General features: G+C 65.9%; 46 protein-coding genes (1 of these 46 running past the window's edge). 2 read left to right on the plus strand and 44 right to left on the minus strand.

The genetic code is table 11. The features are described 5' to 3' along the window. A partial coding sequence (locus VGR67_14515) for an asparagine synthase-related protein (protein HEV8337623.1) occupies positions 1-598 on the plus strand: 598 nt, incomplete at its 5' end. Between the two features lie 49 nt (positions 599-647). Here the strand turns inward: VGR67_14515 and VGR67_14520 are convergent. From VGR67_14520 to VGR67_14735, 44 genes are all read right to left on the minus strand, one after another. Beyond that, entirely contained in the window at positions 648-2,906 is a 2,259-nt protein-coding gene (locus tag VGR67_14520; GenBank protein ID HEV8337624.1) for a right-handed parallel beta-helix repeat-containing protein, read from the minus strand. A 214-nt stretch (positions 2,907-3,120) separates the two neighbouring features. After that, positions 3,121-4,464, minus strand: a complete 1,344-nt coding sequence (locus tag VGR67_14525; GenBank protein HEV8337625.1) for a glycosyltransferase family 39 protein — start codon at positions 4,462-4,464, stop codon at positions 3,121-3,123. Positions 4,465-4,688: 224 nt separating this feature from the next. After that, the gene (locus tag VGR67_14530) at positions 4,689-5,270 is read right to left on the minus strand and encodes a polysaccharide deacetylase family protein (protein HEV8337626.1); all 582 of its coding nucleotides are present in this window, start codon (positions 5,268-5,270) and stop codon (positions 4,689-4,691) included. Positions 5,271-5,506: 236 nt separating this feature from the next. Then, entirely contained in the window at positions 5,507-6,295 is a 789-nt protein-coding gene (locus tag VGR67_14535; GenBank protein HEV8337627.1) for a WecB/TagA/CpsF family glycosyltransferase, read from the minus strand. Then, complete coding sequence (locus tag VGR67_14540; protein ID HEV8337628.1) at positions 6,292-7,818, minus strand: flippase; 1,527 nt, start codon at positions 7,816-7,818, stop codon at positions 6,292-6,294. Before VGR67_14540 ends, VGR67_14535 begins: the two co-directional genes overlap by 4 nt. Next, entirely contained in the window at positions 7,743-8,669 is a 927-nt protein-coding gene (locus VGR67_14545; protein HEV8337629.1) for a polysaccharide deacetylase family protein, read from the minus strand. The genes VGR67_14540 and VGR67_14545 overlap by 76 nt, the downstream gene beginning before the upstream one ends. A gap of 461 nt (positions 8,670-9,130) precedes the next feature. Beyond that, the gene (locus tag VGR67_14550; protein ID HEV8337630.1) at positions 9,131-10,264 is read right to left on the minus strand and encodes a hypothetical protein; all 1,134 of its coding nucleotides are present in this window, start codon (positions 10,262-10,264) and stop codon (positions 9,131-9,133) included. Then, the gene (locus VGR67_14555) at positions 10,261-11,724 is read right to left on the minus strand and encodes an O-antigen ligase family protein (protein ID HEV8337631.1); all 1,464 of its coding nucleotides are present in this window, start codon (positions 11,722-11,724) and stop codon (positions 10,261-10,263) included. Before VGR67_14555 ends, VGR67_14550 begins: the two co-directional genes overlap by 4 nt. Beyond that, positions 11,721-13,031: a nucleotide sugar dehydrogenase gene (locus VGR67_14560; protein ID HEV8337632.1), complete on the minus strand. Its 1,311-nt coding sequence runs from the start codon at positions 13,029-13,031 to the stop codon at positions 11,721-11,723. The genes VGR67_14555 and VGR67_14560 overlap by 4 nt, the downstream gene beginning before the upstream one ends. Continuing rightward, the gene (locus VGR67_14565) at positions 13,028-14,089 is read right to left on the minus strand and encodes a glycosyltransferase (protein ID HEV8337633.1); all 1,062 of its coding nucleotides are present in this window, start codon (positions 14,087-14,089) and stop codon (positions 13,028-13,030) included. Before VGR67_14565 ends, VGR67_14560 begins: the two co-directional genes overlap by 4 nt. Then, entirely contained in the window at positions 14,086-16,326 is a 2,241-nt protein-coding gene (locus VGR67_14570; protein HEV8337634.1) for a glycosyltransferase, read from the minus strand. Before VGR67_14570 ends, VGR67_14565 begins: the two co-directional genes overlap by 4 nt. A gap of 18 nt (positions 16,327-16,344) precedes the next feature. Next, complete coding sequence (locus tag VGR67_14575; protein HEV8337635.1) at positions 16,345-16,494, minus strand: DUF5989 family protein; 150 nt, start codon at positions 16,492-16,494, stop codon at positions 16,345-16,347. A gap of 63 nt (positions 16,495-16,557) precedes the next feature. Next, positions 16,558-18,294, minus strand: coding sequence for a carbamoyltransferase (locus tag VGR67_14580; protein ID HEV8337636.1), 1,737 nt, complete (start codon positions 18,292-18,294; stop codon positions 16,558-16,560). A gap of 13 nt (positions 18,295-18,307) precedes the next feature. Then, a complete protein-coding gene (locus tag VGR67_14585; GenBank protein ID HEV8337637.1) occupies positions 18,308-19,747 on the minus strand; it encodes a glycosyltransferase family 39 protein in 1,440 nt (479 codons plus the stop codon). Beyond that, positions 19,737-20,891 carry a glycosyltransferase gene (locus VGR67_14590; protein ID HEV8337638.1) on the minus strand — a complete coding sequence of 385 codons (1,155 nt, stop codon included), beginning with the start codon at positions 20,889-20,891 and terminating at the stop codon, positions 19,737-19,739. Before VGR67_14590 ends, VGR67_14585 begins: the two co-directional genes overlap by 11 nt. Positions 20,892-20,893: 2 nt before the next feature. Further along, positions 20,894-22,378 carry a radical SAM protein gene (locus VGR67_14595; protein HEV8337639.1) on the minus strand — a complete coding sequence of 495 codons (1,485 nt, stop codon included), beginning with the start codon at positions 22,376-22,378 and terminating at the stop codon, positions 20,894-20,896. Between the two features lie 35 nt (positions 22,379-22,413). Then, the gene (locus VGR67_14600) at positions 22,414-23,547 is read right to left on the minus strand and encodes an NAD-dependent epimerase/dehydratase family protein (protein ID HEV8337640.1); all 1,134 of its coding nucleotides are present in this window, start codon (positions 23,545-23,547) and stop codon (positions 22,414-22,416) included. Next, positions 23,544-24,554, minus strand: a complete 1,011-nt coding sequence (locus tag VGR67_14605) for a glycosyltransferase family 2 protein (protein ID HEV8337641.1) — start codon at positions 24,552-24,554, stop codon at positions 23,544-23,546. Before VGR67_14605 ends, VGR67_14600 begins: the two co-directional genes overlap by 4 nt. Further along, positions 24,551-26,749, minus strand: a complete 2,199-nt coding sequence (locus VGR67_14610; GenBank protein HEV8337642.1) for a polysaccharide biosynthesis tyrosine autokinase — start codon at positions 26,747-26,749, stop codon at positions 24,551-24,553. Before VGR67_14610 ends, VGR67_14605 begins: the two co-directional genes overlap by 4 nt. Positions 26,750-26,777: 28 nt before the next feature. Further along, complete coding sequence (locus VGR67_14615) at positions 26,778-28,514, minus strand: sugar transferase (protein ID HEV8337643.1); 1,737 nt, start codon at positions 28,512-28,514, stop codon at positions 26,778-26,780. Beyond that, positions 28,511-29,713, minus strand: a complete 1,203-nt coding sequence (locus VGR67_14620) for a glycosyltransferase family 4 protein (protein ID HEV8337644.1) — start codon at positions 29,711-29,713, stop codon at positions 28,511-28,513. Before VGR67_14620 ends, VGR67_14615 begins: the two co-directional genes overlap by 4 nt. After that, positions 29,710-31,194, minus strand: coding sequence for a radical SAM protein (locus VGR67_14625; GenBank protein HEV8337645.1), 1,485 nt, complete (start codon positions 31,192-31,194; stop codon positions 29,710-29,712). Before VGR67_14625 ends, VGR67_14620 begins: the two co-directional genes overlap by 4 nt. A gap of 37 nt (positions 31,195-31,231) precedes the next feature. Beyond that, positions 31,232-32,182, minus strand: a complete 951-nt coding sequence (locus VGR67_14630; GenBank protein HEV8337646.1) for a glycosyltransferase — start codon at positions 32,180-32,182, stop codon at positions 31,232-31,234. After that, positions 32,179-34,176 (minus strand): hypothetical protein, encoded by a 1,998-nt coding sequence (locus tag VGR67_14635; GenBank protein ID HEV8337647.1) that lies wholly within the window; start codon positions 34,174-34,176, stop codon positions 32,179-32,181. Before VGR67_14635 ends, VGR67_14630 begins: the two co-directional genes overlap by 4 nt. After that, positions 34,173-35,861, minus strand: coding sequence for a glycosyltransferase family 39 protein (locus VGR67_14640; GenBank protein ID HEV8337648.1), 1,689 nt, complete (start codon positions 35,859-35,861; stop codon positions 34,173-34,175). The genes VGR67_14635 and VGR67_14640 overlap by 4 nt, the downstream gene beginning before the upstream one ends. Continuing rightward, positions 35,858-37,351 carry a hypothetical protein gene (locus tag VGR67_14645; GenBank protein HEV8337649.1) on the minus strand — a complete coding sequence of 498 codons (1,494 nt, stop codon included), beginning with the start codon at positions 37,349-37,351 and terminating at the stop codon, positions 35,858-35,860. The genes VGR67_14640 and VGR67_14645 overlap by 4 nt, the downstream gene beginning before the upstream one ends. Further along, on the minus strand, positions 37,348-38,271 hold the full coding sequence (locus tag VGR67_14650; protein ID HEV8337650.1) for a glycosyltransferase: 924 nt from the start codon (positions 38,269-38,271) through the stop codon (positions 37,348-37,350). Before VGR67_14650 ends, VGR67_14645 begins: the two co-directional genes overlap by 4 nt. Positions 38,272-38,284: 13 nt before the next feature. Then, positions 38,285-39,388: a radical SAM protein gene (locus tag VGR67_14655; protein ID HEV8337651.1), complete on the minus strand. Its 1,104-nt coding sequence runs from the start codon at positions 39,386-39,388 to the stop codon at positions 38,285-38,287. Positions 39,389-39,397: 9 nt separating this feature from the next. Next, positions 39,398-40,204: a class I SAM-dependent methyltransferase gene (locus VGR67_14660; protein ID HEV8337652.1), complete on the minus strand. Its 807-nt coding sequence runs from the start codon at positions 40,202-40,204 to the stop codon at positions 39,398-39,400. Beyond that, complete coding sequence (locus VGR67_14665) at positions 40,201-41,121, minus strand: glycosyltransferase family A protein (protein HEV8337653.1); 921 nt, start codon at positions 41,119-41,121, stop codon at positions 40,201-40,203. The genes VGR67_14660 and VGR67_14665 overlap by 4 nt, the downstream gene beginning before the upstream one ends. After that, complete coding sequence (locus VGR67_14670; protein ID HEV8337654.1) at positions 41,118-42,113, minus strand: glycosyltransferase; 996 nt, start codon at positions 42,111-42,113, stop codon at positions 41,118-41,120. Before VGR67_14670 ends, VGR67_14665 begins: the two co-directional genes overlap by 4 nt. Further along, the gene (locus VGR67_14675) at positions 42,110-42,904 is read right to left on the minus strand and encodes a polysaccharide deacetylase family protein (GenBank protein HEV8337655.1); all 795 of its coding nucleotides are present in this window, start codon (positions 42,902-42,904) and stop codon (positions 42,110-42,112) included. Before VGR67_14675 ends, VGR67_14670 begins: the two co-directional genes overlap by 4 nt. After that, complete coding sequence (locus tag VGR67_14680) at positions 42,897-43,856, minus strand: glycosyltransferase (protein HEV8337656.1); 960 nt, start codon at positions 43,854-43,856, stop codon at positions 42,897-42,899. Before VGR67_14680 ends, VGR67_14675 begins: the two co-directional genes overlap by 8 nt. Positions 43,857-43,905: 49 nt before the next feature. Further along, positions 43,906-45,666, minus strand: coding sequence for a hypothetical protein (locus VGR67_14685; protein ID HEV8337657.1), 1,761 nt, complete (start codon positions 45,664-45,666; stop codon positions 43,906-43,908). Further along, complete coding sequence (locus tag VGR67_14690) at positions 45,663-47,171, minus strand: oligosaccharide flippase family protein (protein ID HEV8337658.1); 1,509 nt, start codon at positions 47,169-47,171, stop codon at positions 45,663-45,665. Before VGR67_14690 ends, VGR67_14685 begins: the two co-directional genes overlap by 4 nt. Beyond that, positions 47,168-48,184, minus strand: coding sequence for a phosphotransferase (locus VGR67_14695; GenBank protein ID HEV8337659.1), 1,017 nt, complete (start codon positions 48,182-48,184; stop codon positions 47,168-47,170). Before VGR67_14695 ends, VGR67_14690 begins: the two co-directional genes overlap by 4 nt. Beyond that, entirely contained in the window at positions 48,181-48,864 is a 684-nt protein-coding gene (locus VGR67_14700; protein ID HEV8337660.1) for a hypothetical protein, read from the minus strand. The genes VGR67_14695 and VGR67_14700 overlap by 4 nt, the downstream gene beginning before the upstream one ends. Before the next feature lie 44 nt (positions 48,865-48,908). Then, a complete protein-coding gene (locus VGR67_14705; protein ID HEV8337661.1) occupies positions 48,909-49,133 on the minus strand; it encodes a helix-turn-helix domain-containing protein in 225 nt (74 codons plus the stop codon). 34 nt (positions 49,134-49,167) lie between these two features. Further along, a complete protein-coding gene (locus VGR67_14710) occupies positions 49,168-50,379 on the minus strand; it encodes a hypothetical protein (GenBank protein HEV8337662.1) in 1,212 nt (403 codons plus the stop codon). After that, positions 50,376-50,984, minus strand: a complete 609-nt coding sequence (locus VGR67_14715) for a polysaccharide biosynthesis/export family protein (GenBank protein ID HEV8337663.1) — start codon at positions 50,982-50,984, stop codon at positions 50,376-50,378. Before VGR67_14715 ends, VGR67_14710 begins: the two co-directional genes overlap by 4 nt. Positions 50,985-51,722: 738 nt before the next feature. After that, positions 51,723-53,825 (minus strand): ATP-dependent DNA helicase RecG, encoded by a 2,103-nt coding sequence (gene recG, locus VGR67_14720; GenBank protein ID HEV8337664.1) that lies wholly within the window; start codon positions 53,823-53,825, stop codon positions 51,723-51,725. After that, positions 53,822-54,748, minus strand: a complete 927-nt coding sequence (locus tag VGR67_14725; GenBank protein ID HEV8337665.1) for a DMT family transporter — start codon at positions 54,746-54,748, stop codon at positions 53,822-53,824. The genes recG and VGR67_14725 overlap by 4 nt, the downstream gene beginning before the upstream one ends. Positions 54,749-54,778: 30 nt before the next feature. After that, positions 54,779-55,927, minus strand: coding sequence for a DUF362 domain-containing protein (locus VGR67_14730; GenBank protein ID HEV8337666.1), 1,149 nt, complete (start codon positions 55,925-55,927; stop codon positions 54,779-54,781). A 119-nt stretch (positions 55,928-56,046) separates the two neighbouring features. Next, positions 56,047-56,946, minus strand: coding sequence for a decaprenyl-phosphate phosphoribosyltransferase (locus tag VGR67_14735; GenBank protein HEV8337667.1), 900 nt, complete (start codon positions 56,944-56,946; stop codon positions 56,047-56,049). A 110-nt stretch (positions 56,947-57,056) separates the two neighbouring features. Between VGR67_14735 and VGR67_14740 the strand changes: the two genes are divergently transcribed. Next, positions 57,057-57,671 carry the 5' portion of a glycosyltransferase family 2 protein gene (locus VGR67_14740; GenBank protein HEV8337668.1) on the plus strand. The gene runs 117 nt beyond the window's last position, so the window shows 615 of its 732 coding nt (coding positions 1-615); it begins with the start codon at positions 57,057-57,059; the stop codon falls past the right edge of the window.

Raw genomic sequence — 57,671 nt, forward strand, 5'->3', positions numbered from 1 at the left:
CCGCGACGCCTTCGGCCGCCACACCCATCTGGTCGACCAGATCGGCCGGGCCGACATCGAGATATCGCTTCCCAGCCTGATCACCATGAACGACCGGGCCGCGGCGGCGTGGGGGCTGGAGAACCGCACGCCCTTCCTCGATCATCGCATCGTGGAGTTGGCCTTTCAGCTTCCCCCGGAGCTGAAGATCCGGGACATGGAGCAGAAAGTGATCTTACGGAAGGTGGCGCGCGGGCTCGTGCCGGATTCGATCATCGACCGCAAGGACAAGAAAGGGTTGATCGTGCCGATCCAGCAATGGCTGGAAAAGGATCTGCGGGCTTGGGCCGCCGGCGAGGTGGCCGCCCTCAAGAAGAAGGCTTTCTACCGCAAGGTTCCGTGCCAGGGAGCGACGCGCGGAGAGTTCGACCGGCGCACTTATACCCTGTTGTCGCTCGGCCTCTGGCAAAGGAACGTAGTGTCCGTCCCACGTCGTAAGAGGATGGAAGTCGGAGACCGTCTGCGTTTCCGCAAAGGGAAGGGGGGCCTCTCCTCCGCATCTCAGGCTGACCACGCTGCGGCGGATGAGACGATGGGACAGGAAACCGAGAGCCTCTAGGGACTTCTCCCCGCCCGAGATTCACCGCCGCAGCCATCCACCGCCCGGATCAATTCCCGAATCGCAGATTCTGAGGTGAGGAGGGAGGCGCCTTGTCGATGAGGGTCTGGGATCCGGAGGCGATCGTGTTCCCCTTGTTCCCCAAGGAATCGAGCAGGCTGTTCAAGGGAAGACTGAAGGTCCCGAGCCCATCGGCCACGCTCGAATTGACGGCGAAGGATCCCATGAACGTGCTGCCGGGAACAGTCCCGCTGAGGACGATCACGGTCGTGGTTCCGTCGCTCTCCAGGAAGGTCAGCGGCCCCGGCAGCTGGACCACGGAGGTCAATGTGGACAGCGTCACGGAAACCGTGCCCGGGCCCGTAGGCGAGGGGTCGCTCAGGCTCAGATTCGCCGTGACCCCCGCGACGCTCCCATATTCCACCGCGCCGGCATCCCAGGATGAGCCGAGCATGGGCAGGTTGTCGGCGTAGGCCGGCAGCCCATGTTGAGCGGCGATGCGGTTGTTGACGCTGTTGGTCCTGCCCGACGGCAATCCCAGGGACGTCCCCACGTTGATCGCCGCCGACGAGCTCAGCAGGTGGAAATCGTTCGACGAGGGAGCGACGAAGCCCGGATTGGCGCAGCGGTTGTTGTCATTTGCGACTCCGTCCCCGTCGATATCGCTGGAAGTCGTCACGCCGCTACACGAGAAGGACCGGCCGTTGAAGGAAACCAAGTTGTTGCTGGTGGGGGCATAGACGAGGTTGTACTGGAAGATCCCGCTCCCCGCCCAGTCGACGACCTTTTGTGCGCTCGAAGCGTACATGATGTTGTTGCGGAATTCGTTGCCGGTGCAGGTCCCCAGACAGGTGATCCCCATCGCCCCGAGAAGGTTGTTGACGAACGTATTGTTGTAGAACTTGTTGTTGTTGGCCGTGAGGCCCGGTGCCGCGTAAACCTGGAGACCGTGCCCGCTGCCCCCGTCGCTGTTCGTCACAAAGAGGTTGTTGTACACCTGATTGTTGTTCATGCTGACGGTGTTCGCGTCGAGCTTGAGGCCTTCTCCGTGCGTATTGTGGAAGATGTTGTTGCGGACAATCATGTTGTCCACGTGGTTTTCCATGATGAATCCGCGGCCGCTCGAGAGCGTGGCGCGGGTGTTCTCGATCAGGTTGCCCTCGACCACGGTTCCCGTGTAATCGCCGGCCACGGCTCCATTGCCCGAATCCCCGATGATCATCCCGCTCGGCGTGCCGATCACGGCGGGGCCGAGGACGTTGACGTCGCCTGTGTCGTGGATCCAGTTGTCCCGGATGATGTTTGCAGTGGGACCGCTGGGCATGGCCTGGCCGTGGATGCCTTCGCTGCCCGTCCAGGCGATTTCATTGCTGGCGATGGTCACCCCAGTCACGTTGTAGAGGGTGACGCCGTAATCGCTGCCGTTCCCCTTCACATCGGCCGTGTAGTAAATAATGTTGTTCGATCCGGTGACGTTCTTGGGGGTGGTCGCCGGATAGAAATAGAGAGAGCCGCGCCGGTGGCAGCGGAAAGTAAAGCCGCGCACGATGAGGTTCGCGCTGGTCGCCAGGAACGTGAATCCGGTTCCTTCATTGTTGTTGAAGACATACGGGCGGTTGGGAAGGCTGGAGCCCCAGCGGACCAGGATGGCTCCCCCGCTCTGCGGGCTGTAGGAATCGATTTCCGGCGATGTCCCCGCGTATCCTGCATGACTGTTGGTCAAATCCGACAAAGAGGCCACGCGGTACGTCGGCGTCCCGTCGTCTTTCTGCGCACCGATCACGAGACTGGCCGTCCCGCTGTCGGTCGCGTACCAGGTCTGGGAGCAGGCGGTCGCGGGCACGCCCGCGCACGGTCCCGTCGAGCAATCGCTGCAGATCCTCCATCCGCTCGACGGTGCCCGCGTTCCATCCAAGTAGACCTTCTCCCCGGCGGTCCCCGAAAAGCCGTAAGCCTCGATGACGATCGGATTGGTGGCATTTCCGCTGAGCGCCAGATCGTACTTGTCGGCGAAGTAACGTCCATCGAACGCGGCCGTCTCTCCGTCGTGCGCCGGGTGCACTCCGCGCACCCGCAACACGTCCGAGGAGCCCGCCGCCAAGAGGGCGATCCCTTCCGTGATCGTCTTCTTCGGACCGTTGGATCCGCACACGATGCTGGCGCCCGATCCCGAACTAGGACAGTTGCCGTCCACGTAGTAGGTCGCGGCGCGGCTTGCAGCGCTTCCCCAGACCACTGACAGAAGGAGGGGAAGCCAGACGAAGCGGCCCCGCCTTTTCGAGTTTATCGTATGGCCGGTACTGTTCATCGAATCCCTCACCAAGCTTCGCCGGAGGGCCGAAACGAAGCTTCGAGGAGGTAAAAGCAAGCTTCGGGCCATGAGAGCGAAAGCAGGCTTCGGACGGCGTCTGAAGGGACCATTGCTTTAAAATACAATAAGTTACGCCCCCTTCCGGCATGCCGCCCTCACGGGCTGCCTTGCAATTCCGAAACCCGCTCGACAATTACGAAACCCGCTCCGGTCAAGAACTCCGGCGTTTCCGGGGCTCCATCTCCAGGATGTGCACCCCGTGGACGTCCCACTCTTCGCGGGAGACAAAGAACTTCTCCAGCGTCGGACGGGCCATCCCCTGCGGATCCTCCTCCCATGTCCGGCCGGCGACGAACCAAAGGCGGGGGCAGGTTGCCGACCACCGCCGGATTTCCTCGGCGGACTCCGGGACCCGGTCAGGATAACGAAAATCGAGCCAGCGGCTGCGAACGGCGCCTCCCTCGTAGTACTGATAGGCCGGGGTGACACCGATCACTAGGATACAGTCCTCGGCGCTCCGCATCGACTCGACGAGCCGATGCGCCTGCCGGGCGTCCTCTTTTGCATATCTCTGGTCGGTGAAATGGGAAACGAGGCTCGCCGTCATGAAGGCGAGCACCGCGCACGCCGCACCCCAGCGCAGGAACCGACTCCGGCAGCGGCTCACGCCGAGACTCAAGAGGAGGAGAAGGGCGGGGAAGGAGAGGAAGGCGTAGCGCGCGTTGAAATCGATCTCGCCGTTGAGCAGGGTGACGCAGACCGGAACCGCCAGGGGGATCCAGAAAAGCAGCAGCAAGAATTCCCCGCGGCGGCGCAGCGCGGCCCGGCACCTCCACGCCCCGGCGGCGAGCAGACCTCCGAACAGCACGGCGGCGGCGAGCACCACGACCCAATACTGGTGCGGGAGGGCGGGATGGGACACGTAAGCGCGCAGCTCCTGTAGGGAAGGTCCCAAGCTGTAGCCGACGCTGAAAACGAACAATGTGTAGGGTACCGTGAACAGGCTCAGAGGCTTGTAGAATCCGGCATGGTGGTGGATGCTCAGGACGACCATCACCCAGGGCAGCCAGACCACGCAGACCCCGAAGACGGCAAGCGCCGCGGTCCACCAGCGGCGCCTAGGGATTTCCTTGCGCCGGCGCAGCAGGTACAGGCCGAGCACCGGAAACGCTGAGATCGCGTAGAGATGGGAATAGAGGGAGGCGGTGAGCGCCAGCGCGCCCAGGATTGGCTTTCCTGCGCTCCCTCCTTCCTCGATGTACTCGAGGAAAAGGGTCAGGGAAACGACCGCGCAAAGGAGAGCGAGGGGGTACATGCGCGCATCTTGCGAATGCCATACCGCCCACGGAGAGAAGGCCAGAAAGAGGCAGGCGAGAAGCCCCGTTTCCTTCATGCCCAGCTTCTGGCTGAGCCGGTACACAGCCCCAACCAAAAGCGTCCCGAGAACGACCGACAAGAACCTCGCCCAGCCCTCTCCGGGCGGGCCTAGCTTGGTCCACAGGCTGAGCAGCAGGAAATAGAGCGGGGGATGATTCTCGCGCGCCGTCTCTTCCAAAATCCCTCCCGGGCCAAGATGGGCGAGCCGGAGCGAGTATGCCTCGTCGATCCAGACACTTTGAGAGGAAAGGTCATGGATGCGAAGTGCGAATGCGACTAGCATGATTCCGGCGAGCAGAATCGATTCTCGACGTATCGACTTGACGGCCGGCCTTGCCGAAACGGCCAGGGGGGGCGAATCCTTAACGATCATTGAATCCTTTCAAACGACACGCGTTGAAGTTACGCGTAGCGGCTCTGCAATGACGACAAATATCGATCGACGAGTGACCAGCCGTCCAGCCGACCGAGCAAAATCTTGGGGAACAACATGCAGTCTCCTTGCTCAATCTTCGTTCTCTTGAGCTCAAAACGGTCCGCATGGCTTCGGTTCACACCATTCATGGAAGTACAGGCTGCTTGGTAGCCCGCCTCTTGAACGAGCTTCTTGACGCCTTCATTGAAATCACGCCGCGTTCCATAAGGGTAGGCCATGCTGGTCACCCGCACTCCGAGGCGTTCCTCGATTTGCTGCCGTGAGCGATTTACCTGACGTTTGGCCTCTTCCAGATCGAGCTTTCCCAAGGACTTATGGTCGAGGCCATGGGATCCCAGCGTGATCCCGGGAGCTTGCACCACCGTAGCCAGATCGCTCCAGTCCAGATATCCTTCTCTTCCCACGAGTGCCGGGCTGACGTAGAGAGTCGCCGGAAGACCCAACCTCGAGAGAACGGGGAGCGCTTCCCTAACAAAATCGATTGTTCCATCGTCGAACGTCAGGGCGATTCGCGGGATCACGACTTTTTCACGGTCGAGGGATTCCAAGGTCGCCTCCAACGGGAAAACGGCCCCTGTCTCCGACAGAATTCGCATCTGGACGGCGAAGTCGGACGGAGAGACCGAGAAGGGGTCGGCCGGAGTCTCCGCCACTCGATGATAGGTGAGAATCCTCAAGCCTTGGCTGAGGCCGCCACCTCTCCCATGGATCACCGCACTGGCATGGATCGTGGCCCGCCGGGCCCAACGTTTGAGCCATCGCTTCCCGGCCGCAACCCTTACGCTCATGGCCCCCACCCCAACCGGTTGCCGATGGCTCGAATCACGAAAAGCGGATTGCCGAGAAGGTAACGCTTCCATTTATGAGGTTGGTTCACGAGGATGTGAACCCACTCGATTCCCGCCCGGCGCATCCAAATGGGCGCCCGGCGCAGCCGACCGGCAAGGTGATCGAAAAGTCCTCCGACTCCGATGGAGAGGTCGCAATGGATCTTCGGGGCGTTCTCATGGATCCAGATCTCTTGCAGTGGGTTGCCGAACGCCACCAAGAGAATGCTTGCCTTGGAGTTGTTGATTTGCTGTATGAGGTCCCCCGTTTCTGACCTGGAGAAATAGCCGTGACGGTATCCGCAGACCTGGAGGCCAGGGACGTAGTCCTGCAATCGGTTAGCGGCCCTTTCCGGCACTCCCGCCCTGCCCCCGAGAAGGAACACGCCACTCCCACGAGCCACCGCGCGAGCGCAAAGCAGCGGGACAAGATCGGTGCCCACGAGGTTGGCTGGGAAACTCTGTCCCCGTAGACGCGCAGCAAGGCCGACTCCGCTGCCGTCGTTAAGCAGGAAATCCGCCTCGTTGAGAACGCGCCGGTAGTATGGGTCCTTCCAGGCCAGATTGAGAGTATGAGCGTTGACGATGTATACCTTGCGGTGTTCACGTCGACCGAATTCGGCCTCCAGGGCCTCGAGCGCCTGTTCACGGGACAGCCGGTCGAATCGCACTCCCAGAAGGTCGAGCTGCTTCTTACGTTCACCCAACCGACGCTGCGGCGTGAGGGCGGGTACGCCGAGGTTCATGGCTCGCGCTCCTCCGGCAGCAACACCAGAAGCCTTTCTGGAACCACTGCCCGCAGCTCTCGGAGGCGAACGACCTGCATGAACAATATCAAAAGACCGTAAATAAGGGCGCCGCCGAGGATTCGAAGGATTAACGGGATCGCCGGGGTGAGCCAGAGCCAGAGCATGAGGAGCGCCGTCGCAAGGACCGGCTTCGCAATTTCAGCCTGCCGGAAGACCGGACCGATTTCCTTCCTCAGGAAGAAGCATTGGTAGGCAAGAAAGCAAACGATGGAGGCGACGGTCGCCCAGGCACAGCCGATCATGCCCAATCGAGGAATGAGAGCCATGTTCAACAGTAGATTGGTGATCAATCCCATCAGGTTCACTTTCAGATCGACTATCTGCCGGTCCGAAGCGAAAAGGCTGGAGGCTAAAATCCGGACGATCCCATAGGGAACTAGGGTCCAGATGACGATCGCGAGGACGGCGGCTGCCGGTGAGAAGTCCGGGCCGAAAAGGAGTCGCACCAAGGGCGCCGCTAACCCACTGATGCCCGCCGCGATCGGAAGCATCACGACCAGCATGTAACGGATGGAGACGCTGTTCGCGGCCCGAAAGTCGTCCGGTGAATTATGAAAAAGCTTCGAAAAAACTGGGTAGATGGTGGTATTGAAGCTCTTCGGAACGACCTGAGCAATAGAGAAAAGACGATAGCCAACGGTATAGAATCCAACGGCTGCGAGAGTGCCCATCTTTGACAACATGAAAACATCCGCGCGCCAGTAGAGGGTCGCCACTATGAAAATCGTCCCGAACACGGGGATACTGCGCAGAAGCCGCCTGAGCACGCCCGGCTCATAGGCCCAGGACAACGGAGCAATTCGACGGTGAAACAGGAGGAGGTTGATCGCTAGGGTCAGAAAGCGGAACAAGGCGAATGACGCGATCAGAGGCACAACCCCGAAGCCTCGTCGAAGGAGCCACAGTCCCGCGAAGACTCTTCCCGCGTTCTCCACGATCGCCATGATGACGATGTATTGCACTTTCTCGAAGGCAATGAAGATCGCTTCACTATAGAGAATCATGATGGATGGGAGCAGCGCCAGGGCGACGAACCAGCCGCCTTGCTCGAGCACCGGCCCGTAATTTGCCAGACGCAGGGCAACCATCATGCCAGCCGCCACAAAGAGGGAGCCCAGGATCCCCACCACCCCCGCCGTGCAAAGGAAAGCTCGTGCGCTGCGCCGATCCCGGGCGACCTCGCGAGTGAGGAGTGAGTTCAGGCCTAACGACGTCACAGAGTGGGCCACGAAGAAAAAATTGAGGAGAAGGTTATAGCCTCCCGTTCCGTCCGGACCCAGACGACGGGTCATCGTCCCGACGAGCAGCAGAGATAGAAGAGGGTTGGCGACCTCGAAAGCCACCAGCAAAGTCGTGTTGCGGAGTGTGTTTCTTGCGGTGACGCTCATTCGCGGTTCGCCCTGATCTGATTCCTGGGAAAGCTCGTCGCGGAGTTCTGGTCCCACGTCCGACTTCTCCACCAAGCCGCTCCTTCCCCCGCGGTCATGATCTTGACTTCTTGATCGGCAAGCCAGGCGAGGAAGTCCCGGAAAGTCTCCGTTCTTTCAGGATGAACCCCGAGAACCGACGGATGCGAGCCGAGGGCGATCCAGGCTCCGCGCTCCATGGCCGAGCGGACTTCTCGTTGCCAGAGCTTCAACACCGCTCGGGGCGACGCGTTTCTTTTCACGAAGTCCCAGTCGTCGGCGGCCACGGGAAGCCGGATAACTCTTCCCGCGTCGTCGAGCGGTATGGGATAAGGATAGGGAGAATCGTCAGCTTCCGCGTTCCAGAGATAGCCTTTCTCGGAAAGCACCTTCAAGAGAGAACCACTCCAGCGAGATCGGGGAGAACGAAACCCCTGAATCTCGATTCCCGTGATTCCCCGTATCCGATCCTCAGATCCCTTCACTTCGCTGCGGACGTCGGCCTCGGAAAGATCGGCCATGACCCGGTGGCTCAAGCCATGGCTGGCGACTTCATGCCCTTCCGCCACCATGCGTCGCCCGAGATCGCCGATCATCGGGCCGAAGTCTCCCACGAGATTGTAGGTCGCCCTGAAACCCTGCCGTGCCTCTGCTTCCAGGCAGGCTTCTGTGCCCCGCCTCACGCTGAGGAGTCCTCGCGGATCGTCCGGAAGGGCTTCCTCCACGTCGTGAATGAGCATCACAACCGCCTGACGCCCTTCCGGGAGAGGAGGCTTCAGGACCGGCCGCACGTCGGCGGCGATGGCGGCGACGATTTCGATCAGATGGGCCGGAGCGAGACGATCCAGGGAGAAGCCGGCCCTCCAAACCTCCGCTGAACCTATCTTGTCCTTCAGGAGGGCCACGCCCCGCTTCTCCCCCCATTGGGCTATGACCGTGGAGGTCGGTGTGGGCCTCAGCCGATGCCCGAGGGAAAAGGCAAAGCGCCCTCGCATAGAATTCCGGCGGGCATGACGTCCCCTGCGGGACAAGCAGAAAGTCCGATTGTTCATGGTGATGCGTCGGCGCCAGGATCGTGTTCGCAGAGGCGGAAGCGCAACCTCCTCGACGCACAGGATCTTGATGCCGCCGGCAGGGAAGGCTTCCACAAGCTGGTTCATCCTTTCCTCTGGCAAACCAACCCCTACGAGCAGAACACTCCGCGCCGGAGTTACCAGGCCGACAGCCTCTTCGGGAACAACTTCCACCGGAAAACCAGCGCCCACGAGCGCGGAATGCGCTTCCACCTCCAGAGGGGTCAGCAGCGGGATGGTCTCGTTTCCTCGCCAGCCCGCGGGACGTGACGGCACGGCCAGAAGGACCAAATTCATCGAAGCCCCGCTACTTTTTGCTGAAGAAACGGCGCCAAGGCCTGGCCAATCGCCTCCCCGGCGAGACGATTGCCTTCCACCGTAAGGTGACCGTCCAGACTCATGTACAAGTAGGACCCGTTTCGCCGGGACCGGAATTCCTGAAGCAGGTCGATGAACGGCAGTCTCAAACTAGAGAGGATCTCACTCCACCGCTTCTGAGGAAGATCGAAATCCAGCGAGCTGCAATCGACACCCTGTTTGCGTAGCGCATTCTCGAATCGTTCGGGATAGACTTGAAATTCCGCCGGGATGAGTACAAGGAACAAAGGAATCCCTCGGAACTCACTTTCGTCTCGGAATTGGCGAAGAAGCTCTCGGGTCACCTCGTAGCCCTTCACCACGTACGGGGAGGGGCGAGCAGAAATCAGCTCCCTTTCCGGCCGGAGTGTGTCGCTTCCCGTGAGGCCGATTCGGGGCCTCAGCTGGTTCCATGCATTCCAGAAGAAGACGTAGGCCATCGAATTCCTCTGCAGCCAGGAGCGCAGACCATAGGGAAGGATGCCACTTTGCGGCCGCCCTTCCATGAGAAGGCCGTCGCGGACTACCGCTACCCTAGGCGAAAGATTGTTCTCCACGTCGTTCCCGACATAGACGCAGAGCAAGACCGCCTGCGGATTCAACAGCGGAGCCAGTTTTCGGAACAATCGAAGCTCGTGCCAGGTCCCATAATTGGGCGTGCCGCTATTGGTAATGTCAATTCTCGCCGTGCCAAGATCCTTCCGGAGGGTTGATTCCGCCACGGCAAGGAAGGTTTCACTCTCTTCGACATTGAGAGCCGAAACGAAGGAGTCACCGAGCCCCAGGATCCGAGTGGATCCCGCCTGTTCAGTCCGTGGTTCTGGACCCCGAAGTCCGAGAGAATTGATTCGAAAATGCGTCGTGTATTCCGGATTCTTGAGCACGCCTTTGAACCCGGGACTCATCCGGAAGACCAGATCCGGATCGTTGACGAACATGCCCTTTGGAAACCTATAGAGCTTTTGCGGGAGGGCGAAGTGGAGAAGGACCTCGAAACCGGCAATGACGACCATCAGGGTCATGGCCGTGAGCAGAAGGTTCGGCCACCACGCGCGAAATCCTGACTTCACGCCGGCTCACTGGTGACGGGGAATGCCCGTGGAAGGAAAACCGCCATGGCTCCCACGAGCCAGAACAAGTAGTTCTGCGGCCGGCTGTTGAAGATGTCCCAGTTCTGCTCCCAATACATCGCGATCAAACCGGCGACGAGTGAGATCTGAAATGGCCGAAACTCGGGGGAGATGATTCGAATTCCCCTATACGCCGTTCTCAGGATGCTGAGATGGAGAATGATCAAAGCAACGAAACCAACAATGCCCGTCTCCGACAAGACCAAAAGGTAGTGATTATGTACCGTGTAGATCCAGCCTTTCCATTCAGGCGGCAGATACCCTCGCTTCATCGTGTCGTACGTTCCGAATCCGACTCCGATCGCTGGATGGGACTTGACCATGTTCCAGGAGATTCGAGTCAAGTTCATCCTTTCTTCATAGGCCGCCTCGTGATCGGCGGAGGCGCGAAGCAGAAAGACTGGCAGAAAAATCAGCAGTGGTATGGCGAGGCTCGCGAGGACGGTCGCAAGGCGTTTCACTGCCCAATGTGCCCACATCGAATTCAGGAGGACCATCGTCAGGACGCCCAGGACGAACCCAGACATGGGAGCTCTCTTGGCCGCCAGAATCAAACATGAACCACCGAGAACCATTCCGAGGATCGGCTTGATCCTCAGTGCAAGTCTCTTTCGGCTCAAGTAGAGGCCGGTGAGGGAGAGCGTCAACACGGAAAAATAGATAGCTGCCGTAGCGGGCGCAGCGCCGAACGTTCCGCGCTGGCTCCCGATGCGCCCAGCCTCGACATCGGTTGCCCCTACATACTTCGTGTTCCCTAGGATGTCGAAGGAAAAGCCGAGAAGGTTCTGCGCGTAGTAAATAAGGCACTCGATGACGAAGGCAAGGTAGAGCCCGCGAAGGAAAAGCAAAACACGCTCTTCGCCCGTGACAACGTTGATCAGGACGAGAAAGAGAAAAAGCATTTCCAGTTCCTGGGCGATTCCCATGAAGGTCAGCGTGTAATCGGTGGTATTGATACCCGATACCAGGCAGGCAAGGATGAAAACGATGAATGGAAGTGTGATTCTTGGCTCGAAAACAAGTTTCGATTTCTCTATCGCGCCGGTAAGGAGTCCGATGATGGACAGCGTCAACGCGATCAGGACCGTCCCGGTTACGGCAAAGACGCTTCGGTCCCTTTCCGTGATGATGAACTGGACGAAGAAAGGGAGCGTAAAACTCAGCGAATATAAAAAGAAGTTGAACTTCCGCGGGATGACCAGGAAGGCACATCCGACCATCCCCAGCGCGATGAGCGCAACAAGATACTTGATGGAGCGGAGGTTGACTATCGCTCCATAGCCGAGCAGGAGCAGTGCGAGACCAGCGCCCAGGGTCACCAGGACCGGAAACGGTAGCTTGAACCGGTTCAGCCATCGGCCCCAGAGGGTCCGACGTGCTGGAAATGCTCCGACACTCACCAGCAGATTCCTCCCGGGCGGGGGCCGCCGTCCGCGGCGAGCCTTCCGACGAGATCGATGAGGATCTGCCCCTCCTTCAGCAACCCGCGGACCCGATCGATCTCAGCGTCGTCGGTTCCGACGACTACCACTTCGGCGTCGCGCAGGGCTTCCTCGAGCGACTCCACCAGCAGCGATCCGACGTGAGGGATCTCGCGCTCGATGTATTCACGGTTGCCGCCCACGAGGGAAGAGAGCCGGACGTTCCGATCGTAGATCTTCACCGGGACGCCCTTTCCGAGAAGCCCTTCCACGAGGAGGACCATGGCGCTTTCCCGCAGGTCGTCCGTTCCGGCCTTGAAACTGAGCCCGAGGATGGCGGTGCGCGGGCGGCCGTGCGAGAGAATCTCCTTCAGCGCGGTCTCGAGATGCACTTCGTTGCTCTGCAGGATCGCTTCGAGAAGCGGCACGGCCACTTCACGGCGGCGCGCCTCGTGGACGAGGGCGCGCAGATCCTTCGGGAGGCAGGATCCGCCGAACGCCATTCCGGGGCGAAGGTACGCGGGAGAGATGTTCAGCTTTCGGTCTTCGCAGAGCAGACGCATCACTTCCAGGCTGTCCACTCCGGAATGCGACGCAAGCCTGCCGATCTCGTTGGCGAAGGTTACCTTCAGGGCGTGGAACCCGTTGTTGACGTACTTCACGAGCTCCGCAGTCTCCAGCGTCGTGGCGTGGAAAGGCCGTGCCTTTCCTGCGTAAAAGCCCTTCAGGAGCTCGGCGGATCGTGGATCCGAAACTCCGCAGAGGTCGAAAGGAGCCGAGTCGTAGTCCTTGATGGAAGTGCCTTCGCGTAGAAATTCGGGGTTCATCGCCACGCCCAGATCCTGGCCCACCTTCCGGCCGCTGGTCTCCTCGAGGAGCGGAATCAACCTGCCGCGGACCGTTCCCGGAGGCACCGTGCTTCGGACGTTGACGACCTGGAATTTCTCGACCCCCTTGAGAGCGCTTCCGATCTGACCCACGGCCCGCAGGAGGTGCGAAAGATCCGAAGAGCCGTTCTTTGCCGAGGGGGTCCCCACCGACACGAGGAAAAGCTCGGCCTGCCGCGCCGCCTCGTCCAAGGACGTCATGGCGCGTAGCATCCCTTTGCTTCTTGCTTCTGACACCAGCGCATCGAGACCCGGTTCGAGGACCGGGCTCTTTCCCGACTCCACGAGCCGGACCTTGGACTCGCTGATATCGATCCCGATCACCTCGAAACCGTCGCGAGCGAGGCAGCCGGCGCAAACCGACCCGACATAGCCGAGACCGACCACGACCACTCTCACGCTCCGCTCCTCCCCAGGACGCGCGCCTGACAAAGCTCCCTCAGCTTCTGGACCTGGGATTCGCTGACTTTGGCCCGGTGGAGCTTGAGCTCGGACATCTCCCGGCGGAAGCCGGGGGCGTTCTCCCGCACCTTCTTGACGGCGCCGGCGATCGCATCGGCGGAATTGTCCACGTGGACGGTTCCCCGTGAGAAGACTTCCCGGAGCAACGGCCAGTCGGACGTGATCAGAGGCTTCTCCAGCGCGACCGCCTCGTAGCCGCCCCGTTGCATCGTGTGGTTTTCCCGGGTCAGCGACATAATGGCGTCGGCGTGACGCAGAAGGCTGAGATAATCCGCATCAGGAATGAAACCGGTGAGGCGGACGTTGGCCGGCAGGTTCTCGCGGAATCGCGCCGTCGCATAGGAGGGATCGCCGGTGAAGGAGAAAGAGACTTCCGGCAGGCGGCGCGCCGCCTCCGCGGCCTCCACGAACGGCTCATCCACCGAATAAGTGCAGATATAGACGACGTGAAAGGAACCGTCCCCGTTTCTCTCGGGAAATCCAAGGTCCAGAGCCAGGTCCTGGACGATCTCCGCCCGCCCGCCCCAGGAGCGCACGGTCTCGGCCATGTGACCATTGGTGACGATGCTCGTCAAGGCGCGCCGGGCGAGATATCGCTGCAGCGGCAGCGACCATTTCCAGCGAGCGTGCTGGAAGGCGCCCGAATGGCAATCGATGATGAACTGGTAACGGAAGACGAGCGAGCCGAGCCAGATGATTCCTGGCGCGACCACCGGTGGATTCGCGACCATGACTCCGTCCGGCCGCTCCTTGAGGAGGATCCAAAGGGTCTTCAGGGTTTGAAGAACATATTTGATGGGTGCGATCGCCGGGGACTTGAATCGCAGGTAGTGGACCAGATAAGACTTGGCTCCCAACTGACTGCCGAGCGCGTCGCTGCGCCGGCAGTAGGGATACCAGGTGATGAAGATCCACCGACCGCGCGCCCCGGCCGGACGTTGCCCGATGCGCGAGTCCCGATCGAGGGTCGTCGTGGCCTGCGAGGACCGCTTCATGGGCCCGCGACCGGTTGCGATGGGGAAGGAAAGGTCGTGATTTTCGCGGGCCTGACGGAGGGCCCCGAAGCAGATTCCTGAAACACCGCTTCGGGCCATCCCGAGAATTCCCGGTAGATCACCGCAAGCTTCCGCTCGACTTCCGACATCGTGTATTCACGGGTGATGGCGCTGCGGTTTCGCTTTCCTTGCGCCCGCACGAGCGTCGGCGCCGACAGAAGGCGGTCAAGGGCTTGCGCGAGGGCGGCGCGATCCCCGGGCGCGACGACCAGACCGCCCTCGCCGTATCCCAGCATCTCGGGAATGGCTCCGACGTCGGTGGCGACAACCCCCATCCCCGCCGCCATCGCCTCCAGCAGGATATTGGGCATGTTCTCGTAATAGGAAGGAAGAACGAGCAGCGAGCTTCCCAGGAGCAGCTTCTCCCTATCCTCCGGAGCCAGCGCTCCCAGGCAGAGGATTCTCCCTTCATCGCCCTCGCGGTCGAGACCGTTGCGCCGAAGATCTTCGCGCGTCTCCTCGGGTGCCTCCAGACCGGCGAGGACCCAGCGGCTTTGGGGATGCCGCCGCGCCAGCTCGGGCACGACCGCCAGGAGATCGTGCAGGCCTTTGTCGCGGTTCAAGTCCTTTCGTCCCGTTCCGAGGAAGAAGATCTGGCTCGGGCGAATCTCTCCTCCTGCGCTCAGCCGGTCGAGCTCATCTTCCCCGAGACCGTTCGGAACGATCCGAATCGTTGCCTGAGGAGCGATCGCAGACAAGCGCTCCGCCCAGGAGCGCGACAGCGCCGCCATCCCGGTGCAACGGGAGAGAACCCGGCGGATCCAGGCGCGGATCGCCCAGGAGCGCCCGCGGTAGAAGCTCTCGAAACGGCCGGTGTGGATTTGCAGGAGAACGGGGAAACCCAGGAAGTGGCCCATCGAGGCATAAAGCGCGTTCTGGTAGAAGTTGATCCCGGCGCTGGTCTTGATGTGGATCAGATCGGGAGGACTCTCCTGGAGCTTCTTTCGGAAGCTCCGGATCATTCCGGCTTGGTAGCGCAGCCGCGACCAGAGGCGCCGCGTGGGATCCTGTTCTCGATACGTGTTGAAAAGCTGCATGGACGTCCGGCGCGCCAAATCCCCCTTGAGGAGAAGGTCGACTCCTTTCTCCACGCCGCCGCGGAAGGGAGGCGCCGGCAGCGGGGCCACGAGCAGAACTTTCGGAAGATCGGCCGGCCTCTCCGCCCCGGATGCCCTTTCCGTTCCTTCCCAGCGGAACGACTTCACGGGCGGCGACGGGGTGAGAAACCCCAGGAAGAGACAGGCTCCTTGGACGATCCATTCCGTCGCGTAGTACGCCGGCTTCGACAAGCTTCCCGAGCGGACCGCGAAAAGGGCGTAGCCGACCAGGGCCGAGAACAGCCAAAGCGATGCCGGCCAGGAGATGCCCCGCGCCAGCGCCACCGCGCCGGCCATGCCGAGCAGGAGGAAGCCCAGCATCAGGAAAACGCGGTCCAGGTCGCGGAACGCGGCACGATACTCTCCGCGCCCCAGGAAGACACGCATCGCCTGGCCCCTTCCGACATAAAAGCCGTGGGCCAGGGACCGCGCCAGACGCCTCAGACTCTCCCGGGGAACGGTCACGTGACGGATCATCGGGACCGGGAGAACGGCGATCCGATATCCGGCCCGGGTGATTCGCTGGGCCAGATCCTCTTCTTCCTTCGCCCGCAGGAAAGGATCAAACGAGCCCGCCGCTTCGAGCGCGGCCCGGCGATACAGAGCGCACCCGCCATAAGCGGGGCGCCGGGGCGCGGCGCGGCCACCGGCGTAGTACTCCCCGCCCGCCGGAGCCAGGCCTTTTGCCGTGCGATGGAAATCTCTCCGGCCTCCCGCTACGACCCCGAGCGACGCTTCGCTTTCCATGGCGGCCAGCGCCGCCGGCAGGAACTCCGGCTCGAGCTGGCAATCGCCGTCCAGGAAAAGAAGCAAGCGCGAGCGGGTCTGCGCGGCGCCGATCCACCTCATGGCCGCCGGCGTCATGCGCGCTGCGGTCCGCACGGAAAGCACACGGCAGCCCGCGGCCATTCCAATCTCGGCGGTGCGATCCCGCGAAGCGGAGTCGACCATCAGGATTTCCCCGCCCCCCGCCGCCTCGAGAGCCCGCCGCGCCGCCGACAGACAGCTCCCCACCGTGGCGGCCTCGTTGCGCGCCACCACCACGACGGCGATCAGGGGTTCACGGCCAGGATCCTCCAAGGAGCCTCCGGGCGTTTCCTAGAAGATCGTGTAGATGAACGGCGCCAGGGCCGAGCCGTGCGTCAGCACGATCAGGATTCCCAGAAGGCCGCAGAGAATGATGATGGGCGCGAGCCACCACTTCTTGCGGACTCTCAGGAATTCCCAGAATTCGGCGCCGAACTGAATCTTTTCCTTCACGGAGCTCTTCAAACTCATAGGTCCCTCTTTCGTCGGTGAGCTGAACTTCCGCTAATCGAGCTGGAACTCGTCCCGCCAGTCTTTCTCCTCCCTGAACGGAGGCTGGTTTTTCTTGTCCAGAAGATAGGGCCCCAGGACGAGGTAGTCCATATGGGTCCGCATGAAACAGCGATAGGCGTCCTCGGGGGAGCAGACGATCGGCTCGCCCCGGACGTTGAACGACGTGTTGATGATGACCGGGACGCCGGTGCGCCGGTCGAACTCACGGATGAGATCGTAATAAAGCGGGTTCTGGTCCCGGTTCACGCTCTGGATCCGGGCGGAATGGTCGACGTGGGTGACCGACGGGATGACGCGCTTCGCTTCCCGGACCGGGGCCACGAGGAGCATGTAGGGGCTCGGCCGGTCGATCTCGAAATACTCCGCGATCCTTTCCTCGAGGACCGAGGGGGCGAAGGGGCGGAAGCTCTCGCGGAACTTGATCTTCAGGTTGACGACGTCCTTGTTCTCCGGATTGCGGGCGTCGGCCAGGATGCTGCGGCTGCCGAGCGCCCGCGGGCCGAACTCCATCCTCCCCTGGAACCATCCGATCACCGTCTGCCCTTCGATCAGCGCGGCCACCTCGCGCACCAGCTCGTCCCGCTCCAGGCGCCGCGCGGGGGCCTCGAAGCGCTGGAGCGTCTCGAGAATCTCCCCCTCGCCGTATTCGGGCCCCAAATAGGCGTGGTGCATCGGCTCGCCGCGCGGCTGGCCGAGGAGCGAGTGACTGATGTAGGCCGCCACGCCCAGCGCTCCGCCCGCGTCCCCGGCCGCCGGCTGGATGAAAATATCCTTGAACGGCCCTTCCCGCAGGATGCGTCCGTTGGCGACGCAGTTCAGCGCCACGCCTCCGGCCAGGCAGAGATTCTCCATCCTGGTTTCCCGGTGCAGATAGGCGGCCATCTTGAGCATGACCTCCTCGGTCACCTTCTGCACCGACGCGGCGATGTCCTTGTGGCGCTGGTCCAGCTTCGACTCCCCTTCCCGCGGCGGCCCGCCGAAGAGCTTCGAGAAGCGGCCGTTGACCATCCGGAGGCCGTGGTGGTACGAGAAATACCGCATGTCCATCTCGAAGCTGCCGTCGTCCTTGATGTCGATGAGCTGCCGGACCTGGTCGACGTAGCGCGGCTCGCCGTAAGGCGCCAGCCCCATCACCTTGTATTCCGCGCTGTTCACCTTGAAGCCGAGGTAATAGGTGAAGGCGCTGTACAGCAGCCCGAGGGAGTGCGGAAAGCGAATCTCCTTGAACAGATCGATCTCGCTGCCCCGCCCCGTCCCGTAGCTCGCCGTCGCCCACTCGCCGACCCCGTCGACCGTCAGAATCGCCGACTCCTGGAAGGGGCTTACCAGGAAGGCGCTGGCGGCGTGGGAAAGGTGATGCTCGGTGAAGAGGATCTTCCCCTCGTACTCCAGCTCCTTGCGGATGAGCTGCGGGATCCAGAGCTTCTCCCTCAGCCAGACCGGCATGGCTTTCGAGAAAGAGAGAAAACCGCGCGGGAAGGTCGACAGGTAGGTGGAAAGGAGCCTCTCGAACTTGAGGAACGGCTTGTCGTAGAAGCCGACGTAGTCGAGGTCCTTCGCGGAGATCCCGCCCGCCTTCAGGCAGTAGGCGATCGCCTCGCGGGGGAAGTCTTCATCCTGCTTCTTGCGCGTGAAGCGCTCCTCCGAGGCGGCGGCCACGAGCCGTCCGTCCTGGATCAGGCAGGCGGCCGCGTCGTGGTAGAAGCAGGAGATTCCGAGAATGTTCACCGTTTCCTCTCCTTCAGAATTGCTTCACGCACTCTTGCATCCCTTCCCGGGTGCGCTCCCTCAGGGCCCAGAACGATCCGGCCGCCTGCGGAGCGTGCATCGGGTCCTTCCGGAAGATCTTCATCAGCAGCGCGATCGGTCCCAGGACGACGGCGAACAGGAGGAAGAGAATGATGAAGGTCTGGACGACGGCGATTTTCGTGGCGACCCGCTTCCACCCCTCCCACAGCGCTTTCAGCGAGGCGCGCAGCTCGCTCCAGAAGGTTCCCCCCCAGGCCCGATCCAAGGCATAGGCGCCCAGGAGGATGAATGCCGGATCGGCGGGGATCCGGTAGCGCATCTGCGTGAAAAAAGGAGAATAGCAGACGCCGAGCAGCACCGGCCAGGCCACCAGGAAGACCGATCCCGGCACGGCATGCGGCGCCATGAGGGCCCCCGCCAAGGCCGCCAGGAGCAGCAGGCTGAAAACGACGGCGTAGAGGAGCCTTGGCTGGTCGCCGACCAAGGCGTTGTCGAGCGCCATCCGCGGGTCTTTCTCGTGCAGATGCTCGCGGAATCTCCGATCCGCCGCCGCGATCCGATCGGGGTAAGGATTCCAGAAGTGGAGGAACTCGGCCCAGGCGTGACGCAAGGTCCACTTCGGGTTGCGCGCCAGGCCCGAGACCTTGGAGCTCAGCAGATTCTCTCCGCTTCCCGCCCACACGGGCGGATTCACGCCGGGCGCCGATGGAAGGTGAATTCCCGGCCGGAGCACCAGGGCGCGATAGTCCCGGTTCCGTTTCATTTCATAAATCCAGGGCGACAGGATGACCAGGGCCGCGAGCCCGGCCGCCGCCAGGGCCGGCAGGCGCGCGCCGCGGAATCTCTTCCCCAGGAGCAGCCAAAGCAGGAGGAACAGTGCGCCGACGATTCCTCCCTCGAACAGCAGCGCCGAGAGCGCCACCCCGCCTCCGGCCAGGATGAGGGCGGGAAACATACTTCTCCCGCCGGGCTGGGTCCGCACGAGAGCGGCGAAGGCGGCCCACAGGAAGAACATCCCCAGGACGACGGGATACTCGATCCCCGCCAGGACCACGTGCACCGGAAAGACCGCGGCGCCGAAGAGGGCGAGAAGAGCCGCCCGGGGGCCGAAGAGGTGCCTGCCGACGAGCCAGACGAAGAAGCACGTTCCGGTCCCGATGAGGGACTGGAGAATCCGCAGCGGCGTCAATCCGTCCCCGAACACCTTGTACGTCGCCGCCATGACCACGGGATACAACGGGAAGCGATAGTACTTCGCGTCAAAGTGCCCGGCTTGGAGCAGCGTCCGCGCGGCGAGGTCGTAATCGAGAGAATCCTCGAAATAGAAGCCGGGCTGCTCGAACAGGACGAATCCTGCCCGCAGCGCCAGGGCCAGGGCCAGCAGCCCGAGGACCCACTTCCACTCCCAGCGCCGGGAGACTTCAGGCGGCACGTCCGGCCTCCCCCTTCCACGCGGCGAGCCGTCCCGCCAATTCCCTGCCGATCACGGCGGGGGCGGCCTTCTCCTCGAAGCGGCGCCGGCCGGTTCTGGCCAGCCGCTCCGCCAGCGCCGGGTCGCTCTTGAGCCGCAGAATCGCTTCCGCCAGCGACGCTGCATCTCCTCTCGTGCAGAGCAGGCAATCCTCTCCGGGGCGGAGGAATTCCCGGGCGGCGGCGGAGTCGCCGGTGATGACCGGCTTGCCCGTCGCCATTGCCTCGTACACCTTGTTCGGGACGACCCGGGAAGCCTTGCCGGTCTCCCCGAAGATCCCCAGGCAGAGATCGGATTCGCGGATCGTCTCCGCGAGGCGATCGCTGGGCTCCGCGTCGCGGAATTCGAGCGAGCGCAAATCCAGGCGCCGGGCCAGCGACTCGATCCGGGCCCGCTCCTCCCCCTCGCCGACCATCAAGAAGCGGCAGGAGACCCCTTGCTCTTCGAGGATCCGCGCCGCGCCGACGACGGTCTCCAGTCCGTGCAGCGGAATGTAGCGTCCGAAATGGAGAATCGTGTAGAGATGCCCGTTCCGGGCCGCCGGCGTCGTCCCGGGACAAAAAACCCGGTCGTCGGCCCCGATGGGAATCACCCAGGACTTTTCCTCGGGCACTCCGAAAGTCTCGTGGAAGAACTGCACATGGGCGCGCGTGTCCAGCAGGACCCGGTCGGCGAGCCGGCAGGAGGTCCGGTCCACCCACGCCAGGAATCTCGCCTTCATCCCGTCGCGCCGGACGGCGTCCCGATCGAGCACCAGCGAATCGTAGAGCGACAGGAAGGCGTCGAAGACGAGCGGCACGCGCCGCAGCCGGGAGAGGGCCCACGCCGGAAAGACGTCGAAGTGCCCCGAATAGCCGACGAACACGAAGTCGGGCCGCGGGGCGGCTAGAAAGCGCGCCGAAAGCGTTCCGTAGGCGCGCAGCCAGCGGAGCAGCAGGAAGGGCCTGAGCCAGCCCGCGCGCGCCTGCCGGAGCTTGTGCCCGGTGTCCCGCCAGAGCGGGAAATGGCACTCGCGCACCTCGACGCCGCACGCTCTCAGTCCGGCGCGCACGACGCGGTTCCGCGGATAGTCCCGATCGTAGGTTCCCCAATAGCACACGGTCATCGTCAGGCGTGCTCCAGGGCGCTCGAATGCCGCGCCTTCTTCCTCACGTTCTTCGAGAAGTAGGCGAGGCGGCTGGCGATCGACATCGTTCCGCGCAGGACGCGCCGGAGCTCCCGGAGGCTCGTGAGCCTGCCGGCCGTCCGCAGGATGAACCGGGGGCGGAGGTAGAACCGCCGGTAGGCTTCGAGCCGCGCCTTCTCGAGGTCGAGCCGCGACAGCGTCTCGGTCTCCAGGACGATGTCGCGGGCGGCATAGTCTTCCCAGCTGCTGGCCTTGAGATATCCCTTGCGCAGCGACTCCTCGTACATCTCGGTGCCCGGGTAGGGGACGGCCGCGGCGAACTGGGCGTTGTCGGGATCGAGCCGGATGGCGAACTCGATCGTCTGCTTCAGCGTCTCCTTGGTCTCTCCGGGGCCGCCCAGCATGAAGAAGGCCTGGGTCTTGATTCCGGCGCGCCGCGCCAGCTGGAAGGCGCGCACCACCTGGTTCAGGCTGATCCCCTTCTTCAGGCGCTTGAGGATCTCCTCCGATCCCGACTCGACCCCCAGGTACATGTTGTCGCAGCCCGCCTTGCGCATCTCGGTGAGGAGCTCTTCGTCGACGGTGTCGACCCGGCCCATCGAGATCCAGTGCACCTTCAGGTCGCGCTCCTGGATCAGCCGGCAGATCTTGAGGAGCCTTTCGCGGTCGATCGTCATGGTGTCGTCGTCGAAGTAGATGTCGTCGACGCCGTGGTTCCGGACGAGGTGCTCCATCTCGGCGACGACCGACTCGGGATCCCGGACCCGGAAGTCGCGTCCCACCATCGTCCCGGGCCAGAGGCAGAAGGTGCAGCGATGCGGGCACCCGCGGCTGGAGAGCATGAACGTGCCCTTGACTCCCTGGTACTGTGCCGTCTGGTACTTCTCGATCGGCACCACCTGCCGGTCGGGGTAGGGCCAGCGATCGAGATCGAAGTCGAACGGCCGGTCGGAATTGACCCGCACCGAGCCGCTTTCCCGAATCGTCAGGCCGGCCACGTCCGACAGTGGCGTCCCTCGCTTCAAGGCGAGGGCCGCCTCGCGCGTCGTGATCTCGAACTCACCGCGGATGATCGCGTCGACTTCCGGGTTGTCCCGGAGGATCTCCCGGTGGAAATAGGTCGCGTGGGATCCCATCAGCGCGATGAAGGTCCCGGGCAGCAGCGCCTTGATCCGGCGCACCGACTCGAGATCGTGATCGATCGAGGGGGTGGAGGATTCCATGGCGATGAAGTCGGGCCGGATCCGCGCGACTTCGGCAGCGTACGCCTCGATCCCCAGATCGTCGCACACGGCGTCGAGAAACGCGGTCTCGACCTGCGCCTCCTTGAGGAGGGCCACCGTGTAGGCGAGGAAAATCGGGTACTCGAGCTTCTTGTCTTTTCTCTTGTGTGGCCAGCGCACGGAAGATCGCGCGCCATAGCCTTCTCCGGGCCAGGGAGGATTCGTCACCAGCGCTTTGAACATCGGATCGTTCGCTCCTTTCCTCAATGGAATTTGCCTCATTCCTCGCTCAGCAGGCCCCGCGTCACGAGCTCCCGCTGCGCCTCGTCGAACCGGTCGACGGGCTTCTGATTGCGGGCCCAGGCCACCAGGTCGTCGTAGCCGTCTTCCAGGCTCACGCGCGGCTCGTAACCGAGACGGCGGCGGATCTTGCCGATGTCGGCGTAGCAATGCCGGATGTCGCCTTCCCGGAAGATCCCCAGGATCCGGGGCTCCGCCTGGCGGAGAGCGCCGAGGCGCTCCTGCAGCCCCGCCGCCAGCTCCCGCAAGGGGACGAGCCGTCCGGTGCCCACGTTGAAGACCTCGTGATCGGCGTCTTCGCTCTCCATCGCCAGCAGGTTCGCCTGCACTACGTCGGAGACGTGGACGAAATCCCTCCCTTGCCCGCCATCTTCGAAAATCACCGGGCTCAAGCCGTTGAGCAGACGGCTGGAGAAGATGGCGGCGACCCCGGTGTATGGATTCGACAGCGCCTGCCCGGGTCCGTAGACGTTGAAGTAACGCAGCGCGACGGCGGGAATGCCGTAGGCCCGTCCCAGGGCGAGGACCGTCTCCTCCTGGAAGCGCTTCGTGATGGCGTAGACGGAGGTCGGCGCGAGCGGCTTCCTCTCGCCCGTCGGGGCCGGCCGCAGATCCTTGCCGCAGCGCGGGCACTCCGGCTCCCACTTCCCCGCCTTCAGGCGTTCCGGCTTCCTCAGCCCCGGATCGACCGGGCCGCAGGAAGAGCAGGCGTAGCTGCCCTCGCCGTAGATCGACATCGACGAAGCCACCACGACCTTCCGCACGGGCGGGCGGCGGGCGACGATCTTCTCCATCAGCAGCGCGGTGCCGACGCAGTTCACGCGCGTGTAGTCCGCGGAGCGGTACATCGACTGCCCGACGCCCACGGAAGCGGCCTGGTGGAACACCACCTCGACCCCCTCCAAAGCGCGCTCCAGCAGGGCGCCGTCCAGGAGATCGCCGCGCGCCAGCTCGGCCGCCGCGGGAAGCCGCGGGGCGGGATCGCTCCCGTGGACCTGAGGGTCGAAGGCGTCGAGGACGCGGACGCGGTGGCCCCTCGAGAGCAGCGCCGCCACCAGATGGGAGCCGATGAAGCCCGCCCCTCCCGTGACCAGCACGAAGCGGCTCTTCACCGTTTCCTCCCGGGCGCGGCGAACGAGGCGGCGGGCGACGTCCCGGTCCCGGAGGCGATCTCGCCGCGGTCCGCCTCCATCTTCCGGAGCCGGTACTGGACGTCCTCCAGAAGCTGGCGATTCGCGGCCATGACGTCACTGACCACGCCGATCAGTCCGATGAAGACGCCGACGGCCAGCAGGGTGGTTCCGACGAGCAGCGACTGCAGGTGCCCCGCGGGTCCCGTCGAGGTGAAATAGTGATAGACGAAGCGGACCAGAATCACCAGCCCGACGCCCCCGACGATCGCCCCGAGATAGGAGAAGACTTTCAGCGGCTCGTAGAGCGCGTAGATCCGGACCATCGTGCTGGCCGATCGCTTCAGGTAGAACCAGAGGTTCGGGAAGAGCCGCGACTCCCTCAGCTTTTCGTTCACACCCACCCGGACGTGCGCCACCGCGAGGTTCTTCTTCCCCGCCTGGATGAGCGTCTCCAGCGTGTAGGTGAACCGCGAGAAGATGTTCAGGCGCAGCGCCGCCTCCCGGCTGTAGGCCCGGAAGCCACTCGTGGAGTCCATCAGCTCGATTCCCGCCATGCTCTGCATGATGCGATCGCCGAGCCGGTGCAGCAGCTTCTTCATCCGGGAGAAGTGCCCGATCGTCTGGACGTCGCGGTCTCCGACCACCAGATCGGCCCGCCCTTCCAGGATCGGCGCGATCAGCCGCTCGACGTCCCGGGCATCGTACTGATTGTCGGCGTCGGTGTTGACGATGATGTCGGCTCCCTGCTTCAGGGAGGCCTCGAGCCCCACCATGAAAGCGCGGGCCAGACCCTGGTGCGACGAGAGCACGACGACATGGTGCACTCCCAGCCGGCGGGCCGTCTCGACCGTTCCGTCGGTGCTGCCGTCGTCGATCACCAGGACCTCGATCCGATCCACGCCCGGAAGCGCCCGCGGCAAAGAGGCCAGGGTCACCGGCAAGGTCGTCTCCTCGTTCAGGCAGGGGATCTGGATGATGAGCTTCACGATCGCCTCTTCTCCGCCCGGGGCCGGCGGGCCTCCTGATCGGCCTGCGCGTCGTAGCCGTAATATAGGTACTCGGCGTACTGGTGGCCTCCCCTTTTAAGATCGACGTTGTTCATGACGAGCCCAAGGAGGTTGGCGTTCACCTCCTGCAGCTTGTCCCGGGCATGGCGCACCATGTCCCGATCCGTCGCCCCGGGCCGGTGGACGAGCAGCACCCCTTCCGCCCGCGAGGCGAGGATGATCGCGTCGGGGACGGAGATCACGACGGGGGAATCGATGAGGATCACCTCGTAGCGCGTCGTGAGTAGGTCGATGAGGTCGAACATGCGGCTCGAACCGAGGATCTCCGAAGGATTCTGGGGGATCCCGTGGCACAGGAGCAGATCGAGGTTGTCGATCCCCGACGGCTGGATCGCCTCCTCCGGCTTGCACCGGTCGCGGACCAGCTTCATCAGCCCGCGGTCTCCCTGGCGGATGAAGTAGCGCTGCAGGGCGGGACGGCGAAGATCGGCGTCGATGAGGAGCGTCCTTCGGCCGCTCTGCGCCATCACCACCGCCAGGTTGGCCGCCGTCGTCGACTTCCCTTCCCCGGCCACCGCGCTGGTGATCACGATCGTCTTCGGGACGGGCCGACCGGAGGAGAACAGGATCGACGTCCGCAGGTTCCGGTAGCACTCGGTGGCGTGCGAGCGCGGCTGCTGGATCGCCACCGGCACCGACTTCCCTTCCTCCCGCGACAGCCCCTTGGCCATCTCGACGATCGGCACGACCGTCAGAAGCGGCAGCTTCAGATGCCGGGCGACGTCCTGCGGGCTGCGCACTTTGCGATCGAGGCTGTCCATCAGCAGGACGAGGCCGACCCCCAGGACCAGGCCCAGTAGCACCGCCACGACAAGGTTGCGGATCGGCTGGGGCTCAATGGGCATCCGGGGGGGCTCGGCCCGATCGAGGATCTGGACTCCCGAGGTCTTGAGCTCGCGGGACATGCGCACCGCGTTGAGCCGCGTGAGGATGTCGGAATAGGTCTTGTCGTCCAGGTCCACCCTCTGCTGCAGCAGTGAGTACGTCACGCCGGTGCGGGAGAGGTTCCTGGCCTCCGCCTTGTGGGCTTCGACGGTCCGGGCGAGGATCCTCTCCTTGGCGACGAGCGTGTCGTATTCCGATTTCAGATCGAGAAGGTTGCCGCTGAGGACCGAGGGGGCTTCGGCCTGCGCCACCGCTTCCGGCTCGTCCAGGGATGCCAGCTCCCGTTCCAGCCTTTGGAGCCGGGCTTTGAGCGTGATGATGTCGGGATGTTGCTCGCCGTAGCGCTGGGACATCTCCTTCAGCTGCAGCTGCGAGTCGACGTATTCCTTCTGGAGGCTCGCCCGCATTTGCTTTTGGATCTCGGCGTTCAGGGAGGCCGTCGCGGAAGGGACTCCGGACGAGGCAGCCTGGGAGCGGGCCTTGCGCAGGGCTTCCATCCGCGATTCGACGCCGATGCGCTCGATGTGGGTCGCGAGATAGTCTTCGTTGATCCGGTTCAGGCCGAGGGTGGAGAAAGGATCCGCTTCGGAGGAGCCGGTGATCCTCTCCCGGTCCCGGTAGGTCAGGAGCTCGGTCTGCGACTGCTTCAGCTGGCTCTCCGCCTCGACCAGTTTCTTCTCGAGCCAGGCGATCGCCTGGTCCGCGACCTTCTGCTTCTGCAGGAGGTTGCTCGAGACGTATTCCTCGGCGATGGCGTTGGCAATCCGCGTGATGCGTTCCGGATCGCTTCCCTGGACCGCCAGACGGATGACCTGATTGTCCTCCACGGTCGTCACGGCGACGCGCAGCTGCAGGGCCTTGGCCAGATCCATCGAGCGCCTCTCGACCTCCGCTTGCGGCACCTTCCCGTAGAACCCGGCGACCATCAGCTTCTTGACCGTCGCCTGGAGCAGCGACTGGCTGGTCAGGATCGCGCCCTGCGTCTTGAGGTAGTCGCGCTCGCGGAAGCGGTCCTGCGGCAGCGGATCGAACTCCAGCAGGCGCGGCGATTCCTTGCCGCCCAGGATGCTGACCCTCGCTTCGTAGACCCGGGGCTGCAGCGCCGTGCCGATCGCCACCAGCGCCGTGAGCGCTCCGGCGAAGCCCAGCACCACCCACTTACGCCGCCAGATGGCGAGGAAGTATTCGCGGAGATCGAATTCTTGCTCTTGTCGGATCTCTTCAGCCATGCCCCACCCTTCTCAATCCAGCGTTATCTTAGAAAGAACCGAGCCCGCGGAGGACGACCACGAACGTCTTCCCGAGGATCTTCATGTCGACCAGGGTCGAGCGCTCCCGGACGTACTCGATGTCGAGGCGAATCCAATCGTGAAACGACGTCTTGCTCCTGCCGCTCACCTGCCACAGCCCGGTCACGCCCGGCCGGACCTTGAGCCGCGCGTCGCGCCAGGCATTGCAGAACTTCATCTCGCGGGCGGCGAGGGGACGCGGTCCCACCAGGCTCATCTCCCCTTTCAGGACGTTCCAGAGCTGCGGAACCTCGTCGATGCTGTAGCGTCGCAGGAGCCGCCCCAGGGCGGTGGAGCGCGGGTCGTTCTCGATCTTGAACACCGGCCCGTCCACCTCGCTCAGCGGCCTGAGCTGCGCCTGCATCTTCTCGGCGTCCTTCACCATCGTGCGGAACTTCACCATCCAGAACTCGCCGCCGCTGCGCCCGCATCGGCGCTGCCGGAAGAAGACCGGGCCGGGACTCGAGAGCTTGATCGCCACGGCGGTCACCAGGATCAACGGCAGCAGGAGGATGAGCCCCGCCGCCGAGAGGACCATGTCGAGCGCCCGCTTGAGCCCCCTATAGAGCATGTAGCGCACCTTGCTGTGGGCGTAGTGCCCGGCGGTCGCCGCGACCCCGCGAATGAGGATGTCGGTGTCGGCCAGGTCGATGTCCCCGACGTCCAGCCCCTCCGGGATGGCGACCACGCCGCGCAGCGCCTGTCCCGGCGAGATCACCGTATCGGCGGCCAGGACGCATCCCTCGACGCGGGAATTCCGCTCGATGCGCGCCCCGGGCATCATCAGGCTTTCACGCATCAGGCTGCCCTCCTCGACGACGCACCCGTCGCCGATGCAGGCCGGCCCGATGATCTGGGCCTGGGGTCCGATGACGCAGTCGCGTCCGATCATGACGGGGCCCAGCAGTGTCGCCATCTGCGACACCTGCGTGCCGCGCCCGACCCAGATCCCTTCCGCGATCTGGCCTTCGAACCGGAAGCCGTTCACGTCGCCCCGGAGGACGGCCCGGTTGATCCTCAGATAATCCTCCAGCTCGAGGATGTTGCGGGCGTAGCCGCGCAGCTCGCAGGCCTGGATGACGCGCCCCTCGTCGCGCAGCCGCGGGAGGAGCTGCTCCTTGATGTCGAAATAGACTCCCGGATCGATGGAAGAAAGAACCGACGGGTCGAACACGTAGACCCCCGCGGGGACGCGCGCCAGCTGGTTGCTGTCGGAGAGGTTGCGGATGCGGATCCCCCGGACCTGCGAATCGTCGTCCAGCTGCAGCTCGAGGTGGTGCCAATCCCTCGACCCCTCGGCGTAGGGACGCACCGCCAGCGTCGCGGCCGCTCCCTTGCGCACGTGGAAATCGCCCAGCTCCTTGAGATCGGCGTCCAGGAACAGGCTTCCATGAATCACCAGGAAGGGCTCGTTGCCGATGAAGTCGGCCAGCGACAGGAGGCATCCCGCGGTGCCGCGCGGGTTCGGCTCCTCCGAATAGGTGAGGCGCAGCCCGAGCTTGCGCCCGTCGCCCAGGGTCTGCTGGTAGATCTCGGGGCTGCCGCTGAGCGCCAGGGCGACTTCCCGGATGCCATGGCGCCGGACGAGCTGCAGGAGGTATTCCACCATCGGCCGGTTCGCGACGGGAAGCAGGGGCTTGGGGACGGTGCGAACCAGCGGCACCAGATGGGTGTCCTGCCCGCCCGCGAGAATGATCGCTCTCATCGCCGCGCCTCTCCCAGCGCCACGCTGGCCGGCGCCGTCTCCTCCGGCGCCCCTTGCGCCGGCGCCCCGTAGACGCCTTCCACTTCCCGCACCATCCTCTCCAGGGAGAACCGGCTCTCCGCCGCCGCGCGGGCCGCCCGCCCCATCCGGCGCATCGCTTGCCGGTCCGCCACGATCCCCTCCAGCGCCGCTCCCAGGGCTCCCACGTCCCCGGGCGGCACGAGACGCCCGGTGACGCCCGCCTCCAAGATTTCCGGAATCCCGCCGACGGACGTCGACACCGCCGGCAGGCCGGATGCCATGGCCTCCATCAGCGTCACGGGAGTGTTGTCGGCGAGAGTCGGGAGCACGAAGAGATCGCCCCGCCGATATTCCTCCGGCATGCCCTCCCGCGAGACCCGGCCCGCCAGATCCACTCCCGCCGCCCCCCGGGCCGCCTCGGGAGCTTCACCGACGATCCGCAGGCGCACGGACGGGTGCCGGCGCCGGAGGGCGTCGAAAGCCTGCAGGAGCTCGCCGATCCCTTTCGTGGCGTCGTTCGGCCCGGCGACGTAGAGCAGCGTGATCGGCCCGGTTCCGGACTCCTGGGCCGGAGTGAAGCGGCCCACGTCGACGCCGTTGTAGATCTGGTGGACCTTCTTGGCGCCCAGGAAGGAGCGGCGCAGCAGATCGGCGAGCCAGCGCGACGGAACCACCAGCTCCAGAGGCGAGAAGGCGAACACCGCTTCTTTCGCCAGCTTGTTGAGGATCGACAATCCGGGCCAGGCGGTGCAGAAAAGGCAGAAGTGTTTCATCCCCTCGCAGGAAGGGGGCTCCGGCACCGAGCGGACGCACAGCGGCCACTGGTCGTGCAGGGTCCAGACGCTGCGGTGGCGCCGGGAAAGCAGCAGCGAGGCGAGGGAGAAGCTGCGGCGCTGGACGATGTGGAAGTGCACCACCTCGGGACGGAGCGCTCCCAGGACGCCGCGCAGCTGCCCGATGACGGAAGGATTCCAGTAGAGGTGCCAGGAATGGCGCTCCGGCTCGGCGGGGAGCTGCAGGGAGATCACCCGCAGCGCTCCGGCCCGGCCTTCCGACTCCCGGTCGGATCCATGGACGAACGTCACCTCGTGACGGCGGGAGAGCGCCAGCGCCGACTCCCAGGCGATCACGCCCGCGCCGCTGTAGGGGTAATGTCCGCAGAGAATCGCGATCCTCACGCCTGCTCCTGACTCCGAAAGGGGGTGCCGATGGGCCGCGGGAAGCCGGTCGCCGCGTAGCGGCTCAAAAAGGCCAGAAACTGCCGCCAGTTCTCCTTGACGTCGTAGACGTTGCGAATTTTGAACAGCCGCTTCACGATCCGCCGCGGCGTCAGGTAGTGCTCGATGTAGATCCGGTTCATGGCGTTGCGCAGCTCTTCGGTGGAGAGATCGCACCACGAACGGCCCGAGACGCCGTCGAAGTCGTGCCAGTCGGCCACCTGGTGCTTCACCTTCTCGTAGAAGGGGGTCCCCGGGATGGGGGTCATGAGGCTCACCTGGATGTCGTCCGGCTCGGTCTTCTTGATGAAGTCGAGCGTCTCCTTCATCGTCTCGCGGGTCTCTCCCGGCGCCCCCAGGGAATAGGTGCAGTGGACCCGGATTCCGGCCTCCTTGGCCCAGCGAATCGTGTCCTCGACCTCCTGGAGCGTGATCTCCTTGTCGATCGCGTCGTCCAGGAGCCTCTGCGAGCCGCTTTCCACCCCGAGCAGGATCTTCGTGCAGCCCGCTTTCCGCATCAGCCGGAACAGCTCGGGCGTCGTCTGGTCGGCGCGGAAGTTCGCGATCCAGCCGATCTTGACGCCCCGGTCGAGGATTTCCCGGCAAAGCTCTTCGACCCGCCGCACCGTGATGTTCACCGTGTCGTCATGGAAGAAGACTTCCCGCGCCCCGTACCGGCTCTGCAGCTCGAGAATCTCGTCGACCACCTTGCCGGCGCTGCGGAAGCGGACCTTGTTGTTGAACATCACCGGGACCCAGAGACAAAAGGTGCAGCGGAACGGGCAGCCGCGGCTCGCCATGACCATGAAGCAGGGATCTTGCGTGCGCAGGCCGACGATGTAACGCTCGGCCGGCACCAGGTCGCGATCGGGCCACGGAAGCTCGTCCAGGTCCTTGATCAGGGGCCGGTCGGCGTTCTCGACCACCTCGCCGCCGCGCTTCCAGGTCACCCCTTCGACGCGGGAGAGGTCGGCCCCCCGCCCCAGAGCGTCGGCGATGTCGGGGACCGCGACTTCGAATTCGCCGCGCACCGCCGCGTCCACGAACGGCTCCGCCACCAACTCCCGGTGGAAGACGGTGACGTGCGTGTCGACCAGGACGGTGACCGCGCCCACCGATTCCTTGGCCAGGCGGGCCATGAGGAGATCGGTGTGAATCGTGGGCGTGGACGTGGCGATCACGACCATGTCGGGCCGGATCTCCCGGAAGCGCTCGACCGTCCCCTCGATGCCGAGATCCTCGGCGATCGAGTCGATGTAGTGGACCGAGTAGCCGCGCTTCTTGAGCAGCGCGCCGCACTGCGCGAGCCAGAAGGGATAGGCGTGCGGCACCTGCTTCGTCAGTTTCCGGGGAAGCCGGTGCGGCCACCGGTCCCCGCTGCGGATCATCACCGCGTCGATCCGATCGTCGGGCCCGTTCAACAGCAGAATCCTCTCGATCACGTCGCTCACCTCATCGGGTAATGAAAAGCTCGCACGTTCACGTCCAGGCCTCTTGCCGCGGCGGGGGAACCCGACCCGCGGCACGCTTCATCCAGTAATAAAGGTAGCCGGCACCCAGGAGCGCGCGCCGCTCCTGGGCGAAGCTGCGTCCGGGCTTTCCCAGCAAGCGCCATCCGGCCGCCGCCAGGAAGCACAAGGGGCTTCCCGCCAGGAAGACCAGACAGTTCAAGGCCACCTGGACGGCGCTTTCCGTTCCATGGGCCGCCCGCGTGTAGCCGGAGAAGAAGAGCCTCTCGCGGAAGAACTTCCGGGTCAGCCGGCTGGCGGGCGCGAGGTGGCGCACCACGATCGTCGGCAGGTACTGCAGCCGCCGCCCGCGCGAGCGCGCCCGGACGAAGAACTCGGTGTCGCCCCCGCCCATCAGGGAGTCCCCCTTCCGATCCAGGTCCAGCCGGAAGAGCCCGAGCTCCTGGAAGAGGGACTTGCGGAATGCGACGTTCGTTCCGTACAGCCAGGGAGGCGAGGTCACCTCCAGCGGCTGCGGGCCGTAGTCGAGGTGAATCAGGTAGCGCAGGAGGACGTCGGAGAACCAGGCGGGGCGGGGAATCTCCCATATCAGCTCCACCCTCCCTCCCAGGATGGGGGCGTCGTGTAGCTCGAACCCGGCCAGGATCGACGCGGCCCAATCGTACCGGGCCCGCGCGTCGTCGTCCAGAAACGCGACCAGGTCGCCGGCCGCCTCCCGGATGCCGCGGTTCCGCGCTGCATCGAGCCCCAGCTCCGGCTCCAGGACGTACCGCGGGGCGATGCGGCCGCGCGCCTGGCAGCGCGCCACGACCGCCGAGGTATCGTCGGCGGAGGCGTTGTCCACCACGATCACTTCGAAGCGCTCGCGGGAGAGCGACTGCTCCTCGAGGCTTTCGAGCGCGCCCGCCAGCAATCCGGCGCGATTGTGGGTGCAGATCAGGATCGTCAGGTCGACGCTCATCGTCCCTCCGCGAGAAGATCGACGAGGGTGGAGGTGCGCCGGACCGGATCGTAGCGGTAGACCAGCGCCGGGCGATCCGCGTACAGCGCCGCCAGTCCCCGATCGGCCTGGGTGCCGAGGTCGCGCGCGTACACCACGCCCGTCCTGAAATCGAGAGGGTTCCGCAGCAGGTCTCCCGGAGGCATCCGGCCGCTCCCGGTCCGCAGGAAGACGAGCGCCGAGGAGAGGCCCGATTCGGAAACCGAGCGGTAGAGATCGCGGTTGTGCGCCGTCTTGTCCCGGTAGTGGGCCGCGAGCAAAGGCACCGAGCCGCAAAGGCAGAGCGCGACGCCGGCGCCCAAGAGGAGCGCCACGGCCCGGCGGGCCCCGGCCGCGGTAAGGCGCGGCGCCAGGATTTCCGGGGCGCGGATCCAGCCGGCCGTCATCAGGAGCGCCAGATAGAGGAAGCCGTCGTAGTAGTAGCGAGGGCCGTATTCGTTGCTCCCCTTGTTCTGGAAGATCAGGTAGCCGGCGGCGAGCAGCAGGAGTGAGACGGCGGCGAGCGCCAGGATCGGCTGCTCCCGGAAGAAGGACCGCATCGACCTCCCCTTGCCGAGAAAATAGAGGCCGGCGACCGACCCCGGGATCGTCCAAAGGGCCAGCTTCACGAGCCACCAGAGGGTGACGGAGAGGTTGTCGGCGCCCAGCCTGGCGCGGATGTCGCTCGCGTCATAGGCCGCGTAGCCGGAAGTCCAGGGCGATCCGAACAGAACCTGGTTGTATGCCGCCAGCAGGACGAGGACCAAGCCGATCGGCAGCAGGAGCGCTCCCAGCCGGCTCCACTCCCCGCGCCGCGCCCATCGCGCCCCGAGCCAAACGAGAAACGGAAGCGTCAGCGCCGCGGCGGCCGCCGGCCGCATGCTCAGGGCGGCCCCGGTGGCCGCGCCGGCGGCCAGGGCCCATCCGGCCCCCGCCCCATCCTCGAGGCGCAGGACGGCGAGCAGGAAGAGGGCGATGCAGAACAGCGTCGCCGGGTGGTTGAAATAGGAAGCCGCGTTGAACAGGAAGAACGGAGTCAGCAGCATCATTCCCGCGACCGCCGGCTCTCCCGCCGCTCCGAGAAGGCGCCGCCCGATCCGCCCCGCGAGAATCAGGGTGAGCGCCGAGAGGATCGGATTGACGATCCAGGGCGACCCGACCGACGCACCGACGGCGAGCAGCAAGGCCCAGCCCGGAAACGCCTTCGCGAAGAACCTGCCTTTCTCGGCGTCGAGGATCATGCTGCGCGCGTGGAAGAACTCGGGACGCGGCGGGGCCGGAACCCACAGCCGGCCGGTCGAGAAGATCCTCGCCTGCGTGACGTAGGAGCTCTCGTCGGAAGATCCGGGAAAATCGGCGAGGACCCCGAAGCCGATGGCCAGCGCCAAGCCGAGCGCCAGACCGGCGATCCATGCTTCCCGGCGGGCGGCCGGCATCGCCATCCACCGGCGGGCGGCCCGCCCGACGATCTCCGACGCTTGCCGCTCCAGGGAGCCCGCCGGGCGAGCCAGCAGCCGCGGCAGCCAGGCCAGGAAAAGCAGGAACAGCCCGCCGACCAGGCCGATGTCCGCCAGGCCCCTCAGGCGGTACACCAGGCTCTCCTCCAACCCCCCGGGAGGCGCGAACCAGCGCCGGCCCAGCGGCAATGCCGCGGCGGCCGTCGCCAGAAGAATCACCCCGCCGAGAGCCGCGGAGAGCCGGGCGCTGCGCAAGGCCGCGAGCGCCAGGAGCGCGCCGGCCGCGCCCGCCGCCCCGACCACCATCCGCAGCAGATTCAGCTTTCCCGCGGGATCGTCCAGAAGATAAGCGAGTGTGTCGAAGCGCGCGACGATCGCCTCCAGCCGGAGCGCGAGGATCCCGCAAAGGGCTCCGCCAGCCGCCAGGGCCGCGGCCAAGCCGTAGCGGGCCCCGAGGCCGCCCGGAGCGGGGAGACCGGCTGGCGCGGCGGAGAGGATGGGTCGGGAGGCTGTCCTCATCCGCGGTTCCTCCGGTAGAGCGAGACGGTGGACCCGTCCGGCTCCTGGAAGACGCCGATCCGGGTGAACTCCGCCTGCCGGGACTCGAAGTACCGAGTCATCGCGGGGACCACCGCTTCCCAGGGAGGCACGGCGTTCTCGCCCGTCTTAGTGAGCAGATAGTCGTACTCCTCGAAGCTCTGGTAGAAATCTCGCCGATCGAAGGGATCGAGTCCGACCTCCATCGCCACGTGACGCTTCATCCGGTTCACCAGCTGCACCACCGTGACCGGCAGATCGCGCCGGGCGACGTAATAGGCGACGGTCGGCCCATTCACCCGCCGCATGTCAGGAATCACGCCGAGCTTCCAGGCCGTCCGCCCGTCGCCCGAAAGGGGCGCGAGATCGCTCCGGAGACGGCGGGCGATCTCGTCGATCCGCCAGTTCCCTTCCGACTCCGGCTTCCACCCTCCCCCGAGCCCGGCCGTCGGGAGCGTCACGAGCAGGAGGGCGCCCGCCGCGGCGCTCCACTTCTTCGGCCCGCTCCGCCGGCGCCACAGCTCGACGATTCCCCGGGCCCCGAGGAGAACCAGGACCGGGAGCCAGGGCAGGAGGTAGCGGGACTGCTTGTTCGCCACCGCGAACGTGAAGAGAATGTAGACGCTGGCGGCCCACAGAGCCAGGAAGACTCCCGCGCCGCGCGCCTCCCGCCGCCTCCACGGGAACAGGATGAGCCCGCCAAGGACCGAGAGCGTCAAGGGCCAGCCCATCAGCCTCCTCGGAAGCGCTTCCAAGTGGAAGGCGAGCGAGGCGAAGGAGAAGGGCGAGGCGAAGCCGTCCGCGGCCCCGCCGGCATGGACCACGGTCTTGCGGACCAGGATGGGGAGAATGGGGGCGTAGTACGGGGCCATCACCGCCGCGGCCGCGCCGATCGCCCATCCGAGATTCATCCAGCGCTCCCGGCGCGACTGACCGTCGTGCGCCTCCCGCAACCCGGCGAGCAGCGCCATCATCACGGGGGCCGCCAGGAAGAGGAAAAAGCTCCACTTGGCGAGCATCCCCGCCCCGCACAGGGCCCCGAACGCGAGGCTTCGCCCGCGAGCCGAAAACCGGCCGGTCGACAGGAGAAGCCATACGGAAGCGATCACCAACGCCGTCAAGGGAAGGTCGAGCATGTATTCTCCGGCGTTCGATCGAATCCCCGGCGCCGCCAGCAGGAGCAGTCCGGCCAGCACTCCGGCGGGCCTACCGAACAAGCGGTTCCCCAGCCCCCACACCGAGACGATCAGCAGCGCCAGGAAGAGCAGGTTCGTGACCATCGCCGTCTCGTAGGATCTTCCGCCGACCAGGTAGAGCAGCGCCGTGACACCCGGCACCAAAGGAGGGTAATAACCGGAAGGCGTCAGCAGCGGATAGCGTTCCGAGCCGCCCAGGATCGATCGGAGCGCCCCCCCGGTCACGGCGGAGGGATCCCGGAGGATCCGCTCGAAGACGACGCTGTCGCGCAGGTGGACCGCTTGATCCCACCCGGGAGGCGTGCCGCTTTCCCTCAGGCGGGGGGCGAGCGCCGCGGAGAAAAGGACGATCCCCGCCAGCAGGATCGCGCCTTCCCGCCAGATCGCCGGAACTTTCCAGAAGGCTCTGGCAGGAAGCGCCGCCGGCCGCGCGGCCTGCACCAGCGCCGGGAAGGTGGATCGCGCCCTCATGAGCGATCTCCCTGCCGCGCGACGGAGGGCGGCTCCAGGCGCGGGCGGTAGATCACGTAGCCGTCCACGATCCCCTCGGGGCGATAGGCGCGGCCGATCGCCGCGAGGGTCGTGTCGGCCCAATAGGTCTCCCCCTGATAGTGGCTCGGATGCTCCACGGGGGAGCGCAGGACGATGACCCCGAAATCGCGCTCGAGAATCCGCCGGTTCAGCGGCTCCGCGTCCCACCGTCCGCGGCGCTGCATGTAGGCGAAAGCGAAGGGATCCATCATGGTCAGAGGCTTGCCGCACTTCAGCGCGACGTTTTCATCCTCGATCAGCACGTCGCCCGGAGCCGCGGCCGCCAGCCGAATCACTTCCCGGTTCGACTGGTAGGCGTACTCCCCCATGCGCGCCGTGGCCCCGATCGATCCCGCCAGGAGGATCCCGAAGACCCCGGCCGCGAGGAGCGCTTCCTTCTCTTCCAGCCGCCGGGCGGTCCCTTCGAGCAGCGAGGTCAGGGAGACACCCGTGAGGATGAGCGTGGCCGCCAGCGGCTCCATGAAGTAGTAGAAATCGCTCCCCAGCTTGGCGGAGGCGGCGGCGCTCACCGCCAGCGCCACGGCCAGATAGCACACGGGGAGACGGAGCGTCCGGTCCCACCGCAGGAGCCGGGGCAGCAGCCGCGCCGAGAGGATCAGCGGCAGGGCCGCCATGGCCAGGAATGCAGAGAGTCCTCCCAAAGGCCGGCTGACGAAGCTCAAGGGCGACGCCCCGGGAACCTCCAGAAGATTGACGCGCGCCAATCCGCCGGTGGCGCGGGACAGGAAGAACAGGATGGCGGCGCAGGGAGCCGCGACCGCGGCGAAGAAGAGCAAGGCCCTGGCGGGCTTCCCGGAGACCAGCAGGAAAAGCACGATCGCCGCGGCGGCGCCGAGGGCCGTCTGCTTGGTGAACGCGGCCGCCACGAGCGGCAGCGCCGCGAGCATGCCCAAAGGCGATCCGGACCAGCGCTCGAACCACGCCAGGCCCGCCAGCGAGAGCGCCAGCGCCGGAACGTCCGAGCGGGAGGAGTAGGCGACGGGGAGAATCAGCGGTGAGGCGAGGAAAAGGCCGGCCGCGATCCAGGCCGCCGGTCGCGCCGCGCCGTGCCGGCGGGAGAGCCAGGCGACGAGTCCCGCACAGGCGAGCGCCGACAGCAGGGAGACCAGCCGGCCCGCCAGGTACGCCCCTTCCACTCCGGAGCCGGTGATCCGCGCCAGGAACCCCAGCACCGCGTAAAGCAGAGGTCCGTACATCGCCGTGACGTAGGGGCCCTTGTGAACGTCCAGGTAGAGCGGCTCGCCGTGGGCCACTCTCAGCGCCGCGGCCACGACCGCCCCTTCGGGCTGGGAGGTGTCGCGCGGATTGAACAGCCCGAACGCGGCGGTGATCAGGAAGAAGAGAATCGCCGCGGCCACCATCCCGGCCAGGGCTTTCGCCAGGGGAATGGCGAGGAGCTTCTCCCTCATGCCCTTCTCCTTTCCAGGCGCGCCGACAGGGCCTCGGCGTCCTCCCGGCTCAGCAGATAGCGCAGGCTTCCCTTGAAAAGGGCCGTCAGGTACAGCGCCTGCTCCTCGATCGCGCGGCGGTCCCGGCGCGCCGCCCCCCGCAGCAGATGGACCGTCCGCACCCCGACGCGCTGGATGAGCCGCCACCCGCTGAGCAGGTCCCCCGAGCACAGGTACTTGGTGAAGTAGGCGCCCGCGCCGATCCCGTAGGCTTGCGACAGCCGGCGGTTCGCCGAGGGGCTCCGCCAGGAGCGATGCCAGACCACCGCGGCGGGGGCGTAGACGATCTTCAGGCCCGAGCGGAGCAGGCGGTGCACCATGTCCATGTCCTCGGCGCTCTCGAACTCGGCGCCCGGGCCGAAACGGACGTCGTACTCTCCCGCCTTGCGAAGCGCCTCGGCCGTCGCGCCGAAGTTGCCTCCTCCTCCAACCCGCCACGGGTGGGTCCGGCGGGAGAACACGGGAATCTCCTGGGGAGCGTAGGTCGCGGACGTCTCCTCGCCGTGCGGAGCGGCCGGCTCGGCCAGCGTCTTCCCCACCACGGCGGCGGCGCCGCCGCGCAGCGGGGCGGTCAGCGCCTCGAGCCATCCCGGATCGACCCGGCAGTCGTCGTCGGTGAAGGCGATCAGGGGCGCCGTGCAGTCGGCGATCCCCTGGTTCTTGGCGCGCGACAGCCCCTCCCCCTTGCCCCGGAGATAGCGGACCGGAATCCTTCCCCCCTGGTGGACGCAGACGACCTTCCGGCTCGACTCGTCACGGCTCTGATCGACCACCACCACCTCCGCCGGGCCGGGCGAGCAGGCCAGGATCGAACGAAGGCAGCCGTCGAGCAGCTCGCCGCGATCGCGCGTGCAGATCAGAACCGAGACGTCCAGGGTCATCTCCGGATTCACCTCAATGGGACCAGAGCCCGCAGCAGCGGGAGCAATAGGGAAAGAGGCCGTCTTCCCGCATGGCCCGCCGGAACGAGCGGTAAAGATCGTTGTTCCAGATTTCCCGGAACCGCTGCCGTTTCACGTTGCCCATGATCAGGTCGGGACGATCGGAGCAGGGGGTCACTTCCCCGCTCGGCAGGATTTCCGACTCGAGCCAGGGAACGAAGCAGCGCGTCTTCCCGAAGGACTCCTCCGGGCGGCGGTAGTAAGCGTCCACCTGCCCGGGGTGGAGATCGGGAAGGAACCGGAGCTTCATCGCCGAGTCCTTGAGGGACATCTGCCGCATCTGCTCGGCGATCCGCTCCGTGTCGAGGACCGACACGTCCATGACGAAGCCGCGCCAGGAGGCGGCGTGCGCGTCGAACTTCTCGCGGAAGTAGGCCTCGTTGGCCCGCCCGATCTGCTCCGTGGTGAACCAGAGCTGGGAGAGGATCATCTGATCGGCCCCCATCCCCTCCACGACGTCCCGCGTCTCCAGGAGGTTCTTCTGGTTCCCCGGCGAGATCGTCGTATTCACGATGATCTCCGGCTTCCTCCCGGCTCCGTTCCTCGCCTCCCGGATTGCCGCGACGCCGTCGGCGATCTTCTGGAAGGATCCCTGCATTCCGCGAATCGAGTCGTGGATCTCGCGGGGGCCGTCGACCGAGACCATGACGGCGTCGACGCCGAGGTCGACGAGGCGCCGGGCCTCGCGCGGCAGATAGGTGCCGTTCGTGTTGATGCTGCAATACAGCCCCTTCGACTTCACGTGCTCCACGAACGCCATCAGATCGCGATGCAGGAACGGCTCCCCGCCCCACAGGAAGACGCCGGTCCCGTCCTCCGCGACGTCGTCGATGACGCTCCGCAGGCTGGCGAGATCGAGCTGCTGAACCTCGTGCTCCCGGGACATCTCGTGGAAAAGTCCCTGCTCGCCCCACTGCCAGCACATGGTGCAGCGGAGATTGCACCGATAGGTCATCATGAAGGTGAGCAGGCGCGGGGCGTTCCAGCGGTCGGGCATGAATCCGGGCGCCGCCCGAAGCAGGAATTCCTTGAGCTGCGATCCCAGGCCGTAAGACATTTCAGATCCTCACTTTCGCGGACTCACGACCGCCAGGTAGTTGATGGCGAGGTGCGAGTCGAGATCGTTCAGCGAGCGGGCCCATCCGAGCCCCGCGCCGGCGGCGGCGCGGATCGCGGCCCGTCCGGCCATCGACAGAAGATTGGTTCCGAGGTAGACCCCTTTCAAGGGCAGGGCGAGAATGCCGCCCGCCTTTCCGTGCTCGCGCCTCAAGTGGCGCTCGATCCCCATCGCCAGGGCGGCGTTGGCGAGCTGGGGAATCAGGTGCAGGTAGCCCCCGGTCTCTTCCACCCTGGCCTCCCCAATCTCCGACAGCGCCTCCTCCAGCTCCCTTCGGCTCCAGCGGTGGAGGCGCTGCTCCCGCGGGTAGGGCCAGATGCCGATCGTGGTCAGGACGATTCGTCCTCCCCGCCGGGTGACCCGGGCGAACTCCGCCAGGGCCGCGCGAAAATCGGGCATGAGATAGAAGGCCTGGGTGCAGAGAAGGAGGTCGAAGCTGTCGGATAGGAAAGGAAGGCGCAGGCCGTCGGCGCGCGCGCTCATTCCCCGGTAAGACTCCAGGTCGACGCCGACGTAGCGCGAGAACTTGCCGCTGAAGAATTCGCGGTAAGGCATGTACTTGCATCCGACGTCCAGAACCTCCATCTTGCCGCCGCCGTTCAAGGCGGACGCCTCGCGCGCCAGCCCCGCGGCGATCGCGCGGAGCATCAGGTAGTCGTACTGCCAGGGCCGCGGGTGCGAGATTCGGCGCACCACCCGCCGCGCCTCGCGGTCGGCGGCGCGCTCTCGTCCGGTCGGGTTCGCGCTCTCGCTCAACGCCCTTCTCCCGGCATGGCGCCGTTCCCCCGGCCCGCGACACCCGGGGCGCCCCGGAGGAACCCCTTCAGGAGTCCCGAGGCGAAGGCGGTGGAGGCGCGAAAGTCGTAGGGCCGTCCCAGAAGCACGGCTCCGCCTGCATCGCGCCCGGCCGACCAGAGGCTCCGGGCCATCCTGCTCAGCATGTGCAGATCGCGCCGCGCGAGGTGCTTCCGGTAGAACGCTCCTTGACCGAGGCCATACCCGAGGTAAAGACCCACCTGCTCGCGCTCCCCTCTCCACGACCGGTGCACGACGACCATCGCCGGCAGATACCGGATGGGAATTCCCGCTTTCAGCAGCCGGTACCCCAAGTCGTTGTCCTCCGCGGCCGGCGCGGGAGTGCCGGGCCCCAGCGCTTCGTCAAAAGGGCCGACGCGCCGCAGGATCTCGGCCGGAATGGCCATGTTGTTGCCGAACAGGACGTCCCTCGAAGCCGGCTGCCGATAGATCCGCTCCGCCGCGTCGTCCCTCAACGAGGGGGCCGCCGCGGCCGTCTCGCCTTCCGTCTCCCCGGCCAGGACGCGGCCGGTGAGGACCAACCGTTCTCCCTGTTCCAGGGCGACCGCCATCACTTCCAGCCAGTCGGGGGCAACCCGGCAATCATCGTCGGTGAAGGCCAGGAGGCTCCCCCTCGCCAACGAGATCCCGACGTTCAGCGCCGCGCTCTTGCCGCGCCGCGGGCACAGGACGTGGCGTACGCGCGGCCCGCCGTCGGAGTCGTTGAGCGCCGGAGGCGGGACGGGAGCGCGGCTCTGATCCAGGACCAGCACTTCCGCGTCCTGGAACGTGGAGGCGCGCAGGCACCTCAGGCAATCCTCCAGGAGCTCGGGGCGATCGGCCGTGGCGATGAGGACGGAGATTCGCGGCGCCGTCATGCGGCCCTCCCTTCCCCGACGCTCCGGCGGACGGGGGCGGCGGCGCGCCGCGCATCCCGAATCCCCTTCCAATAGCGGCGCTCTCCGAGCAGCGACTGGACGTGACCGAGAGCCCGCCCCCGCGCTCCGGCGCGCTCCATCCCGGCCATCGCCAGCTCGGCGGCGGCCCAGGCGGGGGCCGTGAAATCGACCGCCAAGAGAGAGGACCAGCGGGCGAAGCGCTTGAGGGGATGGGGCTCGCGCCGGGAGAGCCGGAGATCGGCGGCAAGCGCCCGGTGCTTCCGCTGCAGGTCCACGTCGGCCCGGCCGACCGAGTAACAATCTTCCAGCCAGCGCCCGAAAGTCTTGTCGTAGACCTGGCCGACCGCGACCCGGCCGAGGTAGCTCATCTCCGCCTCCATGCCGATCAGGCGCCACCCGAGCTCGTAATCCTCGTTCCCGAACTTCACGAAGCTCTCGTCGAATCCCCCGGCGCGCAGGAACAGGCTCTTCGAGATCGAGGCGTGCCCGAAATGACAGTCGTCGAAGCGGAATCGGTATCCCGGGCTCGAGAGGCGCGCGTCGATTTCCGCCCCCCACGATTCGACGCCGTCCTTCAGGAAGGACCTCCGGACGGCCGGCGCCAGACCAAGACCTCCGAAGACGACCCGCTCCCCGGGGCGGGCGTGGGCCTCGAGGTGGCCGGAGACGAGGTTGGGCGGCGCGATCATGTCGTCGTCGAGGAAAAGAACGATCTCCCCGCGTCCCTCGCGGGCGCCGCGGTTCCGGGCGGCGGCAAGACCGCGGTTTTCCTGGGTGACGAAGCGCAACCTGCCTTCCCCCTGTATCTCCCGCAGCATCTCCACCGTCCCGTCGCGCGAGCCGTCGACCACCACGACGATTTCGTAGGGGATCGACGCCGGCTCCTGGCTCAGGAGCGGCGGCAGCGTCCCCGCCAAGAGCCGGCGCCGGTTGTAGGTCGGCACGACGATCGAGACGCGGGGCGAGCTCATGCCACCGCCTCCTGGCCCGCCGGCGGCCGCGCCCCGCGCAGCTGCGCAATCCGCCATCGCGCCCATTCGCGCGCTCCGAAGCCGGTCCGACACTTGAAGCCGAACGACCAGCGGGTCTCGTGGCACGTCACCAGGGTCCGCCGCAGGAGGAGAGGATCGGTCCCGCGGGCGTTGCCGCCCCGCAGGTCCGAGCAGCCCGCCTGGTAACCCGCCGCCGCGACCCAGCGCAGGGCGCGCTCGTCGTACAGCCCGTGGGGATACGAGAAGAAGCGCATCGGCCGGCCGAGGCGCTCTTCGAGAATCCGCTTGGAGCCCCGGATCTCCTCTTCCAGCTCCTGATCGGAGAGATCCGGGAGGAACCGGTGCGTCCGCGCGTGCGAGCCGATTTCCATCCCCGCCGCGGCGAGGGCGGCCGCCTCGCTCCAGTTCATCAGGGGACGCGGCCGATCGCCGTGGCGCGCGTCCCAGGAATTGGTCTGCCCCACCCGGTCGGCGACCAGAAAGATCGTCGCCGGGAAGCGGAACCGGCGCAGGATCGGGGCGGCATGCTCCAGGAAATCGCGGTATCCGTCGTCGAAGGTGATCGCCACCTCGCGCTCTGAGCTCGGACGCTCCCCCCGGACGGTCGCCACGACCTCGCCGAGCGGCACGATCCGGTAACCCTCGTCGAAGAGGTACTGCATCTGGGATTCGAACTGCTCGGGGGTGACCCCCCAGGCGCGCAGCCTCTCCCCCGGATCGCCGCTCACCCAGTGGTACATCAGGACCTTCGGGCCCGTGGTTCTATCCATGCGGGATCTCCTTCGGAGCGAAAGCGCGCCGCTCCGATCCGTCCCCTCTCGCGAAAACCCACGCCACGGCGCCCCGCCCCAGCCCGGCCAGGTAGGCGCGGCCGGTTCGGACCGCGGTGCGATCGCGCCGCAGGATCCCTCCCAGGGCCCGCCGGCCCTGGGAGGCGACGACCTCCAGCGCGATCCCCAGCGGGAAAAAATCGCCTTGCGCCGCCATCTTGAGCGCCCAGGCCGCGATGCCGTGCCCGTATTCGAATTCCACCGCCGTCTGGCTTTCATCGTCCCGCCACCCGAGATGGAAGACGACCACGTCGGGGTCGTAAAGGATCGCGCCGCCGGACTTGAGAACCCGGTGGATGAAGTCGGTGTCGTCGGCCCCCCGAAAGCGCCCTCCGGGCCCCAGATCGGGATCGAACATTCCAAACCTCGCCGCCCACGATTTCCGGATCGAGAGGTTCAGTCCGCCGCCCACGACGCTCGGATCGACCTTCCGCCGGAAAAGACGCGCCTCGGGCGGATGCCACGTGGTCGCCGCGAGAATCCTCCGTCCGGGCGTCCGGGCGGGGTCGGGAAGCGAGCCGCCGGTGACCGCCGCGACGTCCGGATGCCGCTCGAACGCCTCCGCCACGCGGCCGACCCAGTCGGCAGGCACGAGACAGTCGTCGTCGGTGAAGGCGACGATCTCCCCCCGCGCCTCCCCCAGGGCCGCGTTCCGGGCGCGGCTCAATCCCCGCGTCGGCGTGGCGAGACGGCGAAGGCCGGGAAGGTGAAGCGCCGCTTGCTCCGCGATCCGAGCCGACGCGTCTCCGTCGCTCTGATCGACGATCAGAATCTCGAGCGGCGCGGGTCGCAGGCCTCCCAGGCTCTCGAGACAGCGGCTCAAGAGCGCGGGGCGGTTGCGGGTGCAGACCGCCACCGAAATCGTCGCGGCTCGATCTCCTCCGGCCGTCATGCCTCTCCTCGTCGCCGGCGGGCCGCCGCCGGACGGGCGCCGGTCGCGCTCACGGCTTCCCCCGCGACGGATTCTGCCGGGCGAGCGCGTGCCCGGGCTCGCCGCCGGGGCCCGCGACCCTGAAGATCTTCACTCCGTCCTGGGCGTAGACGCGCTGCAGGAACGGGGCGCCTTCCGGATCGTAGGGGCCGAGCTTCTTCTCCTCCGGCCCGTAGAAAACGTACCGGACGTCGAAACGCCGCAGGAGCTCGAGGCGCGCCTCGTCGCTCTGCGACGTCGCGTAAAAGCTGTGCACCTGGGCGATCCGATCCTCATATCCCGCGGTCAGCTTGTCTTCGCCCAAAAAGACCCTTTGCCCCGAGAGTCTCGGAACGTAGTTCCCGGTGACGTAGGCGGCGAAGATCACGGAATCCCGCGGCACCTGGCGGCTCATCCAGGCCATCGCGTCCACCTCGGAGCCGGGGAGGTAGACGGGCGAGGCGATCCGCTTCGCTTCCTCGCGATAGGAGAGAAAGAGATTCAAGGCGCTCAGGCAGGCAAGGACCGCGATCAACGACATCGCCGCCGCCAGCTGCGGACGCAAGAGGAGCGCACGGAGCTTGCCGGCCGATCGTCTCCAGCCTCTCCGCTTGATCTGGAGTCGGAGGAAGAGAGTGCGGCGCAGTCCCTGAGTCGCGAGGACCGAGAGCGGAATCTGGATTCCGTTCAGGAGGTGCCACCGCCAGTTGATGGAGGGGACATACGCCAGGAACAGGACCACCAGGAGCCAGCCTTTCGCCATCCGCTCCCCCGACGGGCGATCGACGCGCAGGAAGCCCTCGAAGGTCAGGACCGTGATGAAGAAGGTCACCCCGAGGCTCATGATCAGGCGGAACGGATCCGGAGTGTAGAAAGTGAGGCGGCGCACGACGTCGCCCCACATCGGCTCGCGCGACAGAATCCAGTAGTTCAGCGCCATGAAAGGCAGAGGGATGCCGGCCACGAGCGCCGCGCACTTCCACCGGTTCATCGAGGGTGATGCTCCCCTCCCGAGCCATTCCAGGAGCAGGTAGGCGACCGCGATCGGGATCGCCGCCACGGCCTCGAACGCGTGGCTGAACGCCAGGATGGCGAGGCACGCGCCGCCCGCAATCGCCGGACCGAAGCTCCGGACGCGCTCCGACTTGAGCTGCAGCGCCAGCGAGGCCGTCAGCAGCGCCGCCGCGAACACGAAGTGCGGGTACACCAGCATGGCGTGGAAGAGGTTCACCTCGACGAGCCAGGAGGTGATGGGCCGGAGATCGATCCCGCCGAAGCGCAGGAGCAGCCTCGACAGCCACAGCAATCCGCCGCCGAGACAGGCGAGCACCAGCGCGAAGCGCCGGTAGCGCGGGCGCCGGACACCGGCGGCGATGAAGGAGTAGATCGACAGGACCAGGAGCACGATCGACACCGCCATGAACCCACGGTGCGTGAAATCGAGGCTCCATCCGGTGATCCGGGAGATCCCCCCGAGTCCCAGGTAGAGGACGTTGAACAGGATGGGACGGTTCGGCTCGGGGGTGAAGTTGTTGGTAAAGAGAGTCCGGCCTTCCGCCGCCTGCCGCATCAGCCCGAGATAGACGTTGTTGTCGTCGATGGCGGTGGAGCCGATCAAGCCCATGAACCTCTCGGAATCGTTCGAGCGGCGAAACGCGTCGGAGAAGGGAATCCACACGAGGGCGAGCAGCAGCGCCGAGAGCGCCAGCGGAAACCACCACTCGGAGAGCCGGACGCGTCCCGAGATCGGACGATCGGGGTGCCGGCGCGGCGGAATAGCCCGGAACTTCATCGGAAGACCTCCGCCCAGACCTTGCCCGCCAGGCGCCGCTCCTCACGGAAAGTGCCGCTGAGCGCGTAGACGAGCGCGAACCCCGCCAGACAGGCCGCGCCGCGCAGCAGGAGGAGCGGCAGCGACGGGTCCGGAAGCAGTCTCCGCCAGGCGGCCATGAGCAGCACCACGGGCATTCCCGAAAGCAGCGGCCAGGCCACCGAGCGCAGGAGAAACGTGCGCGGCGCCAGTCCGACGTAGGGGCAAGCGCGGCGGATCACGAGCCAGAGGTCGACCGTCAGGATCGCCACGAGCGTCGCCGCGGCGGCGCCCACGAGGCCGAACGCCGGCGTAAGCACCAGCAACAGGCCCAGATTGAGGACGTAGCGGAAGGCTTCCGCCTGGATCAGCCATTTCACGAGGCCCGACCCGAACAGCAGCGTCGTCGCCGCAAGCGAAGCGGCCGACCCGAGATAGGCGATCGCCAGGACGGCGAGCACCGGGACGCTGTCCTGGAATCCCTCGCCGACCCACAGTCGCAGCAGGGAGCTCCCGTCGATCAGCAACAGCGTCACCAGGGGCAACCCCAGCGCCAGGTTCAGCCGCGTGCCGACCTCCAGGAGGCGGGCCGAATCCTCGCGCCTCCCCTGGGCCTCCATCCTGGAGGCGAGGGGGAACAGGACGCCGGAAACCGGCTGGAGTCCCTTCGAGACGAAAGAGGCGAGCGTCAAGCCGACTCCGAACGCCGCCACCGCGGCCGGGCCGGCCAGGAGGCCGAGGAACAGGAGATCGGCGTTGTCGAACAGCGTCCGGAGACTCTCGTAACCGAACGAGAGGACGGAGAAGATCGACACTCCCGGCGCCAGGCCGCTCCATTCCGGCCCTCCCATGAGGTGGATTCCCGGCGCGATCTTCCGCAGAGCGGCCGCCCGCGCGGCATGTCCGAGGAGGGAGGAGGCGAGCTGGACGGCCCCGAGCGCCACCAGGCCGAACCCCGCGCCCAGCAGGGCGGCGGTCGCGACGAGACGGAAGAGCGCGGCGGCGACCTCGATTCCATTCAGGAGCTGGAAGCGTTGGAGTCCGGCCATGACGCTGCGCGTCACGCCGAAGGGGAACGAGATCAGGAAGTTGACGGCAATCATGACGAGCAGCACCCGCGCCTCGCCCTGGCGCGCCGCGGGAACCCGGAAGCGGTCCAACGCGGTGAAGCTGAGAAGCAGCAGAGCGGCGCAGGCGAGGAGGCCGACGCAGAAGTAGATCCGGAAGATCGTCCCCACCTCGCGGCTGGCCTCGGCGAGCCGTCCCGTTCCGGCCCGTGAGGCCACGGACCGGACTCCGGCCGCGCCGCTGCCGGCGTTCAGGAACCCGAGGTAGCTCCCGATCGCCGAGGTCAAAACCCAGATTCCGTAGTCGCCCGCCCCGAGATGCCGGATCACCAGAGGCGTCAACAGGAGCAGGACCGCCCCGTTGACGGCCGCTCCGGCATATCCGGAGCCGATGTTGCGCGCGACGCGGCCGAGGCTCATCGTGCCGTCCATTCTCCCGCGAGGACTTCCGCGGGCGTCTCGAGGATCTTTCTCACGCCGGCGCGGGCCCGCGCGAAACTCCCCGTCTCGTCCCGCTCGAGGTAGCGGAACTTCTTCAGGCAGTATCCGGCCCACGACAGGGTGAGCAGGGGGGGAAGCAGCTGGCGCGGGAATCCCATCCGGCGGAAGTACTGTCCCAAAGCCATGCGGAGCTCCCGGGCCAGCGGGTCGTCGCCGTTGAGAAGCCGCTCGAGCGCACCGAAGGGATCGACTTCTCCCTTTCCCTCGGTCCGGAAGATGACCCACAGGCAAAGGTCCAGCAGGTCGTACGTGGGGACCGAGATCTCGTCGCAGAGCTCCCAGTCGATGACGCCGTAACCGTCGGAGTGCTCGAGGATGTTCTCACCGCAGAAATCGCCGTGGGCCAGCACCGAAGGAAATCGCTTGCCGAAGCCGTCCCAGACGGTCCGGGCGGCGGTCTCCAGCAGTGCCCGGGACCTGCCGGTGCGATCCAGCTTGCTGCTGAACTCCTCCGTCCAGACCGGGACGAGAGCCGAAGCCTCTCCCAAAGTGGCCCTTCCCAGCGCGGCGCTCCAATCGGACGACCAGGAAAGGACGCGCGACAGTCGCGGATTCAGGCGCGAGCCGGGGAGGATCCAGGAGGCGATCTTCTCCCCCCGCAGCGCCGATTGAAGCAGGAAGCGGCGCCCGGCCACCTCGCGGAAGAGGAGGGGACGCGGAAACGTCCCGTCGGGCACGCGGCCGTTCAGGGCGCTGACCGACTGGAGGCCCCGATACTCGCGCTCGAGGTAGTGAGCTCCCGCCGGATCGAATCCCACCTTGCCCACCGCCGACGGGAACTTGTCCCGAGGAAGGAAGAAGAAATAGACGGACTGGTCCGCGTAGTTCTTGTCGCCATGGGGACGATGTACCAGCATGACCGAGATTTCCTCCGGCTCGGCCAACCCGTCGGCGGCGATTCCTCGATAGGCTTCCGACAAGGCCTCGATCATTTCCCTCTCCTGGCGACGACGATGAGGTTCGGAAGCGACTCGCGATGAATCCCGAGGGCCCAGAGCGTCTGGAGTCCGAGGACGAGGATCCGATGCCTTAGCGTCCGGACGTCCAAGGTCAGCCCGAGGAAATACCGAAAGGGCTCGGGCCGGTCCAGCGGCACCAGAATCTGGGGGGCCTGGAGCGAGGGATGGGCGTAGTAGGTGTCGATTCTCTCGAAATTCTCGCGCCGGGCGCGCCATAAAGCGGCGCGCGCCGACCATCCCACCCAGGGGCGGCCCTGCATCACGATCACCCATCGGCCTCCGGGGGCCAGGAGGGCGCCGACCTTCGCTCGACGCCACGGATTCCGTCTCCGGCTCCAGTCCTCGAGAATCAGGTCGAAGGATTCGCGGTGCGCCGCGCCGGGGACCGGCGGATCCCACTCGACCCGGACTCCGTTCTGCGCGAGCGACTCGAAAAGCTCGACCGATTCCGGGTTCAGCGCCAGCGCGCGCTGGCCTTGCCAGGGAGAGAGCAGGCTTCGCCAAAGCGGGCTGGTGCCCTCGCGCTGCGGGATGATCTCGGGAGCTTCCGACGTCGCCCCCGGGACGCCGGGCCGGTGGATCTCCGGCGCGGGGATTCCCGGTTCGGATCCCGCGACGGCCGATGCGTCGGCCGTGATCGGTTCGATACTCATGCTCTAGGCTCCCAGCGGCTTCCTGGAACGGAGGGTCCGTTCCCTCACGCTCCGCCGCTGTCGTTGACGCCGTTGCTCGCCGTGAGACGGTTCTTCTCCAGCCAGCGGAGCAGCTCCGAGCGCTTGTAGCGCAGGGAAGCGTTCGGAGAGCTCCCCAGCCGGTAGCTCGGAATCAGCTGCTCTTTCGTGAGCTGCCAGAGCTTCGTCCGGCCGATCTTGAGATAGCGTCTTGCCTCGGCACTCGTCAGGATTTCCTCTTTTCTCCCCATCGCCTCACACCCCGAAAAATGGTCCGTCCCGCCCTCAGAAGACCTTGTAAACCAGCCCCAGGAAGTATCCGGTCACGCTCGTGTCCTGATCCGTGATGTGGTCGGTCTGCCGGCGGCGGCTCGCCTCGCCGGAGAGGCTGAATCGCGGATTCAGCCCCAGCTCCGCGCGGAGCGCTACGCCCGCGAAGCTCAAGTCGAGCCCCGCGTCTTCTGACAGCGCCGCCTCGCGAGTTCCTCCGTCGCCGTAGATCCCCAGCCGCGTGAGCTTCCCAACCCTCGCCGAGAACCCCAGATAGGCGTTTTGGGACAGGCTCACCGCCTCGGTGCCGGTGTCGGCGCTCAGGCTCCGCCGGTATCCGGCGACCAGATCGGTGTGACGAAACGGACGATGAAACGACGTTTGGCCGGTGAATCTCGTCTGTTTTTCTCCCGAACGGCTCACCTGCGAAGCTCCGGCTCCGAGCTGGAACTCCGTCAGACGCGGCGTCGCGACCGACCAGAGCGCCTCCAGTCCGTTCGAGTCGACGTCCGGGGTTTCCGCGCCCCCCAGGACGAACCGCGAGTGAAGATAAGTGGCCGAGATGCTCTGATCGCGGTTCAGCTGCTTGCGCAGGCCCAGGCGCCCCGAATAGGTTTCGCTGTCGACGAGCGTCTCGTCCTGAAATCGATCCACCCGCGCGTTGAGACCGGTCTGGAGGACGAGGGACCGTGACAGCTCCGCGTCGGCCGCGACATCGGTGAAGCTCCGCCAGCGCTTGCTCTGGCTGAGCACGGTCACGTCGGCCGCATCACCGGAGCCGCTGGAGTACAGGGCGTCGCGCCGGTAGGCGAAGCGCTCCCCCAGCAGGATCTTCCACCTCCTCGAGGCGTCGTAGGCGCCCTTGAAATCGAGCGCGTGGTTCGAGGTGTCGAGCTGATCGTTGTCGTGGTACTTCGTGTACGAAGGGTTGTAGCGAAACGACCAGAGCGAGCGCGCGCTGTGGCGCCGCATCGACAGATCGAGGCGCAGATCGGTGATGGTGTCGGCTTCGGCGCTCTCGCCGTCGGGCTGGAACCGGGGGTTCGAGCTGTACCTCTCCCCCGCCGAAACCGTAAGGTCCGATTCATTCGGCGACACCGGAACCGATCCCGCCGGCGGGGCCGCTTGGGTCTGCGCCCGCGCGCTTCCGGCCGCCATGCCGAGACCCAGGATCGCCGCCGCCGTCAGGCCGCGGGACAGGAGGCGCAACATCCGCGAGACGCTCAAGGCACCACCACCGTGTCGCCCGGTTCGAGCGTGAGGTTTTGTTCGGGGTTCTTGCCGGAGAGGATGCGATCGTAACTCACGATGATCCGCTCGTCCCGCTTCACGGTCCTCCGCAGCACCGTGATTTCGTTGCGCTTCGCGTACTGGGTGAAGCCCCCGGCCAGGGAGATCGCCTGGAGAAGGGTCGTCTTGTTCTTGAGGGTCAGCGCCCCCTGGGTCAGCACCTCTCCCATGACGTAGACTTTGTAGCTGTTCACTTCCTCCACCAGGACCGTCACTCTCGGCTCACTTAGGAACTGCTTGAGCTTTCCGGTGAGCACGACTTTCAGCTCGAGGGGGCTCAAACCGGCCGCCTGGATGTCGTCGAGAAGCGGGAAGGAGATCTTCCCGTCGGGCCTGACCGGGACCGACCGGGTCAAGTCGGCCTCCTTCCAGACCTGGATGTTGAGCAGATCCCCCACGCCGATGCGGTAATCGCCGCTTAAGGCGGAGTCCGGCTCGGTGTCGCCCGGGCGCGGATCGGCGGTGGCCTCCGCCCCGAGGGCGAAGGCCGCCAGGGCCGTAACCAGGATCGCCAGGAGAAGGGCCGCCGATCGGCGCTTCATCCGAGCGCCGGGTCCCGAGGCGCCGCCGGCCCTCCGCATCGATAGATCCGCTTGTCTGCCGGAGACGAGGGCCGCCCGAGGTTTGGCCGGCGCCAGCCGGGCCGCATCGAGATCGTGGCCTTGCGAAGCACGGTGCATTACGTTTTCGTCCATCTCACCCCATCGCTTTCGGTATAAAGTGAACAACTTCCGCCGAATACAGCTCTCCCCTTTCCCGGATGACCGCGCCAGGCAGGGGAGGATTACGCTTTGTGGATTAACGGCCCGCGGGAAGCGTCGTTGATTGGATGGTCATGATGGCAACCCAACCTCGGACCGGGCCGGTAAAGCTGCTTCGACTCGATTTCGATCATTCTGATAGGGTCCGAAAGTGCGGTTCATCTGCGGAACCGTCCCACTTCCCCTTTCTTTCGTAAAGCTCTGACGGGCCAGAGTTCAAAATTCCGGACAGGAGCATCGTGCCCACGTTCCGTCCGGAAAGGCATCGATTTCCTGCAAATTGACCATCCGACGTTGGGAACGGTACGACTTAACTGCTTTCTTGTCAAGCAAAAAACCGCTTTCATTATCGTCACTTCCTTGTCGTTGTTTCGACACACAACGCCTGTAACTCGCTCTTACAATTGACAATTTTTAGTAATGGCCAAATCGGCTCATGAGATACAGGTCGAACCAAAAGAGGCAAGATGAAGGCAGGAGGAACGACAATTTTCAGAAGTTCACCGGCATGGCGAGTTTCTAAGTGGTCGGGGAGGGGCTGCGGCGCCGCGCCGAAATCGGAGCGCGCGGCGCGCTTCTCTCGCGATCCGCGACTCTCTCCCGCGCGCTCGACTCGATCCGTTCCTCCGCTTCGCGCCGCGCGATCTCCAGAAGGTCCTGGTCTCGCCCGAGCCGCGCGACTCTCAACCCGGGATCGCCCGCTTGCCGTAGACCCTGGAGCTCTCCCGGTCCCCGCAGCTCGAGATCGCGCCGCGCGATCTCGAAGCCGTCGGAGGTCGCGCAAAGAACCGCCAGGCGAGCCTCCGCCTCCGGAGTGATGTTTTCCCCCCGCAGGAGAATGCACCACGAGGCCGACCCTCCGCGGCCCACCCTGCCGCGCAATTGGTGAAGTTGCGAAAGCCCGAATCGATCGGCGTTCTCGACGATCATGACGCTCGCTTCGGGGACGTCGATGCCGACTTCCACCACCGTCGTCGCCACCAGCACGGAAATCTCTCCGGAGGCGAACGCGGCCATCACGCGACTCTTCTCCTCGGCGCTCATCTTTCCATGCAGCCCTCCCACCGCCACGCCCGACAAGGGGCCGCCGGCCAGGGAGGCCGCGTCCCCGCGGACCGACCGCACGTTCCGGCGGACCGAGTTTTCGACCAGAGGGTAGACGATCACTGAGCGGCGGCCCTGCGACGCCTCGCGGCGGATGAACGCGTAGATCTTGTCTCGATCCGATGGCGCGCGCACGATCGTCCGGACCTTGGCCCGTCCCGGAGGCCGCTCGTCCAGGAGGGAGACTTCCATGTCGCCGTAGAGCACCAGGGCCAAGGACCGCGGAATCGGGGTGGCGGTCATCAGGAGGAGATGGGGATGGACTCCCTTTTCCGCCAGGAGCGCGCGCTGTTGGACCCCGAAGCGGTGCTGCTCGTCCACCAGGACCAGCCCCAGGTTCTGGAACTCGATCTTCTCCTGAATCAACGCCTGGGTGCCAATCACCAGGCGCGCCTCCTCCGACCGCAGCCGGCGGCGGGTTTCATCACGGGAGGCGGCGGAGCTGCCGGCGGTGAGCAGCAACGGCCGGTGCCGCGTGGGAGCCAGTAGCCGCGTCGCGGACTGGTGATGCTGCTGGGCGAGGATTTCCGTCGGCGCCATCAGCGCCGCATGGAAGCCGTTTTCCAACGCCACGAGCGCCGCGAGCAGCGCCACGACCGTCTTTCCCGATCCGACATCTCCCAGGAGGATGCGGCTCATCGGTGACGCCCGGGAGAGATCGCGCAGAATCTCCTCCAGGACGCGGCTCTGGGCGGAAGTCAGCTTGAAGGGCGGAATCGAGGCGAGCAGGGCGCGAGTTCCGGGCGTGACTCGGAGCGGGAGGCCGGCCGACGATCTCCTGGCGCGGCGCGCTCGGATCAAGCGCTCTTGAAGCGTGAAGAGCTCCTCGAGCGCCAGCCGGCGATGCGCGGCGCTCCGTCCCTCGCGGAGGCTCTCGACCGGCGCATCGCGCGGCGGGAAATGGACCTCGCGGAGGGCGGTGGCGCGGGGCATCAGGAGCAGGCGGGAGATCGTTCCGGGCGGCAGCGGGTCGGGAGGATCGGCCGGCAGTCTCTTCAACGCCTCGTGGAGCATCCCCCGGATCCGCCGCGTGGAAAGACCGGCCAGGCTTCGATAAACCGGGACGATGCGCCCGGTGTGGATCCTCTCGGCATCCTCCGCCACGATCTCGAACTGCGGATTCTGGAGCCGGGGCCCCGTCTGCCCCTTGCCCGGAGGGCTCACTTCGCCGTACAGGACCGCCTCGCGCCCCTCCTTCAAGACGTTCCTCAAGTAAGGCTGGTTGTACCAGACGCAGGCGAGGGCCCCCGAATCGTCCGCCAGCCGGATCCGGAACAGGGTGAACCCCCGGACCCGCGTGCGCAGGAGCGCCGCGCCGGTGATTCTCCCGGTCACCGCGACCCGATCTCCCGGAACGAGGTTGGCGACGGGAACGAAGCGGCTGCGATCCTCGTAGCGGAAAGGGAGAAAGAGAAGGAAGTCCTCGACGGTGCGAATCCCCTCCTCCGCCAGCTTTTTCGCGCGGACCGGCCCGATCCCCCGAAGCGCACCGACGGGGGCGCCGAGATCCAGGCTCATGCGCGCCGTCCCCCGGGCGGGCTGGCCTCCGGTCCGGCCGGGGACTCGAGCGGCGCCCGCGCCCGACCCGGCAGGGCGAGAAAGATCCCGCCCAGCACGAGCGCCCCTCCCACGCACCACGTCGGCCGGAGCGGCTCGCCCAGCAGAAAGAAGGCGTAGACGCTTGCCAGGATCGGCTCCCCGAAAGCGGCCAGGTTCGCGTAGAAGACCTTCATCCGGCGTACCGCCCAGATGAAGGAGCCGTGGCCCACGAGCGTCGGGCCGGCGGCCATCAAGAAAAGCCACGGTAGGTCGCCTCGCGGGACGGCGAGAGACTCGCCGGACGCCAGGGCGGCGAGTCCGAGAAGGAGCGCCGCGGTTCCGTCGACGAACAAGAGGTAGCGGAAGAACGGCATCTCACGGCGAAGCCGCCGCCCGAGGATGAAATAGCCGGACCCGGCGGCGGCGCCCGCGAGCGCCAGAAGATCTCCCTTCAAGTGGCCCCCGGAGCGGACCGAGTCTCCGCCCATGATGATCGCCGTCCCGGCCAGGGCCAGCACCGCTCCCAGATAGAGGCGCGCCGGCGCTTCCTCTCCCAGGATCCGGCCCGAGAAGAGGGCCGAGAAGAGAGGTTGCGAGGCGACCAGCACCACGGAGCTGGCGACAGTCGTGTACGACAGCGAGCTGATCCAGGCGCCGAAATGGAGGGCGAGGAAGAGCCCGGCCAGGAAGACGAGTCGGGCCGAAGCGGCGGAAGGGAGCGCCGGCGCCGCGACCGCCGGAACGAGAGCCAGGGGGACGAGAAGCGCCGTGGCGAGCGCCAGGCGATAGAAGGCGACGACCAGCGGGGCGGAACCGCAGAAGCGGACCAGGATCGCGCCCCACGAAACCGCCAGGATGGCGAGAGCCAGGACGATCCCGGCGGCCAGCGAGGTGCGTTTCACCGGTCTCCCGGCAAGGCTTTCGACCGAGTTTCAGCGGACCGGAGGAGGCGAGGAAGGCTGCAGCGCCGCCGGCTCGCCCGCCCCGCGCGGCGACCCTCCCCCGTATCTTTGATCGAGGAACCTCCCCCACTTCGTGCGCGTGAAGCGCGCGATCTTGGCGCGTCCGATCGTCGGGTACCACAGCAAGTCGTGGTAGAAGTTCGAGGCGAAAGGGGCCCAGACCACCAGGGGCGAGTGCAGCGCGATCTTCTCCAGGAACCGCAGCGGTCCGAGGCGCAGCATCTGATCGCCCCAGATCACCAGGCTCCGCTTCGCGTGGAAACCGAAGCTCACCCCTTCCACGGACTCGCCGGCCACTTCGATGTCACGGGGGTTCGCCGTGCCGAGGCCCCGGTCGTGGCACATCCTCAGGTAAGGGATCGCCATCGGGTCGAAGCCCATCATCCGCGCCGCGACCGCGTCGACGGCGACCGAATCGGCTCCCGCCAGAAGGTAGTCCTTCACGATCGGCTCCATCGTCCGGGGGCCGGCGCCGTCGCCGGCCACCGTCCCGTCCATGACCGTGAACACCGCGGGATGGAGCTCCTTCTGCATCATCACGAGATCGACCAGGACCTCGTGGATGTACTTGTGCGCGTAATGGCGGACTTCCTTGAGCAGCCCGCCGAACGCGTTCTTGATGGAGCCGGTGGTGGTGGAGTGCCCGTGGGTCTTCATGGTCGGAAGGTGCAGGATGCTCCGGCCCGGATAGATGGCCGGAATCTCAATCCCCTCGGGGAAGATCTGGTTCAACCGCAGCAGCGGCGACTTGAACCGGTAGACCGTCCACTCCACTTCGGTGAGCGGCTGGAATTCGAGGCCGAACCTGCGGATGACGGGAAGCCAGCGGTTGTTGGCCGCTCCCTTCCACGGCTCGGTCACGACCGTCTTGTTCTCGACCGGAGTGACGCGCGAGGCCGGGAATCCGTCGTCGATAAGCGTCTGAAGCACCCCCTCCAGCTGCCAGGGCTGGGACGAACAGGAGGGGAAGTATTTGGTCCAGGAAAGATTGAGCTTCACCAGGAGCGGGACCGCCGGGTCCAGGACCTCCTGATAGCGCGCCAGATGCATCAGCTTCCGGTAATCGGAAAGCACGCGGTCCGGCTCGGTCCGGAGAACCGCAACGAGGGAACGGGCCATCGCGGAAGACCTCCCAGGGATTGACAATGGCGCGCCCGGCTCGGCGCGCACCGACGCAGCCATCTTAAGTCTTTCGGGCCGATCCTGGCAATCGCCGGCGACGCCCGGGGCGCGCCTCATTAGTGGTAGAGAATCAGCCCCACCACGGCCGCCCACAAGGCCACGCATAGGAGCAGCGGATGATCCGTGAGGAGCGACGTGGCCGGATTGCCTCCCTGCCCTCGCCGGTGCACCAGATACAGGTAGCGGAAGATCCCGTAGAGCACGAACGGGATGGTCAGGAAGAGGTGACGGGTCCCCAGTTTCTGCTCCACCTCGGGCGAAATGGTGTAGAACGAATAGCAGACGACCGTGGCGGCGGTGACGATCGAGATCATCTGATCCAGGAAAGCCACCGAATACTCCTGGAGCGAAACGCGGTGATCTCCCGCCCCCCGGAGGAGAGTCTCCAGCTCTTGCCGCCGCTTGCAGAACGCCAGGAAAAGCGAAAGAAGAATCGTGCAGAGGATCAGCCAGGGGGAGATCTCCACGTCGATCGCCACCGCGCCGGCCAGCGCGCGGAGCACGAAGCCCAGGCCGATGATCATGACATCCAGGATCACCAGCTGCTTGAAATAGAGCGAATAGGCGACGTTGGTCAGCAGGTAGGCGAGCGCGATCGCCCCGAAGGGAAGGGAGAGCGCGAAGGACGCCGCCAGGCTCGCCGTGAGCACGACGGCGGCGAAAGGAATCGCCAAGGAGACCGCGAGCCGCCCGGAGGCGAGGGGTCGCGACGACTTGAGCGGATGATGCCGGTCCCTCTCGCGGTCGACCAGATCGTTGAAAAGATAGACGACGCCCGAAATGGCGCAAAAGAGGGCGAAGGCCGCGACCGAATGGATCAGCCGGACCGGATCGCCCACCTGCTTGGCGAACAGGAGAGGGGCGAAGAGAATGAGGTTCTTGATCCACTGCCGGGGTCGCATCGACTCCAGCAGGGCCAGAAGAACGCGAGGCGGGGAGAGCGCGACCCCTTCCATGGAGCTCCGTCTTGCGGCGTCCGTCGCCGGCGGGAGCGCATGTTAGCATCCCGCCTCGGCCCGGCAAAACCGGATTTGCGGAGCCGGGCATCGGCACTTACACTGATCGGATGACCCGGCCCGCCGCATCCCGCGTCGCGCTCCTCATTCCCGCGTACAACGAGGAGGCCGCCCTGCCCCTCGTCTTGCGCGCCATCCCGGACGGAATCGTCGACGAGGTCGTCGTTGTCGACAACGGTTCGACCGACGGGACGGCCCGCGTGGCCCGCGAGCACGGCGCGAGAGTGGTCCCGGAGCCGCGGCGCGGTTACGGAGCCGCCTGCCTCGCCGGGCTGAGCCACCTGATGAGGGATCCCCCGGACATCGTCGTGTTCATGGACGCCGACTTCAGCGATCGTCCCGAGGAGATGCCCCGCCTGCTGGCGGCGCTCCGGGAGTCGGAATGCGACCTGGTGATCGGCTCACGGACTCTGGGAAAAGCCGAGCCGGGAGCCCTCCTGCCCCAAGCCCGCTTCGGCAATCGTCTCGCCACGTTGCTGCTGCGCGTCCTGTTCGGCGCCCGGTACACCGATTTGGGCCCGTTTCGGGCGGCACGCTTCGATCGCCTCGTCGCCTTGGGGATGACCGATCGGGACTACGGATGGACGGTGGAGATGCAGGCGCGGGCGGCGCTGGAGGGCTGGAAGACGGCGGAGGTCTCCGTGAGCTATCGCCGGCGCGTCGGG

The organism is Candidatus Polarisedimenticolia bacterium (assembly GCA_036004685.1).
In the GTDB taxonomy this organism is placed as follows: Bacteria; Acidobacteriota; Polarisedimenticolia; order Gp22-AA2; family AA152; genus DASYRE01.

Excerpts from the sequence above, each read along its gene's own strand:
- VGR67_14520 (HEV8337624.1), bottom strand. The coding sequence starts at position 2,906 with ATGAACAGTACCGGCCATACGATAAACTCGAAAAGGCGGGGCCGCTTC.
- VGR67_14535 (HEV8337627.1), bottom strand. The coding sequence starts at position 6,295 with ATGAACCTCGGCGTACCCGCCCTCACGCCGCAGCGTCGGTTGGGTGAA.
- VGR67_14565 (HEV8337633.1), bottom strand. The coding sequence starts at position 14,089 with ATGAAGCGGTCCTCGCAGGCCACGACGACCCTCGATCGGGACTCGCGC.
- VGR67_14590 (HEV8337638.1), bottom strand. The coding sequence starts at position 20,891 with ATGACCGTGTGCTATTGGGGAACCTACGATCGGGACTATCCGCGGAAC.
- VGR67_14595 (HEV8337639.1), bottom strand. The coding sequence starts at position 22,378 with ATGTTCAAAGCGCTGGTGACGAATCCTCCCTGGCCCGGAGAAGGCTAT.
- VGR67_14610 (HEV8337642.1), bottom strand. The coding sequence starts at position 26,749 with ATGGCTGAAGAGATCCGACAAGAGCAAGAATTCGATCTCCGCGAATAC.
- VGR67_14615 (HEV8337643.1), bottom strand. The coding sequence starts at position 28,514 with ATGAGAGCGATCATTCTCGCGGGCGGGCAGGACACCCATCTGGTGCCG.
- VGR67_14630 (HEV8337646.1), bottom strand. The coding sequence starts at position 32,182 with ATGAGCGTCGACCTGACGATCCTGATCTGCACCCACAATCGCGCCGGA.
- VGR67_14635 (HEV8337647.1), bottom strand. The coding sequence starts at position 34,176 with ATGAGGACAGCCTCCCGACCCATCCTCTCCGCCGCGCCAGCCGGTCTC.
- VGR67_14640 (HEV8337648.1), bottom strand. The coding sequence starts at position 35,861 with ATGAGGGCGCGATCCACCTTCCCGGCGCTGGTGCAGGCCGCGCGGCCG.
- VGR67_14645 (HEV8337649.1), bottom strand. The coding sequence starts at position 37,351 with ATGAGGGAGAAGCTCCTCGCCATTCCCCTGGCGAAAGCCCTGGCCGGG.
- VGR67_14650 (HEV8337650.1), bottom strand. The coding sequence starts at position 38,271 with ATGACCCTGGACGTCTCGGTTCTGATCTGCACGCGCGATCGCGGCGAG.
- VGR67_14655 (HEV8337651.1), bottom strand. The coding sequence starts at position 39,388 with ATGTCTTACGGCCTGGGATCGCAGCTCAAGGAATTCCTGCTTCGGGCG.
- VGR67_14665 (HEV8337653.1), bottom strand. The coding sequence starts at position 41,121 with ATGACGGCGCCGCGAATCTCCGTCCTCATCGCCACGGCCGATCGCCCC.
- VGR67_14670 (HEV8337654.1), bottom strand. The coding sequence starts at position 42,113 with ATGAGCTCGCCCCGCGTCTCGATCGTCGTGCCGACCTACAACCGGCGC.
- VGR67_14675 (HEV8337655.1), bottom strand. The coding sequence starts at position 42,904 with ATGGATAGAACCACGGGCCCGAAGGTCCTGATGTACCACTGGGTGAGC.
- VGR67_14680 (HEV8337656.1), bottom strand. The coding sequence starts at position 43,856 with ATGACGGCCGGAGGAGATCGAGCCGCGACGATTTCGGTGGCGGTCTGC.
- VGR67_14685 (HEV8337657.1), bottom strand. The coding sequence starts at position 45,666 with ATGAAGTTCCGGGCTATTCCGCCGCGCCGGCACCCCGATCGTCCGATC.
- VGR67_14690 (HEV8337658.1), bottom strand. The coding sequence starts at position 47,171 with ATGAGCCTCGGCCGCGTCGCGCGCAACATCGGCTCCGGATATGCCGGA.
- VGR67_14695 (HEV8337659.1), bottom strand. The coding sequence starts at position 48,184 with ATGATCGAGGCCTTGTCGGAAGCCTATCGAGGAATCGCCGCCGACGGG.
- VGR67_14700 (HEV8337660.1), bottom strand. The coding sequence starts at position 48,864 with ATGAGTATCGAACCGATCACGGCCGACGCATCGGCCGTCGCGGGATCC.
- VGR67_14705 (HEV8337661.1), bottom strand. The coding sequence starts at position 49,133 with ATGGGGAGAAAAGAGGAAATCCTGACGAGTGCCGAGGCAAGACGCTAT.
- VGR67_14715 (HEV8337663.1), bottom strand. The coding sequence starts at position 50,984 with ATGAAGCGCCGATCGGCGGCCCTTCTCCTGGCGATCCTGGTTACGGCC.
- recG (HEV8337664.1), bottom strand. The coding sequence starts at position 53,825 with ATGAGCCTGGATCTCGGCGCCCCCGTCGGTGCGCTTCGGGGGATCGGG.
- VGR67_14730 (HEV8337666.1), bottom strand. The coding sequence starts at position 55,927 with ATGGCCCGTTCCCTCGTTGCGGTTCTCCGGACCGAGCCGGACCGCGTG.
- VGR67_14735 (HEV8337667.1), bottom strand. The coding sequence starts at position 56,946 with ATGGAAGGGGTCGCGCTCTCCCCGCCTCGCGTTCTTCTGGCCCTGCTG.